Source organism: Flavobacterium sp., assembly GCF_049240005.1.
Taxonomy (GTDB): domain Bacteria; phylum Bacteroidota; class Bacteroidia; order Flavobacteriales; family Flavobacteriaceae; genus Flavobacterium.
Window position 1 is genome coordinate 1 of sequence record NZ_JBMLTK010000014.1, and the last position, 52,371, is coordinate 52,371.

53 protein-coding genes, 4 tRNA genes and 1 riboswitch are annotated in these 52,371 nt (G+C 41.1%); of the genes, 25 read left to right on the forward strand and 32 right to left on the reverse strand.

Features of this window, described 5'->3' with window-relative positions:
• Positions 1 to 78: 78 nt before the first annotated feature.
• From ACOVQQ_RS01150 to ACOVQQ_RS01175, 6 genes are all read left to right on the forward strand, one after another.
• Positions 79 to 151 (forward strand) — tRNA-Lys (locus ACOVQQ_RS01150).
• 39 nt (positions 152 to 190) lie between these two features.
• Positions 191 to 273 (forward strand) — tRNA-Leu (locus ACOVQQ_RS01155).
• A gap of 302 nt (positions 274 to 575) precedes the next feature.
• A complete protein-coding gene (locus ACOVQQ_RS01160) occupies positions 576 to 1,475 on the forward strand; it encodes a MerR family transcriptional regulator (protein ID WP_298147769.1) in 900 nt (299 codons plus the stop codon).
• A 5-nt stretch (positions 1,476 to 1,480) separates the two neighbouring features.
• Positions 1,481 to 2,947: a phytoene desaturase family protein gene (locus ACOVQQ_RS01165; protein WP_421816572.1), complete on the forward strand. Its 1,467-nt coding sequence runs from the start codon at positions 1,481 to 1,483 to the stop codon at positions 2,945 to 2,947.
• Positions 2,948 to 2,959: 12 nt separating this feature from the next.
• Entirely contained in the window at positions 2,960 to 3,799 is an 840-nt protein-coding gene (locus tag ACOVQQ_RS01170; protein ID WP_421816573.1) for a phytoene/squalene synthase family protein, read from the forward strand.
• Between the two features lie 2 nt (positions 3,800 to 3,801).
• Positions 3,802 to 4,248, forward strand: a complete 447-nt coding sequence (locus ACOVQQ_RS01175) for a sterol desaturase family protein (RefSeq protein ID WP_094487328.1) — start codon at positions 3,802 to 3,804, stop codon at positions 4,246 to 4,248.
• Between the two features lie 74 nt (positions 4,249 to 4,322).
• Here ACOVQQ_RS01175 and ACOVQQ_RS01180 read toward each other — a convergent pair whose 3' ends face one another.
• Genes ACOVQQ_RS01180 through ACOVQQ_RS01195 form a run of 4 tightly spaced genes read right to left on the reverse strand, consistent with a single transcriptional unit; the run spans position 4,323 to position 6,306 of the window.
• Positions 4,323 to 4,856 carry a DUF4252 domain-containing protein gene (locus ACOVQQ_RS01180; RefSeq protein ID WP_421816574.1) on the reverse strand — a complete coding sequence of 178 codons (534 nt, stop codon included), beginning with the start codon at positions 4,854 to 4,856 and terminating at the stop codon, positions 4,323 to 4,325.
• 4 nt (positions 4,857 to 4,860) lie between these two features.
• Positions 4,861 to 5,382: a DUF4252 domain-containing protein gene (locus ACOVQQ_RS01185; RefSeq protein WP_421816575.1), complete on the reverse strand. Its 522-nt coding sequence runs from the start codon at positions 5,380 to 5,382 to the stop codon at positions 4,861 to 4,863.
• Between the two features lie 29 nt (positions 5,383 to 5,411).
• Positions 5,412 to 5,858, reverse strand: coding sequence for a hypothetical protein (locus ACOVQQ_RS01190; RefSeq protein WP_421816576.1), 447 nt, complete (start codon positions 5,856 to 5,858; stop codon positions 5,412 to 5,414).
• Entirely contained in the window at positions 5,839 to 6,306 is a 468-nt protein-coding gene (locus ACOVQQ_RS01195) for an RNA polymerase sigma factor (RefSeq protein ID WP_094487340.1), read from the reverse strand. The genes ACOVQQ_RS01190 and ACOVQQ_RS01195 overlap by 20 nt, the downstream gene beginning before the upstream one ends.
• A gap of 303 nt (positions 6,307 to 6,609) precedes the next feature.
• Here ACOVQQ_RS01195 and ACOVQQ_RS01200 point away from each other — a divergent pair, with 303 nt between their 5' ends.
• A complete protein-coding gene (locus ACOVQQ_RS01200) occupies positions 6,610 to 8,025 on the forward strand; it encodes a S41 family peptidase (RefSeq protein WP_421816577.1) in 1,416 nt (471 codons plus the stop codon).
• A gap of 253 nt (positions 8,026 to 8,278) precedes the next feature.
• On the opposite strand, the gene ACOVQQ_RS01205 is transcribed toward ACOVQQ_RS01200, so the two are convergent.
• Together ACOVQQ_RS01205 and ACOVQQ_RS01210 are read right to left on the reverse strand one after the other, a co-directional pair.
• Positions 8,279 to 9,316, reverse strand: a complete 1,038-nt coding sequence (locus ACOVQQ_RS01205) for a YncE family protein (protein ID WP_421816578.1) — start codon at positions 9,314 to 9,316, stop codon at positions 8,279 to 8,281.
• A gap of 8 nt (positions 9,317 to 9,324) precedes the next feature.
• Positions 9,325 to 11,151: a TonB-dependent receptor plug domain-containing protein gene (locus ACOVQQ_RS01210; protein WP_421816579.1), complete on the reverse strand. Its 1,827-nt coding sequence runs from the start codon at positions 11,149 to 11,151 to the stop codon at positions 9,325 to 9,327.
• Between the two features lie 33 nt (positions 11,152 to 11,184).
• Positions 11,185 to 11,376: riboswitch (cobalamin riboswitch) on the reverse strand.
• Positions 11,377 to 11,437: 61 nt separating this feature from the next.
• On the opposite strand from ACOVQQ_RS01210, the gene ACOVQQ_RS01215 reads away from it, so the two are divergent.
• From ACOVQQ_RS01215 to ACOVQQ_RS01245, 7 genes are all read left to right on the forward strand, one after another.
• Entirely contained in the window at positions 11,438 to 12,580 is a 1,143-nt protein-coding gene (locus ACOVQQ_RS01215; RefSeq protein ID WP_421816580.1) for an ABC transporter substrate-binding protein, read from the forward strand.
• A 20-nt stretch (positions 12,581 to 12,600) separates the two neighbouring features.
• On the forward strand, positions 12,601 to 13,596 hold the full coding sequence (locus ACOVQQ_RS01220) for a FecCD family ABC transporter permease (protein ID WP_421816581.1): 996 nt from the start codon (positions 12,601 to 12,603) through the stop codon (positions 13,594 to 13,596).
• A gap of 9 nt (positions 13,597 to 13,605) precedes the next feature.
• Entirely contained in the window at positions 13,606 to 14,364 is a 759-nt protein-coding gene (locus ACOVQQ_RS01225) for an ABC transporter ATP-binding protein (RefSeq protein ID WP_421816582.1), read from the forward strand.
• Between the two features lie 6 nt (positions 14,365 to 14,370).
• On the forward strand, positions 14,371 to 14,856 hold the full coding sequence (locus ACOVQQ_RS01230) for a hypothetical protein (protein WP_421816583.1): 486 nt from the start codon (positions 14,371 to 14,373) through the stop codon (positions 14,854 to 14,856).
• A 75-nt stretch (positions 14,857 to 14,931) separates the two neighbouring features.
• The gene (locus tag ACOVQQ_RS01235; RefSeq protein ID WP_421816584.1) at positions 14,932 to 15,129 is read left to right on the forward strand and encodes a hypothetical protein; all 198 of its coding nucleotides are present in this window, start codon (positions 14,932 to 14,934) and stop codon (positions 15,127 to 15,129) included.
• Positions 15,126 to 16,214: a hypothetical protein gene (locus ACOVQQ_RS01240; protein ID WP_421816585.1), complete on the forward strand. Its 1,089-nt coding sequence runs from the start codon at positions 15,126 to 15,128 to the stop codon at positions 16,212 to 16,214. The genes ACOVQQ_RS01235 and ACOVQQ_RS01240 overlap by 4 nt, the downstream gene beginning before the upstream one ends.
• Positions 16,215 to 16,219: 5 nt before the next feature.
• A complete protein-coding gene (locus ACOVQQ_RS01245) occupies positions 16,220 to 18,235 on the forward strand; it encodes an FG-GAP-like repeat-containing protein (protein WP_421816586.1) in 2,016 nt (671 codons plus the stop codon).
• Positions 18,236 to 18,301: 66 nt separating this feature from the next.
• Here ACOVQQ_RS01245 and ACOVQQ_RS01250 read toward each other — a convergent pair whose 3' ends face one another.
• Both ACOVQQ_RS01250 and ACOVQQ_RS01255 read right to left on the reverse strand, forming a co-directional pair.
• Positions 18,302 to 19,144, reverse strand: a complete 843-nt coding sequence (locus ACOVQQ_RS01250; RefSeq protein WP_421816587.1) for a DUF5777 family beta-barrel protein — start codon at positions 19,142 to 19,144, stop codon at positions 18,302 to 18,304.
• 1 nt (position 19,145) lies between these two features.
• Positions 19,146 to 19,538 carry an OB-fold protein gene (locus ACOVQQ_RS01255; RefSeq protein ID WP_421816588.1) on the reverse strand — a complete coding sequence of 131 codons (393 nt, stop codon included), beginning with the start codon at positions 19,536 to 19,538 and terminating at the stop codon, positions 19,146 to 19,148.
• Positions 19,539 to 19,583: 45 nt separating this feature from the next.
• Here ACOVQQ_RS01255 and ACOVQQ_RS01260 point away from each other — a divergent pair, with 45 nt between their 5' ends.
• Together ACOVQQ_RS01260 and ACOVQQ_RS01265 are read left to right on the forward strand one after the other, a co-directional pair.
• The gene (locus tag ACOVQQ_RS01260; protein WP_421816589.1) at positions 19,584 to 19,949 is read left to right on the forward strand and encodes a hypothetical protein; all 366 of its coding nucleotides are present in this window, start codon (positions 19,584 to 19,586) and stop codon (positions 19,947 to 19,949) included.
• Positions 19,950 to 19,961: 12 nt separating this feature from the next.
• A complete protein-coding gene (locus ACOVQQ_RS01265; RefSeq protein WP_421816590.1) occupies positions 19,962 to 20,498 on the forward strand; it encodes a YceI family protein in 537 nt (178 codons plus the stop codon).
• Positions 20,499 to 20,682: 184 nt separating this feature from the next.
• Here the strand turns inward: ACOVQQ_RS01265 and ACOVQQ_RS01270 are convergent, their stop codons facing one another.
• From ACOVQQ_RS01270 to udk, 19 genes are all read right to left on the reverse strand, one after another.
• A complete protein-coding gene (locus tag ACOVQQ_RS01270) occupies positions 20,683 to 21,645 on the reverse strand; it encodes an ion channel (protein WP_421816591.1) in 963 nt (320 codons plus the stop codon).
• Positions 21,645 to 22,259: a DEAD/DEAH box helicase gene (locus ACOVQQ_RS01275; RefSeq protein WP_421816592.1), complete on the reverse strand. Its 615-nt coding sequence runs from the start codon at positions 22,257 to 22,259 to the stop codon at positions 21,645 to 21,647. Before ACOVQQ_RS01275 ends, ACOVQQ_RS01270 begins: the two co-directional genes overlap by 1 nt.
• A complete protein-coding gene (locus ACOVQQ_RS01280) occupies positions 22,256 to 23,419 on the reverse strand; it encodes a sigma-54-dependent transcriptional regulator (protein ID WP_298147835.1) in 1,164 nt (387 codons plus the stop codon). Before ACOVQQ_RS01280 ends, ACOVQQ_RS01275 begins: the two co-directional genes overlap by 4 nt.
• A 3-nt stretch (positions 23,420 to 23,422) precedes the next feature.
• On the reverse strand, positions 23,423 to 24,724 hold the full coding sequence (locus ACOVQQ_RS01285) for an ABC transporter permease (RefSeq protein ID WP_421816593.1): 1,302 nt from the start codon (positions 24,722 to 24,724) through the stop codon (positions 23,423 to 23,425).
• Position 24,725: 1 nt separating this feature from the next.
• Positions 24,726 to 25,649, reverse strand: coding sequence for an ABC transporter ATP-binding protein (locus ACOVQQ_RS01290; RefSeq protein WP_094485496.1), 924 nt, complete (start codon positions 25,647 to 25,649; stop codon positions 24,726 to 24,728).
• 191 nt (positions 25,650 to 25,840) lie between these two features.
• Positions 25,841 to 26,224, reverse strand: coding sequence for a hypothetical protein (locus ACOVQQ_RS01295; protein WP_421816594.1), 384 nt, complete (start codon positions 26,222 to 26,224; stop codon positions 25,841 to 25,843).
• Positions 26,221 to 27,219 carry a hypothetical protein gene (locus tag ACOVQQ_RS01300; RefSeq protein WP_421816595.1) on the reverse strand — a complete coding sequence of 333 codons (999 nt, stop codon included), beginning with the start codon at positions 27,217 to 27,219 and terminating at the stop codon, positions 26,221 to 26,223. The genes ACOVQQ_RS01295 and ACOVQQ_RS01300 overlap by 4 nt, the downstream gene beginning before the upstream one ends.
• Positions 27,197 to 28,801 carry an NAD(P)-binding protein gene (locus tag ACOVQQ_RS01305; protein ID WP_421816596.1) on the reverse strand — a complete coding sequence of 535 codons (1,605 nt, stop codon included), beginning with the start codon at positions 28,799 to 28,801 and terminating at the stop codon, positions 27,197 to 27,199. Before ACOVQQ_RS01305 ends, ACOVQQ_RS01300 begins: the two co-directional genes overlap by 23 nt.
• Positions 28,791 to 30,305, reverse strand: a complete 1,515-nt coding sequence (locus tag ACOVQQ_RS01310; protein ID WP_421816597.1) for a polyamine aminopropyltransferase — start codon at positions 30,303 to 30,305, stop codon at positions 28,791 to 28,793. Before ACOVQQ_RS01310 ends, ACOVQQ_RS01305 begins: the two co-directional genes overlap by 11 nt.
• Positions 30,298 to 30,513 carry a DUF350 domain-containing protein gene (locus ACOVQQ_RS01315; RefSeq protein WP_421816598.1) on the reverse strand — a complete coding sequence of 72 codons (216 nt, stop codon included), beginning with the start codon at positions 30,511 to 30,513 and terminating at the stop codon, positions 30,298 to 30,300. The genes ACOVQQ_RS01310 and ACOVQQ_RS01315 overlap by 8 nt, the downstream gene beginning before the upstream one ends.
• An 8-nt stretch (positions 30,514 to 30,521) precedes the next feature.
• On the reverse strand, positions 30,522 to 30,707 hold the full coding sequence (locus ACOVQQ_RS01320; RefSeq protein WP_421816599.1) for a hypothetical protein: 186 nt from the start codon (positions 30,705 to 30,707) through the stop codon (positions 30,522 to 30,524).
• Positions 30,708 to 30,712: 5 nt separating this feature from the next.
• Entirely contained in the window at positions 30,713 to 31,915 is a 1,203-nt protein-coding gene (locus tag ACOVQQ_RS01325) for a hypothetical protein (protein ID WP_421816600.1), read from the reverse strand.
• Positions 31,912 to 32,277 (reverse strand): S-adenosylmethionine decarboxylase family protein, encoded by a 366-nt coding sequence (locus tag ACOVQQ_RS01330; RefSeq protein ID WP_421816601.1) that lies wholly within the window; start codon positions 32,275 to 32,277, stop codon positions 31,912 to 31,914. Before ACOVQQ_RS01330 ends, ACOVQQ_RS01325 begins: the two co-directional genes overlap by 4 nt.
• A 1,456-nt stretch (positions 32,278 to 33,733) precedes the next feature.
• Positions 33,734 to 33,807: transfer RNA gene (locus tag ACOVQQ_RS01335), tRNA-Pro, on the reverse strand.
• 39 nt (positions 33,808 to 33,846) lie between these two features.
• Positions 33,847 to 35,940 (reverse strand): methylmalonyl-CoA mutase, encoded by a 2,094-nt coding sequence (gene scpA / locus ACOVQQ_RS01340; protein ID WP_421816615.1) that lies wholly within the window; start codon positions 35,938 to 35,940, stop codon positions 33,847 to 33,849.
• Between the two features lie 26 nt (positions 35,941 to 35,966).
• Positions 35,967 to 36,419, reverse strand: coding sequence for a hypothetical protein (locus ACOVQQ_RS01345; RefSeq protein ID WP_094485505.1), 453 nt, complete (start codon positions 36,417 to 36,419; stop codon positions 35,967 to 35,969).
• Positions 36,416 to 37,756 carry a methylmalonyl-CoA mutase family protein gene (locus ACOVQQ_RS01350; RefSeq protein WP_421816602.1) on the reverse strand — a complete coding sequence of 447 codons (1,341 nt, stop codon included), beginning with the start codon at positions 37,754 to 37,756 and terminating at the stop codon, positions 36,416 to 36,418. Before ACOVQQ_RS01350 ends, ACOVQQ_RS01345 begins: the two co-directional genes overlap by 4 nt.
• 11 nt (positions 37,757 to 37,767) lie before the next feature.
• Positions 37,768 to 38,106 (reverse strand): FtsB family cell division protein, encoded by a 339-nt coding sequence (locus ACOVQQ_RS01355; RefSeq protein WP_094485507.1) that lies wholly within the window; start codon positions 38,104 to 38,106, stop codon positions 37,768 to 37,770.
• Positions 38,107 to 38,161: 55 nt separating this feature from the next.
• On the reverse strand, positions 38,162 to 38,770 hold the full coding sequence (udk, locus tag ACOVQQ_RS01360; protein WP_094485509.1) for a uridine kinase: 609 nt from the start codon (positions 38,768 to 38,770) through the stop codon (positions 38,162 to 38,164).
• A gap of 240 nt (positions 38,771 to 39,010) precedes the next feature.
• Here udk and ACOVQQ_RS01365 point away from each other — a divergent pair.
• Positions 39,011 to 39,085 (forward strand) — tRNA-Pro (locus ACOVQQ_RS01365).
• 562 nt (positions 39,086 to 39,647) lie between these two features.
• Here the strand turns inward: ACOVQQ_RS01365 and ACOVQQ_RS01370 are convergent.
• Positions 39,648 to 40,460: a hypothetical protein gene (locus tag ACOVQQ_RS01370; RefSeq protein ID WP_421816603.1), complete on the reverse strand. Its 813-nt coding sequence runs from the start codon at positions 40,458 to 40,460 to the stop codon at positions 39,648 to 39,650.
• A gap of 418 nt (positions 40,461 to 40,878) precedes the next feature.
• Between ACOVQQ_RS01370 and trxB the strand changes: the two genes are divergently transcribed.
• Both trxB and ACOVQQ_RS01380 read left to right on the forward strand, forming a co-directional pair.
• Positions 40,879 to 41,817 carry a thioredoxin-disulfide reductase gene (trxB, locus tag ACOVQQ_RS01375; RefSeq protein WP_421816604.1) on the forward strand — a complete coding sequence of 313 codons (939 nt, stop codon included), beginning with the start codon at positions 40,879 to 40,881 and terminating at the stop codon, positions 41,815 to 41,817.
• On the forward strand, positions 41,817 to 42,590 hold the full coding sequence (locus tag ACOVQQ_RS01380) for a phosphatase PAP2 family protein (protein WP_421816605.1): 774 nt from the start codon (positions 41,817 to 41,819) through the stop codon (positions 42,588 to 42,590). The genes trxB and ACOVQQ_RS01380 overlap by 1 nt, the downstream gene beginning before the upstream one ends.
• Before the next feature lie 6 nt (positions 42,591 to 42,596).
• Here ACOVQQ_RS01380 and ACOVQQ_RS01385 read toward each other — a convergent pair whose 3' ends face one another.
• The 4 genes from ACOVQQ_RS01385 to ACOVQQ_RS01400 all read right to left on the reverse strand — a co-directional run bounded on the left by ACOVQQ_RS01385 (position 42,597) and on the right by ACOVQQ_RS01400 (position 47,281).
• The gene (locus ACOVQQ_RS01385) at positions 42,597 to 43,433 is read right to left on the reverse strand and encodes a GIN domain-containing protein (RefSeq protein WP_421816606.1); all 837 of its coding nucleotides are present in this window, start codon (positions 43,431 to 43,433) and stop codon (positions 42,597 to 42,599) included.
• Between the two features lie 1,057 nt (positions 43,434 to 44,490).
• On the reverse strand, positions 44,491 to 45,222 hold the full coding sequence (locus ACOVQQ_RS01390) for a head GIN domain-containing protein (protein WP_421816607.1): 732 nt from the start codon (positions 45,220 to 45,222) through the stop codon (positions 44,491 to 44,493).
• Entirely contained in the window at positions 45,219 to 46,946 is a 1,728-nt protein-coding gene (locus tag ACOVQQ_RS01395) for a PspC domain-containing protein (RefSeq protein WP_421816608.1), read from the reverse strand. The genes ACOVQQ_RS01390 and ACOVQQ_RS01395 overlap by 4 nt, the downstream gene beginning before the upstream one ends.
• Positions 46,947 to 46,951: 5 nt before the next feature.
• The gene (locus tag ACOVQQ_RS01400; RefSeq protein WP_094485035.1) at positions 46,952 to 47,281 is read right to left on the reverse strand and encodes a PadR family transcriptional regulator; all 330 of its coding nucleotides are present in this window, start codon (positions 47,279 to 47,281) and stop codon (positions 46,952 to 46,954) included.
• 210 nt (positions 47,282 to 47,491) lie between these two features.
• Between ACOVQQ_RS01400 and ACOVQQ_RS01405 the strand changes: the two genes are divergently transcribed.
• The 6 genes from ACOVQQ_RS01405 to ACOVQQ_RS01430 all read left to right on the forward strand — a co-directional run bounded on the left by ACOVQQ_RS01405 (position 47,492) and on the right by ACOVQQ_RS01430 (position 52,153).
• Positions 47,492 to 47,941 (forward strand): DUF4442 domain-containing protein, encoded by a 450-nt coding sequence (locus ACOVQQ_RS01405; protein ID WP_421816609.1) that lies wholly within the window; start codon positions 47,492 to 47,494, stop codon positions 47,939 to 47,941.
• Positions 47,917 to 48,888 carry a TIGR01777 family oxidoreductase gene (locus ACOVQQ_RS01410; protein WP_421816610.1) on the forward strand — a complete coding sequence of 324 codons (972 nt, stop codon included), beginning with the start codon at positions 47,917 to 47,919 and terminating at the stop codon, positions 48,886 to 48,888. Before ACOVQQ_RS01405 ends, ACOVQQ_RS01410 begins: the two co-directional genes overlap by 25 nt.
• Before the next feature lie 69 nt (positions 48,889 to 48,957).
• Positions 48,958 to 49,569: a nucleotide exchange factor GrpE gene (locus ACOVQQ_RS01415; protein WP_421816611.1), complete on the forward strand. Its 612-nt coding sequence runs from the start codon at positions 48,958 to 48,960 to the stop codon at positions 49,567 to 49,569.
• A 1-nt stretch (position 49,570) separates the two neighbouring features.
• On the forward strand, positions 49,571 to 50,683 hold the full coding sequence (dnaJ, locus tag ACOVQQ_RS01420) for a molecular chaperone DnaJ (protein WP_421816612.1): 1,113 nt from the start codon (positions 49,571 to 49,573) through the stop codon (positions 50,681 to 50,683).
• 392 nt (positions 50,684 to 51,075) lie between these two features.
• Positions 51,076 to 51,675 (forward strand): CDP-alcohol phosphatidyltransferase family protein, encoded by a 600-nt coding sequence (locus ACOVQQ_RS01425; protein ID WP_421816613.1) that lies wholly within the window; start codon positions 51,076 to 51,078, stop codon positions 51,673 to 51,675.
• 31 nt (positions 51,676 to 51,706) lie between these two features.
• Positions 51,707 to 52,153: a nuclear transport factor 2 family protein gene (locus tag ACOVQQ_RS01430; protein ID WP_421816614.1), complete on the forward strand. Its 447-nt coding sequence runs from the start codon at positions 51,707 to 51,709 to the stop codon at positions 52,151 to 52,153.
• Positions 52,154 to 52,371 lie beyond the last annotated feature (218 nt).

Below are 52,371 nucleotides of genomic sequence, written 5' to 3' on the forward strand. Positions count from 1 at the left end.
TAGAGCACATCACTTTTAATGATGGGGTCCTGGGTTCGAGCCCCAGTCGAGTCACTTTTTTTTTTGCTTTATGTTCCAGACTCGATAGCTCAGTCGGTAGAGCACATCACTTTTAATGATGGGGTCCTGGGTTCGAGCCCCAGTCGAGTCACGAAAGTCGGACGTTCTGCGTTTGACTTTTTTTATACTCGGCCAAGTGGAGAAACGGTAGACTCGCCATCTTGAGGGGGTGGTGCTCGTAAGGGCGTGTGGGTTCAAATCCCACCTTGGTCACATCGAAAGTCTGTTTTTTAGCAGACTTTTTTTATTTTCTCTCGCTTCTGCTAAGCAAACTATAATGCGCAAATTAAAACTCCAGACAAGAGTTGATTAAACAAAAAGCAGATTGAAGCAAAAATTATTCTCACGCCAAAATACAATCCACTAATCAGCATGCAATTAATTGAAAAACAGATGCTTGAAAATAACTATGAATTGTTTTCTTCAATAAATCAACTGTTTAAAAAATCCTAAAACTTAGCCAATAAATTATTTTGTTTAAGTATTTATCTATATTTGTTAAACAAAATAAGACTATGGCTTACGTTAAGAACATCCTGACGATTAAAGATCTCGAGAATTTGAGCGGCATTAAGGCCCACACAATTCGTATTTGGGAGAAACGCTACAATGTCCTCGAGCCAAAACGAACCGACACCAACATTCGTTATTACGATTTGGCGAGCTTGCAAAAGCTACTCAACATTACTTTGTTGCACAATCACGGTTACAAAATTTCGAAGATATCAAAATATCCCGAAGAACGAATTCCGGAATTAGTCAACGAAATAATCTCGAGCAAAAGTGTAAAAGTTCATGCCATCAGCGATTTCAAACTCGCCATGATGAACTTCGACCAGACACTTTTCGTTCAAACGTATAATAAATTGCTTTCAGAGAAGCCGTTCCGCGAAATCTTTCATGAAATCTTTGTACCCCTTCTTAACGAAATCGGCTTATTGTGGCAAACAGATACCATTAATATCGTACACGAACATTTCATTAGCCACCAAATCAAACAAAAAGTTTTGGTTAATACGGAGAAAGCGCAGTTAAATAGTCCGCAGTACACGGATCGAACCTACGTACTTTACCTTCCGATGAATGAAATTCACGAATTGGGAATTCTATTCGTTAACTACGAAATCATCAATGCCGGTTTTCAAACGGTGTATTTAGGTGAATCAGTACCACTCGAGTGTCTATCCGATATGAAAAAAGCTTTCAGCAACATTACCTACGTGACGTATTGTACTGTTGAGCCGATTGCCGAAGAAATGAATACGTATGTAAAAGATCTGAAAGAAAATTTACTTAACGACGACAGTACCAAAATTGTTTTGCTTGGAAAGCAGGCGCAATTAGTTTCGGATAAACTTTTAGACAGCAGAGTTACTGTATACGAATCTATTAATACCTTTATTCGCACACTCTAGTTTTTATGTCTCTAAAAGTTTCTGTAATTGGTTCTGGATTTTCGTCGCTTTCTGTTGCTTGTTATTTGGCTAAAGCCGGACACCAAGTTCACATTTATGAAAAAAATAATTCGATTGGCGGACGCGCACGCCAGTTAAAAAAGAATGGCTTTACATTCGATATGGGTCCGAGTTGGTATTGGATGCCCGACGTTTTCGAACGATTTTTCGCAGATTTTGGTAAAAGTGCCGCCGATTACTACACCTTGATAAAGCTTGCTCCAGCGTACCGTGTTTTCTTTGGCGCAGATGATAGTGTGGTTATCGACGACGAACTTGCTAAAATTAAGGCCACTTTCGAAGCAATTGAGCCTGGAAGTGCTGCCAAACTGGAACGTTTCATGAATACGGCTCGCGACAATTACCGAATTGCCATTGAAAATCTAGTGTACCGTCCGGGCGAATCGCCTTTGGAATTAGTAACTCCAGAAACTATCGGAAGACTAACGCAGTTTTTCTCTAACATTAGTGCCGATGTTCGCAAGCAATTTAAAAACGAAAAACTGCGCCAAATACTAGAATTTCCAGTATTGTTTTTAGGTGCAAAGCCCGAAGACACACCATCTTTCTATAGTTTTATGAATTTTGCCGATTTTGGTTTGGGAACTTGGCATCCAAAAACAGGCATGTTCGATGTGGTGGCGGGAATGCACAAACTTGCGTTTAGCTTAGGAGTTAGCTTTCATACCAATGCAGCGATTTCAGAAATTGTTGTTGAAAACGGCATCGCGAAAGGCATCCGAGTGAACAACGAATTCATCGAATCGGATGTGGTAGTTTCTGGTGCTGATTACGCGCACAGCGAACAATTGCTGCCAAAACAATACCGCATGTATAGCGATTCCTATTGGGATTCTCGTGTTTTCGCGCCCTCTTCCTTATTGTTTTATGTAGGATTTAACAAGAAGTTGGAGAACATAAATCACCACATTTTATTTTTTGATACCGATTTTAAAGCACACGCTAAAGATATATACGAAGCGCCCAGATGGCCCGACGAACCGCTGTTTTACGCTAATTTTCCTTCGCTAACCGATTCTACATGTGCGCCAGAAGGTTGCGAAGCAGGTTTCTTTTTAGTACCGCTTGCGCCTGGAATTGAGGACACGCCGGCTCTGAGACAACAGTACTTCGATAAAATTATGACCCGATTTGAACGCTTAACTAAACAAGACGTTCGAAATTATATTACCTTTAGTGAGTCTTTTTGTAAAAATGATTTTGTTTCCGAATACAACTCGTACAAAGGAAATGCTTATGGAATGGCCAACACTTTACTTCAAACGGCCTTTTTACGACCCAAATTACGAAGTAAAAAAGTAAAACATTTATACTTTACCGGACAGTTAACCGTTCCAGGACCCGGAGTTCCTCCCGCCCTGATTTCAGGAAAACTTACCGCCGGTTTAATAGAAAAATATTCTAATCGTTAAAGTTTAGAAATTATGAAAGCATTATTTGATCAAGTTTCGGGAAGCTGCAGCAGAAAAGTAACAACTGCCTATAGCACATCGTTTTCAGCAGCAGTTAAAATGCTCGACAAATCGATTAGACAAGACATTTATAACATCTATGGATTTGTTCGTTTAGCCGACGAAATTGTGGATACGTTCCACGATTACGACAAAAAAACCTTATTCGAACGTTTCGAAACCGACCTGGAAAATGCGTTAAAAGACAAAATCAGTTTGAATCCGATTTTGAATGCATTTCAATACACCGTGCACAAATACGACATCCCGCGCGATTTAATCGATGCGTTTATGTACAGCATGCGTTTGGATTTACACAAAACTGTTTACAGCACACCAGAAGAGTTGGCACAGTACGTTTACGGATCAGCCGATGTGGTCGGATTGATGTGCTTGAAAGTTTTCGTTAACGGAAATCAGGCACAGTATGATGCCTTAAAAGTTCCAGCCATGAAATTGGGCTCGGCTTTTCAAAAGGTGAATTTTCTTCGCGATTTAAAAGCCGATTTCGAACAACTTAGTCGAACATACTTTCCAAACGCCGATTTGGCAAATTTGGACGAGAACTCCAAACGTGCAATCGTTAAAGAAATTGAAGCCGAATTTCGCGAAGCCTTCGACGGAATCTTACTATTACCAGATGCAGCCAAGTTTGGCGTATATACCGCTTTTGTTTACTACCAGAAGTTACTCAAGAAATTAAAATCGACGCCGTCTGAAAAAATTAAATCAGCACGTATACGCGTTAACGATTATCAAAAACTGCAACTATTTGCACGCTGTTATGTATCTTACCGCTTAAATTTATTATAGTTATGTGGATTCATTTTCTCGTTTTCTTCCTGACTTTTTTTATGATGGAATTCATGGCTTGGTTTACCCACAAATATGTAATGCATGGATTTCTTTGGAACTTACACGCCGATCACCACAAAAAAGATCACGACAGCTGGTTTGAACGCAACGACGCCTTCTTTATTTTCTACGCCGTTGTGAGTATCGGGTTTTTTCTGTTGTGGAACAATGGTATTTTATCAATCGGACTCGCCATTGGATTAGGAATATTTGCCTACGGATTGGTGTACTTTTTAGTGCACGATATTTTTATACACCAGCGTTTTAAATTATTCCGTACGGCAAACAGCCGATATGCAAAAGCCGTACGACGCGCACACAAAATGCATCACAAACATATTGGTAAAGATAAAGGTGAGTGCTTTGGAATGCTCCTTTTTCCTTACAAGTACTTCAAGAATAGCTAAAAAAAGTCGCCCAATGAGGCGACTTTTTTATCAAATTCAATAACTAACCTAAAAATTATTTAAACGTGATTGCGTTATTTTACAAAAGCTTGTAATGGCTTTAGTTGATCTAAATTTAAATTCCCTTGTTGCATTAGCGATAATAAAGCGGTGAAACTATCTGCAGTCATATCGGTTCCTAAAATTCGAACCAATGCAAATCCATTTTCACTTTCATATCCGAAGAGCACAAACTCATCCACTTTATCTCCATCTGCAAGCGCTTTAACCACGGCTCCAGCTTTACCTGAACCAAAGCGCATCAACTGTTCGTACTTTTTATCTTTTAGCAATTCCTGAACTTTGGTTTTCTCGACTGCATAAAGCGAATCGTTAGCAGCACTTTTCTTGAAAGCAAGAACGTTTACTTTTTCAAACTGGTTCAAGGCTTTCGATTGTTCGACGGTGAGTTTCGACTTATCCAAACCCAACATTTGCGGGGAAATATCCACAAAGATAAAATCCTTATTTTCTTGATTTTCTACAAAATACGACTCAAGAGTAGGCTTCGAATCACACGAAACAAAAATGAAAGCACTAGCGAATATTCCAAACAAAACTTTTTTCATGAACTTATTTTTTAGATTTTGAGGCTCGTTGGAGATCGACACCTCCTGGTAAATTCATTTTATCAGTTAACATCGAAATATCGTCTAAGTCGAACAAACCTGTTAAAGATAAGATTACTGTTTCGTCTTTGCCACTTCCTTCAACAAACATTAACAACTCGGTAATCTGTGATTCTTTGGAGCCCGATTTCACTGCTATGCGAATATTCTGACCTTTATCGTTTATACGCATTAAATCTTCTAATCCAGCCGATTTCAAATACTTGGCCGCTGTGGCTTTCATATCGGCGGCAATTTTCGGATTTGTGGTGGTAAATACACGCAAATTATCCAACTGCTTTACAAGTTTCATAAACTGCTGCGCATCCTTGTCTTTGGTGTTTACGTTACCCATCATTTCGAACATCTTCTTATTGACGACTACCGCAGTAACATCCTCTGGACCATCGAACTTATCAAAAACCGACTGTCCGTAAAATAAAGTTGGAGCTAAAGCCAACACAACTACTAAAATGAACTTTTTCATGATAAACTAATTTAAATTTTGATTGATGATTATTTCTTTTCTTCTTTAAAAACTTTTCTTTTACTCTTTTCTATTTTCTCTAACTGTTGTACACTTTCCACACCTTTATTGATATGCCCAGACAGCATCATTAAGGCTTTCTCGGTTTCTTTGTAAGCAACTTCTGGATCTTTAATTACTCCTGATCTTCCTACATCGGGTGTTCCAAAAAAGGTGTAATATCCAATTCCCAAAAATACAACCACCGCAGCAGCTATCGAGATATACGTATATTGTTGTTTACGCGAAGAATGCAATTGCCTAACCGGATAACTAACTTCTTTTTCTTGTGCAAAATATCCGAAATAGCTCTTGTATGCTTCTAATTCTGGCGCTACTTCTCCTGAAAAATACGACGCCAATAACTTTTCTTCAGCAAGAGTAGTTTCTCCATCGAAGTATTTTTCCAGCAATGCTTTAATTTCTACTAATTCCATATTCGTCCATTTTCAACATTTGTTCCCGCAACTGCTTTCGCGCTCTTGATAATGCTACTCGAACAGCTGTTTCATTCATTTCCATCACTTTTGCTATTTCAGCAAATTCATATTCTTCAACCTCTCGCAACTGCAATATCAATCGCTGTTGCTCGGGTAATTGTGCCATTAACTTTTCAACAATCGCCAATCGATCTTCAGCTTCCACTTTACGTAGTGTTTGCTGCGAAGCATCCTCAAAATAATGATGCTCTAAGGTCACATTCGACGATCGTTTTGCCTTCAGCTGATCCAAACAGTAATTCTTTGTAAGTGTCATTGCAAAGGCCTCAACACTACCCAATTGCTGCAAAGAATCACCTTTTGTCCACAGTTTCATCAACACTTCCTGAGTCGCATCTTCCGCTTCTTCGGTACTCACAAGCAACCGTTTGGCTAGTCGGAACATCTTGTTCTTAAAACCAGAAGTTATCGATATGAAATCCGTTGAAAGCAAGTTTTGGTTTGTTGGTTATATAGTGAAGACGAAACACAAAGATATTTGTTACTTAAACACGTATTTTTTTCAATATTGTAGAAAACAAAATGAATACTAAGCCGCAAATACTTCAAAATCAATACTTTAAATTTACTTCTCCAGATTTAATATTAAACCCTTTTAAAAAACGTTAATTGTTAAATGTAAATCCAGAATTACTAGATAACTCGTATATTTACTTTTAAAGCCACTTTGATTCTTGTTATGAAAAATATGAAACTCATTCAGGTACTGTTCTTCACCGCTATTACCGCGCTCTTTCTTACAGCTTGCGATGATCAAGATGATCAAATTGAACGAATAAGCGGACTTGAAATCGAAGATTTTATTTATAGAGGTATGAATACGTGGTACCTTTATGAAGATGATATCGCAGATTTGGCAGACAATCGATTTGCTTCTGCTGCCGATTATCAAAATTATCTTCGTGGTTTCGATAGTCCCGAGGCACTATTCGCCGCTTTAAAAGCTCCAGCACCTACCGATCGGTTTAGCATTATTGTAAACGATTATGAAGTGCTCAACAATTTATTCGCTGGAAATACTACAACCACAGGCGTAGAATACGGATTGTTTTACGAACCTGGCTCAGATACTAACATTTACGGCGTGGTGCGCTACATCATTCCGGGCTCACCCGCAGCGTCGCAAAATATCAGCAGAGGCGATATTTTTACAGGCATAAACGGCCAAGAACTCACGGCCTCCAATTACCGAAATCTGTTAGCATCAAGCACAATTACTTTTAACTTAGGCTCTTTCGACGGAACAACTGTTACCTCATCGTCGGAAGCAGTTACGGTATCTCGCGCAGCAGTTACCGAAAATCCTGTCTTCTTTAAAACCGTTTTCGTCAGAGGCAGTAAAAGAATTGCTTACCTAATTTACAACGGTTTTACAGCGAACTTCGATACCCAACTCAACGCTGCTTTCGCAGAATTAAAAGCGCAGAATCCAACCGATCTTATATTAGATTTACGATACAATTCCGGCGGAAGCGTACTTACTGCATCGCGACTTGCAGCAATGATAACCGGACAATTCACAGGACAACTCTTTGCGAAATATCAGTATAACAGCGACATACAAGCACAATTCGAAGCGACAAATCCTGACGAATTGCGAATCAATTTCCCAAATAGCGTTGGGTCTGCGCCTATCAACAGCCTAAATCTTACTAAAGTTTATGTCATCACGACAGGTTCTTCAGCATCAGCTTCTGAATTGGTAATCAATTGTTTAAAACCATACATTCAAGTACGCCAAATCGGAACTAAAACAACGGGGAAAAACACCGGATCCATTACTTTGTACGATTCGCCAACTTTCGGAACCCAAAACCGAAATCCAAACCACAAGTATGCTATGCAACCGTTGGTGATTAAAACCATCAATGCCGACGATTTTGGCGATTACAGTAACGGTATCGAACCCGATTTAAACCTTCCTGAGCAAGCGCAAAATATGGGTGTACTCGGTAACGAAAGCGAACCTTTACTCGCCGCTGCACTCAATTACATCGAAACAGGCAACCGTCCGGCAAATCGAAATGCTGTAAATTCGATTCAGTTTAGCGACAGTAAAAAAATGACTCCTTTTGCGACAGATATGTATCTGCCAACGAAGTAGTTTTTTTATTTGGGCGTGCCCCGCCTCCATACTTCCGGCGGGTCGCGTGCTCCGCTAAATCTCTAAGCCCGCGTTCGAAAAACAAAAGTGCGTCCGATGCAAGCTTTTAAACTTGCAAACCGACGCACTTTTTCATTGAAAAGTCTCATCTAAATATAGCACCCCCAAATGCGCAATCCGAAAATTTGTAGCTTCGAACGCTTGCTTAGAGGATACCGCTGCGCCCGCTCACGCAGGCAATCGTTACCCACGTTTAGTCTACAAAAAAGAATCCGTTCGGAATCAATCCAACCGTTAACGTATGTGCTAAAGTACCATCAGCTGAATACACGAAAACTGCCCCAGCCGACTGATAATCTTTCGCGTCTGCCACAAAAATCTGATTGTCTTCTACGGCAAAGCCATACAATACTTGTGCTTGCGAAGTAAAAAGTGGCGAATCCGTAACAGCTGTAGCCGTCAATGGAAAACGATATACCTTACTGTCTTTCGTAAAATAAAACGACCCGTTTTCCAAGGTCAGATTTGAACAATTAATTAAGGTCTCCGGAAAAGTAATCGTTTCTGTAATGGCATTAGTCGACAAATTAATTTTAACTAATTGCGACGCCGATTCGTAATTGGAACACAAAACGTATAAGATTCCGTTCTCCTCTTCTATTGTATTGGGCGCCAAAGGTGTAGCAACTTGAGCACTTATAGTATTTGTTGCCGGATCGATAATTGTAATCCCTGTCCCTACTCCGAATGCCCCGTTCGAAACAATAATTTTCCCGTTTTCTTCGATGATTCGTTCGGCAGCAGTATTAAGTGCAATATTAGTTATATGACCATAGGTCGTTGCATCGAATACAGCCACATAATCGTCGGTTGTGGTTAAAAAACTATCCTGATTAGTCACATAAATTCGATTTCCGTAAACAAGTCCGTATCGAGGAACAGCTAAATTCGTGTCGATTTTATCGATTAATGTAAAATCGTTTTCATTCACAACAGTAATAACATTCGAACCATTCGATACAACAAAAGCGCGTTCGCCAGCTTCAAAAACCGATTGTACATAAGCTCCTAATCCATCGCCGCCGTTTATCGAACCGTACAAATCGTTTGTAGTAACAGTAAAAGTGTTGTCCACAAAGCTTAAAGTTCCGCCCGACATATTACCTTCATTAATTACAATAAAACCATCATCAAACAGGCTGTCGGAGTCATCATCCGATTCATTATTCGAATCGCTACAGCCTACAAAGAGTGCGCCGGCTAAAATCCACAAAACATTTTTAAACTTCATTTCCATAATTATAAATTGAGAGTTAGATTAATTTGATAAGTGCGCAAAGGCATTGGCCTGCTTAAAACCGTTTGATAAGCCGTATTATATAAGTTTTGCGCCGCTAAAGAGATAAGTACAGGAAAACGCGACATTTTATAGTTCAAGTACACCGCCGCCGTCGAAAACGCATCCAATGCACCACCGCTATGGTCGCTGCGTGTTTCAACTGTACTTACCCACTGCTGGTTATACAAAATCTCGAACGATTTATAGCTGTACTTGAAGTTAAAAACTGCTTTGTGTTCAGGCACATATACCAATTGCAAATCGGTATTTGCATTTATGCTCTTTGTGTACGCGTAGCTACTGCCAACTGCCCATTGGTTACTTCCAAACTTCCAGCGGAAATCGCCCTGTACTTCAACTCCAGTAATATCCACCTCATCGGTATTTTCGGGTTGAAATTGCCCCGAAGCGCCTGGTACCCAACGAATCATATCACTAACCTGATTTTGAAACGCCGTTAGGCTGAGATTCCAATATTTCTTCGCAAACTGCAAGCCTAATTCGTATTGCCAAGCATTTTCAGCACGTAAGCTCGGATTCCCTAAGCTATTCCAATATAAATCGTTAAATGTTGGTGCCCTAAAATTTCTTGAGACGCCCGCACGAGCAGAAAATTCTTCCAAGAAAGCGTGTTTATATCCTAACGAAAACAAAAACGGACTCTCGAAATCGCTCACTTGCTCCTTACGTAATCCCAACTCGATCAAATCGGATTTGTATGGTTGCCATGCCGCTCCTAACGCGGTTGTAAGTGTCGTACGCTGTTGTCGGTTAATATCGGCGCCATTGGCAAAAATGCGTTGTACATCGGCAATGCTGGTAAATCGCAACTTTTTCGATACTTGATATTTAAATTCGTACCGAGCCAATGCTGTGGCCGCGTAACCACTTTGAAAATCAGGTAAAGTTGTATTGGGATAATACCGATATACTTCTCTTAAAAAACCAACGCGAACCAAATGTTCTATACGATTTCTACGATTTACAAACTCGGCTGAATGACGAAAATTGAGGTCGTCGTACGCAGTTTTTACGTCGGTGGGAAAAACGACCGAGAAATTGCGGTATTGCTGCACATATTCATTAAAAAAACGCAGCTCGGAACGTTCGGATAATTTACGTAAAGCTCGAAAATTGGCAGAAAAAACCTGATATTCCCCGTTTATATTTCGTCGACGGCGATTCGGAAATTCGTAATCGTTTTCAGCATCATTCAAAAAAAGGCTTCCGGCTAAAGTCCATTTTCCCGTACGAAACTTACTTTCCGCGAAAGCGTTGTGATTATTATACGAACCGTAGGCATATCGAACTTGATGCGCCTTGTTTTCAGAAAGATCGAAATTATTTTCAAGATGAACCGATCCACCGATTGCTCCACTGCCGTAAAACGTGCTTCCACCACCGCTACGGACGCTAATCTCTTGATAATTTGCTGTTTGGATGGTATTAAAATCGACCTGCCCTAAAAGCACCGAATTTATGGGAATGCCGTTCCAAATAACGGCCGTTTGAGCCGCAGTAGTTCCGCGAAAAGCAACTGAAGCCACCATACCTGCCCCGTTTTCCTTGACATAAAGCAACGAATTAGCCGATAAAATTTGTGCTAAAAATGGGTTCGCAAAACGCGGCAACGAGTCGGCTAAAGAAGATACCGCATGAGTATTCGAAAAATCGCGCAAAGCTGTATCTGTTAGCACCACTTCTTGCAGTGCAACAGCTTCTTGGGCGCACGAAACATGGTCATACGCCAACAAATAAAGGCAAGCTAATAATGCTTTGTACTTCATAAATTCGCAAGTCTTTATTCCCGAAGACTTTTCGTTTTTGATTATGAAGTGGCAGGTCTCCTGGCTTGCGTCTTTTTGTCGAACCTTCCCGTTTGTCACAGTGGTATGCAGAACTGACAAAAAGCTTGTTAGCTTACAGTTGCGGGTACAGCTATGGATTTTAACCATATTCCCTTTTAATGCACAGCCAAATGCACTGTGCAACCAACTTCGCGACAAAGATAGCATTCGGGAATTAATTTAAAACCCTTTCGAAAAATATTTTGGTTATGCTACCTTTGGCGCCATGAATGCACGAATGCTCCGCTTGAAAATCATCGTAATCTACCTATTTCTTGCCATTGCTTTTCAATGTAAAGAAGCGCCAAAAAGCAAAACAGAAAGTGGAATAAATAAAATTACCGAAGCGAAAGGTTTCTCACTATACAATTACAGCGATTTTAAAATTCTAAGTGTACAAGAATACTTTCCCGGAGCCACACAACAATTTAAATATGTACTGGCTAAAGATCGTTCTCAAGTTCCGGATTCCTTAAGAAAATTACCCTTTATCCGAATTCCTATTACTAAAATTGCTTTAAGTTCTACCACGCATATTCCCTCATTAGTACTTTTGGGAGTAGAATCTCGTTTAGTAGCCTTTCCAAATACGAGTTATATTTCTTCGCCAAACATTCGAAAAAGAATAGATAATGGAGCGGTTATCGACTTAGGTTCGAACCAAGAAATAGATTTAGAAAAGTTAGCCGTTTCGAAAGCAGAGTTGTACGTTGGATATCAAATTGATCAGAGTCGGAATTTAAACGAAACGCTAAAAAGCATTAACATCCCGATTTTACTTAACGCCGATTGGAATGAACAAACCGCTCTTGGAAAAGCTGAATACATTAAATTTTTCGGGGCACTTTACGACAAAGACGCCGAGGCAGAGAAAATTTACAACCAAATCAAATCCAAATATTTACAGCTGAAAGAAAAGGTAGCTTTAGAAAAAAACAAGCCATCTGTAATGGCTGGGGCACTTTTAGAAGACAGTTGGTATGCGCCGCAAGGAAATAGCTGGGGCGCACAGTTTATTAAAGATGCTGGAGCTTCATATATTTACGCAAACACAACTGGAACCGGAAGTTTAAAATACGATTTGGAAAAAGTATATAGCGATTGCAAAGCCGCTGATTATTGGATAGGCCCAGCTCAGTTCGAAACGCGGCAGCAATTATTAGAAGCCGATTCGCGTTACGGAAAGTTCGCTGCATTTCAGAACAAAAAAATATACAGTTATAGTTCTAAGAAAGGTGCAACAGGCGGTGTTTTGTTTTATGAACTTGCATCGCACCGTCCTGATTTAGTTTTAGAAGATTTAGTGAGTATCTTTCACCCACACCTACTTCCCAACCACAAACCTTACTTTTTCACTGCCGTTTTATGAAATTCTTCCAAACACAGTCTTTGAAAATTACAGTCGCTTTTGCGCTGCTTGCACTGTGTTTTATAGCTAACATTTGTACGGGAAGTACCGGAATTTCTTTACGGGCAGTTGTTGATTACGTTTTTGGAAATACCGATGAAGAATTAAGCTTTATCATCGGAAGTATTCGCATTCCGAAAGCGCTGACAGCACTTTTTGTAGGCATGTCGCTTTCCGCAGCTGGATTAGTCATGCAAACATTATTCCGGAACCGCTTGGCAGGCCCATACGTACTCGGCTTAAGTTCCGGTTCGTCGTTGGCAGTTGCTTTCCTTTTGATGGGAAACTCCATTTTGCAAGGAAGTTTGTCGAATTTCCTGAACCAACCTTATGCGATCGCCCTTGCGTCATTCGCGGGTAGTTTGGCAGTACTTTTTTTAGTTTTAGGAATTGCAAAACGGGTTGCAGACAGCTCGACCGTTCTAGTCGCCGGAATTATGCTTAGCAGTTTTGCCGGAGCAATTACGGGCGTTTTGAGCTATTTCACTACAGCCGAAAATTTGCAACGATACACCTTTTGGAGTATGGGCAGCTTAGCGAATTTAACAGGAATCGAATTGTTGATCTTGGTTGTAGTTAGCATCGTAGGATTACTATTGTTTTTACCCAAATTAGGCACTTTAGACAGTTTAATCTTAGGCGATCAGTACGCACAAAGTATGGGAGTAGCCTTGCAACAAGCACGTTTTTATTTAATATTAGTTACTGCATTATTGGTGGGTGTTAGCACTGCGTTTTGCGGACCAATTGCTTTTGTAGGCCTAGCCGTCCCGCATTTAAGCAGACAATTATATAGTGTAAACACGCATCAAAAGTTATTTCCCTTAACTGTTGCCACTGGTGGTACCATCATGCTTTTAGCTGACCTATTATGCAAACTTCCGATTACAGGATGGAATTTGCCAATCAATGCAGTAACATCGCTCATTGGTGCGCCCGTTGTAATGTACCTGATCTTGAAAAATCGCAACGTTTAAATGCATACTATGGAATTAGGATTGGAAAATTTGGTGGTCGGATTCGAAAAAAAGCAGTTAAACGAACCATTCTCTGCAAATTTTAAAGCAGGTAATGTTTATGCGATTTTAGGACAAAACGGGATTGGAAAATCGACCTTATTGAAAACTATTGCGGGAATCCTAGATCCAATCGGCGGAAGCTGTCTTTGGGACGGTACAAATTTGCAACAATTAACCCCTGAACAGCGAGCAAAAGAAGTTGCTATTGTTTTGACGGGCCGACCTTTTGTAGCCGACTTGACCGTTGAGGAGTTGATTGGCTTGGGAAGAAATCCGCATAAAAGCTGGTTTTACAAGGAAAGTGCAACAGATCGAGCACTATGTTATGAAGCGGCAACTGTATGCAACTGCCTCCCTTTTCTTAACAAAAAAGCGGTTGAATTAAGCGACGGGCAATTTCAGCTCGTTATGCTCGCACGCGCAGTGGCGCAGGATACGCCAATACTCCTCTTAGATGAACCTACTACGCATTTAGATCCGGCAAAAAAATCGGAACTGCTTTTCATTCTTAATAAACTTGCTTATGAAAAGGGTAAATTAGTACTGTTTTCTACGCACGACGTCGAATTTATGTTTGAGGCGGTTAAAGAAGTATTAGTATGTACTTCCGATGGCTTTAAACTGGAACATATTGATTCAATTAAAGATACTGCTGCCATAAATCGAATATTTCCCTCCAAATTCTTAACTTACAGCGAGAAACTTCAACAGTTGAAATACCGCTAAAAATTCATGAAGACAAAATTTATCATTGGACTGTTACTCATTTTAGCGAATGGCGTCTACAGTCAAAAAATTACATTGACTAAAGAGGGAATACCAACTGTAAGCATTAGCGATACCCGTTTGTTGCCCGATTTAAAAGACAAAATCGAACGATGGGCTGAGCAGAGTTTTCGAAATGGATATGATTATCAAGACCGTGGCGAAATAATCAGATTAGAAACGATACGACGTAATGCATTTACGTACTCAAGTCTTGGCGAAACCTACTCCTATCACGTAAAAGTTCGATTAACTTTTATTTTAACGGAAGGAAAACGTCGGCTACAAATTGACGTGCTGGAATTTATGGACGGACAAGAACCAAGTTCTTTAAAACTTGAATCCTTATTTACTTCAAAAGGTATAGCTAAAGCAGAAATGACAGAGGCCGTTAATGCACTAGAAGCAAACATTCAAAGAGTCGTTTCGCGTTTGCAAATACTATGGAAATAACCTAGACATTTAAAAATACACTTCTGCTTAACATTAAAGATTTCGAACAAGCAACTTTTCTAGAAATTACGCATCATGAAGTCGGCAGGCGCAACAAAAACGTATCTAAATTGCGAGTTTAAGAATTTAGAGATCGTAGATTTTGAATTCTTGAATGCTTGTGTTTACGGCAAGAAAGAAGTTACAACTGCCAATTTAACATTTGAATTAATAAAAAATTTAAAAAAAACATATCAAATTCTTACTTTTGAAATCATTTTTCCAAACATATGAGAAAGTATTACGCCTGGTTTATTGTTTGTATCCTCGGAACAGCAGCTTTGATTGCATCATGCTCCGGAGATGATGACAAAGATGAGTATACGCCTGTTAGTCCAGTTAATGTAGATCTGTCGGCCGTTCCTTACGCTAAACTATCCAATTACAAGTTTTTTGAAGGAGAGATGAAACTTCAAAACCCTTCGCTCGGCGTTTTACCCTACGAGCCTATCAGCCAGCTATTTACAGATTACGCACATAAGAAACGTTTTATATGGATGCCTAAAGGCGTAAAAGCTACTTATAACGGTGACGGAAAGATATTAGAGTTTCCGACTGGTGCCGTAATTATAAAAACGTTTTATTACGACAATGTGCAGCCAAGTAATACAACTCGTATTATGGAAACTCGGTTATTGATTAAGAAAGAAGACGGATGGATTTTCGCAGAATATATTTGGAACGACGAACAAACTGAAGCGAATTTAGTTACCGAAGGCGGATATCGAGAAATCAGTTTCATAAACGAATATGGAAATCTAAAATCGGTTAATTACAGGTTTCCAAGTAATGGCGAATGCTTAACTTGTCATAAGATGACTGATAAAGCAATTCCAATCGGACCAAAACCACAAAACCTAAACAACAATTACACTTTCGCAGATGGTTCCAAGAATCAGCTTGCAAAATGGGTTGAAATGGGGTATTTGGACAGCAATTATCCCGCGGAAATAAACACCGTAGTTGATTGGAAAGATACTTCAAAACCGCTAGAAACACGTGTTCGCTCGTACATAGACATCAATTGTGCTCATTGCCATCAGGAAGGAAGTCACTGCAGTTACCGCCCCATGCGATTTGCTTTCAGCGAATCAACTACAAATACGAATCTCGGTGTTTGTATGACGCCACAAGATCCGCTCAACGATGGAACTAGTGCTATTGTTTCTCCAGGTCGGATTGCACGTTCTGCCCTCAACTCACGATTGAATACCTCTGATGAAAGTATTCGAATGCCATTACTTGGACGCTCATTAGTTCATGAAGAAGCTGTATTAATGATTCAAGAATGGATTAACTCATTACCTAACTGTAACTAATTACCATGAAAAACAAACTACTTTTAACACTCTCCGTCCTGTCTTTACAGGCAGCAGTAGCACAATCAAATTGCGCAAATGCCGTTCCAGTTACAGCCGGATTAACAGTTGTTCCAACGATTGCTGGAACACCTCACACTACTTTCTGTAATACTGGAGATCCAGCAACAGCAGCAAACTGGTATGTGTACACTCCCACCCAAAACTTTTTAGTAACGATAACGACCGACCTAGAGGTAAACCTTAACGGCGACACGCGCTTTTCCGTTTATTCTGGAAGCTGTGGATCGCTTACTTGTGTTACTGGCGATGACGACAGCGGAGTATTAGGCAACCCAAGTTATCTTTCTGTAGCAGAATTCGAAGCTACTGCAGGAACAACATATTACATTGCTTTTGATAACAACTGGAGCGCTAACGGTTTTACTTTTTCTCTTATAGAAGACGAGTTCGTTCCTCCACCACCTCCATTTCTAACCTTCACTCAACAGTCGATTTCATTAACTGGCGGCTACCAAAATTGTGTAGTTGACATGAACGGTGATTACTTGGACGACATTGTTTCGATTGCGCCAAATCAGGTAACTGTTTTGCGTCAAATTCCAAACGTAGGCGGATTTACCACAATTCAAATGTCTGCACCTTCTACAAACTACATGCCTACATGGAGTGTTGCTGCTGGAGATATCGACAAAGATGGTAAGAACGACTTACTTTACGGAAATGGTTCTGGTGTTGCTTTTATGAAACAAAATGCCGCTGGAACAGGTTTTACGTTAATGCAAGGAACCGAATATGTTTTTTCGCAAAGAAGTAATTTCATCGACCTGAACAATGATGGAAATCTAGATGCTTTTGTATGTCACGATGTGCAACCAAATGTGCGCTATCTGAACGACGGAAACGGAAACTATACGTTTAGTCAAGGAGGTCTCGGCGATTTTCCTTCAGGAGGAAACTATGGTTCTATATTTGTTGATTACGATAATGATGGCGATCAAGATTTATTCATAGCGAAATGTCGTGGTGGCGCTTCTAATGCGAAAGTTGACGAGTTGCACAGAAACGACGGGAATAATACCTGGACAGATGTAAGTGTTGCCGCTGGAATGAATGAACCATCGCAATCTTGGTCGGCTGCATGGGCTGATTTTGATAATGATGGGGATATGGACGCAATGATTGGTGCAAGCTCATTTGCAGATGGCGGACATAAACTAAGAAAAAACAATGGCGACGGTACTTTTACCGACATTACTGTAGGATCTGGGCTTGATACCTTTACAGCAACTAACATCGAGAATAACGCTCACGATTATGATAATGATGGATGGGTTGATATCTTCATGGGCAACAATACCATCATGAAAAATAATGGTGATTGGACTTTTACACCAAAAACTATAGTGCCAACTAATGGACCTGTAGGTGACCTGAACAACGATGGTTTCTTGGATATTCAGAACAACAATCAAATCTACTTATCTAACGGTAACGATAATAACTGGTCTAAGATTTGTTTAAATGGCGTTCAAAGTAATAAAAACGGTATTGGTGCACGTATAGAAATGCATACCGCGTCTGGCATGCAAATTCGTGATGTAAGAAGTGGTGATGGTTTTCGTCATATGAGTTCACTTAATACCCATTTCGGACTTGGATCTAACGAAGCGATTGTTAAAGTAGTAGTAAAATGGCCTTCTGGAACAATCGACGAATTATGGGGCCCTGAAGTTAACAAAGCCATAATCCTTACTGAAGGACAAACGCTTTCTACCGGCGGAGTTTCACAGGATCTTGTAACTATTTATCCAAACCCAGTTCGCGAATCGCTAAACATCAAAGCTGATGGTTTTGAACTCGACTCTTACGAAATCTTCGACCTTACTGGTAAGAAATTATTGAAAGGATTGGTGAAAAACAACACAGTGAATGTTTCTAACCTTACTCCTGGGACATATGTTGCCGTTATCAAAACAACTGACGGTAAAAGCAAAACAGCTAAGTTCATTAAGCAATAAGCTAGAAACTAGAACAAAAAAAGGCGTCGCATTGCTTGCGACGCCTTTTTTTATGAAATAAATCTTTTAAAAAACACGAACTAAGTTAAATCCAAAAAAGATATTGGCAGTGCTCCAATCACCCGTTGTTCTGCCTAAGAAACCTGCTTCGTGAATACCTTGACTGTTCGAGAAATGCATCTGAAATACGTGCCCCCCTGTTTCTACATCAACTCCTACAGAAAGCGGGTTGCGATACGGCGAATCTGTTGAACGATTTAAGTGAGCGGCATAATCAATATTTATGGAAACGCGGTTACTTATCTTGTATCTACCACCCATTCCAACAGCAAACTGGCTATTGTCTTGCGAATCGATATCTACAAAATTCTCATGGAAGAAAGTTGGCGCCAATTCGAGTGATAGGCGCTTTGAAAACTTCCGCGAAACCAACAATTGAGAAACATAAATCAGACGATTATTAAACTCTAATTTCGGATAAATAGCCTTATCCAATTCATTGTTAATTCCCAAACTGTTAAATCCAACAATGGCTACCGGGAAACCGCCAACTTTCTGACGTACCAAACTGTATTTTGCCGAAAAGTCGTAAGCCTGTTCGCTTCGCGCAGCTGCAATAGTAAGCCAATCGGTTGCGCCATATAAAAATTTAAGCTGAGTAACGGCATTATCAAGTCCAAAAAAATCTTCGAAACCTGTTTCAATAGAAGCAAAACGGTGCGCTACAATGAAATAGAAATCGCCTTTCGCTGCTAATTTCGTTGATTCAAGATTTACAATTTTCAACGCTTTAAAAGCCGATTCAACAACAGGCTCGGCCTTTGCCGTGTCGATTTCATTCAGCAAATCATCTTGAGCTTGTCCTCCAAAAAACGCCAATAAACAAACTAGTAAAATATTCTTTTTCATCTTATTTTGTAATTAATGTTGCATCTACAATTTTATGTTGCTCGAGCAAATCGTCGAAACCAACATAGCGTCCTTTCACACGAACTTCAGCTCCTGCTGCAGGTACGGTTTCAGCCATTGTCAAGGTAACATCTACTCCATTGTCTATCAATAAGTTCTTCGATTTTAAATCTGAAGACGTTACTTTCCCGTATATAACAATAGTTTGATCCAGGAATTTTTGAGTTGTTTTCTCGGCAGATTGAGTATATTGCTCGTTGAGTTGCGCAACCGAAAGCGTTGCTACAGCATCCTCAGAAGAAATATCCCGATGCCCTTTGTAAACGTACTGATAGCCCAAAAAGCAGAGAAGTACCAGAGCGGAACAGATGATAATAATTTTTTTGCGATTCATAGAAATTGTTTTGTAGATTTAAAAATAGATAAAAAGTTGAGTAATATGATGTATTTACGATATCTAATTGTAATAAGTTTTGCAGCGGCACTAACTTCTTGTACAAACGATAGTACAAACGACTTGATAGCGGAAGTTCCCGCAGATGAAGCGGTACTTTATTCGCGCGATATTGCGCCCATTGTATCTAACAGCTGTACCAATTGCCACGGCGCCGTTCCTACTTTAGGTGCTCCGATGCCCTTAGTAACCGCCGATCAAGTAAGAAATGCCATTTTAAATCAAGATTTACTCGGACGTATTGCACTTCCTAACGGCGACGATTTACTTATGCCACAAGGCGGTCCGCGTTTTCCCGATTCAACGATAGAACTATTTGTTCGTTGGCAGCAAGACGGCTTTCAAAATTAAAATCCAAAAACCATGAGAAAAATACTCTTTTTATTCGCTATCCTCAGTACAAGTCTGTCGCTTGCTCAAAAATTAACAACAAAAACGGGCAAGCTTGCCTTTGAAGCCAGCGTTCCGGGTTTTGAAGAAGTAAAAGCTAAAAACGAAAATGTAACCTGTGTTTTAAATAAAGAAAACGGTGAAATAGCAACTTTGGCGCTCATGAAAGCATTCCGTTTTAAAATTGCATTGATGGAAGAGCATTTTAATGAAAATTATGTGGAAAGCGATACCTATCCAAAAGCTACTTTTAAAGGAAAAATCACGGGGTTTAATGCCGATAAACTCACTACTTCGTGGACAGAATATCAAATAAAAGGCAAACTTGAAATGCACGGAAAAACCAACGACGTTACCGCAGCAGCTAAAATTAGAAAGAACGACGGAGGCATCGAAATTCAAACCTCATTTAACGTAAATGCCAGCGATTATGCGATTAAAATTCCGAGTGTAGTAAAATCGAAAGTGAGTAATAAAATCGACGTAACAGGAATGTTTTTACTGAAGTAGTAAAATACAAGCTCGATTTTTCTGAAGATACTCCAGAGCTAAAATATCATTCCGATTACTGATTAGGATCTAGCGCAATAACTGCGTGCTTTAATAAGATATCATCTTTTTAAACCAGTAAGTAAACGACTATGATACGCATTCTAAAACTTGCTAAGCTCATTCTTTGCAGAATTCAGTGATTTTAATTTGGCAGCTCTACTTCGGTTACGTCGTTTAGTTTGTCGAGTTCCAGTATAGTTATAGTATCATCCGGCGCATCGAAATACATCATGTTAAACTTCGCACCGTACTTAATTTCTGTAAACAGATAGCTGGAATTTGCCGCCACGGTAGTACAAAACATTTCGTCGAAGGCTTTAATGAACACTAAAATTTCGCCTTCAATTTTAGCGAAATCTGCTGCCGTGAATTGATAGAGCGGACTTTCCTCCGTAATCGGATGAACCACTGTCCACGATAAGGTTAGCAAATTTACGTGCTGCATCTCAAGTGGAAGCTGATAGAATTTATTGACTTTTTTCCCATCTTCTTCAACGACCATACCTAAGGTAATTTTGACATAGGCATCGGTTAAATTGGTGTTTTTGAATGGAACCAAACGCAACATCAGTGCCGTACCACCGCGATATGGAGCAATTACCGCACAATCGGAAAATTTAATATACGCACGCGGTCTGCTAAAACGTCCGAAAAATAAACCTGTTGCAATGGAAAAACTCAGCAAACCCACTAGGGCTTCGGCAGCGGCCAAAGTACTTGTCGCAAATCCGTTTGGTGAAATATGACCGTAACCCACAGTGGTAAAGGTTTGAGCCGAGAAAAAGTAAGCTTTACCGAATTTTAGCCACTCAGAACCATTGTTGTCGATGCCGTTTAAATACTCAATCCCTATAAGATAGTACAAGGTGGCAAAAACTAGATTGATTGCGAAATAGAATCCAAATAAAATCGACAAGAATTTCCACGTAGGCATGTCGAGCATGGTGTGATACCAGCTGATCCGATCAAAAAAAGAAAGTCCGCGTTTACGAATATTCGCCGAACCGTCTTTATTCACAAATCTACCGCCGTAACTGGTGGCGTTGGTGCCAAATCCGGAGTTTAGCTCGGCCTTTGCTTTCTTATTTTGTTTGAAAAATTCCATTAATCTAAGTAATCAAAAATTTCACCTTCTTCGCAAACACGATCTATTACCATCTCGATTTTCTCGTTGTACTTTTCCGCGAAAATTAATCGTTGTCCGACGAAAATGCTGTCTAAAATTCGCAGCAATTTGGTTTCGTTTCTTGTGGCAACCATATCTTCCAGCTGATCGACTGCAATTATTTTCAAACGATTGGCGTTAAAACCCGCTCCAGCAAAAATTAATGCCGCTTTACTTATTGGCGCTACCAATATGTCGATTCCTTCACTGATTTCATTTTTCTCGACATCGATATCTCGTTTGTCGTAAACGGGATACAGCTTTAAGTCGAGTGAAATAAACAAAGAAGTTGTGTTGAGTACAAAAGCATCCACCGCCGGATTATCAGGTAACAAGACTAATGCTCGAGGCGATTGTTCGTGAGCGCCATCGAGTTTTTGAGCCACATGCATAGCTAAGGCCGTAGTTTTTCCCGAACCTTTTGGAGCGAGAACGGCAGTAGTAACGCCCGATTTAATCAGCGACCATGTTTCTTCCTGCAATTCGGTTGCTGTTGTGGCGCCCAGATCGTTTAGCCATTGTGCTACTTCGGGCTTAATTTTCTTTAAATTCATTTACTGGCAAATAATTTTACATCGTTTTCCGAGATTTCTTGTCCGCTCAAAATAATCAAGCGTTCAACCACATTGCGTAGTTCTCGGATGTTTCCTGTCCAATCGTACTCTTGCAGTAAGGTAATTGCCGATTCCGAGAATTTCTTAACAGCAGTTCCTTGTTCTTCGGCAATTTTGGCAGCGAAATGATTAATCAGCAATGGAATGTCACTTCTTCGTTCGTTTAGCGACGGAACTTTTATCAAAATCACCGCCAATCTATGGTATAAATCTTCGCGAAAACGTCCTTCGGCAATTTCCGTTTTTAAATCTTTGTTTGTAGCCGCTATTACGCGAACGTTTACTTTAATGTCTTTATCGGCACCTACACGTGTCACCACATTTTCTTGAAGTGCGCGTAGTACTTTCGCTTGCGCGGAAAGACTCATATCGCCAATTTCGTCCAAGAAAATCGTACCACCGTCGGCAGCTTCAAATTTTCCCGCACGATCTTTAACGGCCGAGGTAAAAGCGCCTTTAACGTGTCCGAACAATTCACTTTCAATAAGTTCCGAAGGTATGGCAGCGCAATTTACTTCGATCATAGGAGCAGCTGCCCGATCGCTTTGTTCGTGTAATTGATGGGCTACTAATTCTTTTCCAGTACCGTTTGGTCCGGTTATCAAAACACGTGCTTCTGTTTTTGCTACCTTCTCAATCATGAGTTTAATATGATTGATGGGCTCGCTTTCACCGATCATTTCGTAGCTTTTGCTTACTTTCTTTTTTAGAATCTTATTTTCAACTACGAGCTGTTTTTTGTCGAGCGCATTGCGTACAGTGTTCAGCAAGCGGTTTAAATCGGGTGGTTTTGAGATGTAATCAAAGGCGCCGAGTTTCATCGTTTGGATGGCCGTATCCATATCGCCATGACCAGAAATCATCACCATAGGAATTTCCGGCTTTATTTTTTTTACAGCTTCTAGAAGTTCGACACCATCCATTTTCGGCATTTTGATATCGCATAGAACTAAATCGTAATCCGAATTTTTGATCTTCTCAAGTCCGCTAACGCCGTCTTCAGCTTCTTCGACAGCATAACTTTCACTTTCTTCTGAAAGAATTTTTATCAATACACGGCGAATGGCCGCTTCATCTTCAATAATTAAAATTTTACTCACGTATTAGTCGTATTTCGTCCATTTAATAATTTCTTTCCATGTTGGTTTCTTGCCGTACATTAAAATTCCGACGCGATAAATTTTTGCTGCAAACCAAACTACCAGCACAAAAGTTGCAAAAAGCAGAACAATACTTAAAATCACTTGCCAAATGGGCACACCAAACGGAATGCGCATAAGCATTACAATAGGCGAAGTTAAGGGCACAATACTAAATACTGTGGCAACAGTTCCGTGCGGGTCGTTGATTACGGTAAAAAAGCCAATATACACACCCAGCACCAGTGGCATAATGATAGGAAGTAAGAATTGTTGCGAATCGGTTTCGTTGTCGACGGCTGCGCCAATTGCTGCATAAAACGAACTGTAAAGGAAGTAACCGCCGATAAAATACAGCACAAACGAAATTAAAATAGTTGCAATGGGCAGGTCCCAAACAGCTGCAAGTAGTTGTTGAATTTTAGATGGATCGACTTGTTCGGCTGCGGCATTTGCAGCAATACCCGCCGTTCCGCCCGTTTCGATTCCGAATACTGCCGATGCTATGGTAAGCAAAGTGATTCCGAGCACAATCCAAATTCCGAATTGCAGCAAGCCGGCGAGCGAAGTTCCTATTATTTTTCCCAACATCAGTTGAAATGGCTTTACTGAGGAAATGATAATCTCGATAATTCGGTTTGTTTTTTCTTCGATAACGCTGCGCATCACTAAATTTCCGTAGATGATTATAAACATCATGATGAGATAACCAAAGCCACCACCGATAATGATTCGGATTAAGGAAGCGCCTTTGATGGTGTCTTCACCCGAAGATTTCTTTAACTGAATGGAAACGTCGGCCTGTGCCTTATTGATGGCTAACGTATCGATTCCGGCGGCCTGATAATTTTGAGCGGTTAGTTTCTCGCTCAGTTGGTCTTCCAAGTCGAGTATTAATTCGAGTGGTGCACTTTCGTTGGAATAGTACTGTGTTTTTTGCGCAATTTCATTGGTTTTGGTCGTTGCGGGAACAACTAAAAGGCCGTCGAATTTTTCGGCTTTAACGCTGTCGCGGAGGACGGCTACCGCTAAGCCCGAAGTATTTACGTAGCGGTATTCTTCGGTGCTTTTTAGTGTATTGAAAATGACGTTTGCCGGATCGTGAACGGCAATTCGGCGTAAATCGGCTTTCATGCTTGCCAAATAACCAACTACTGCCGCGATTACGACAAAAATCAGCGGACTCAAAAATGTCATTACGATAAACGACTTATTTCGCACTTTCGCGATAAACTCGCGCTTGATGATCAGCTTTAAAAGGCTCATATTAGTTTTGAGTTACGGTTTGAATGAATATGTCGTTCACGGAAGGTATTTTCTCTTCGAAATGCGTTACCATACCGTTGTTGAGCAGTAGTGACAGTAAGTTGTTAGGCGTATCGTTGCCAATGGCCACCTCTAATTGCAGCTCTTGATTAAGCGATTTGAAATGCGTTTGCGCCACTGTGTATTTTTGGGTTAATTGATACAACAGTTGTTCGGTATTTTGCGTGAGTACGCCGATCCGGTACGTTGCGGTTCGGTACTGGCGCTTTACGTCGTCGAGTTTGCCTTCAATTAGTTTGTTTGACTTGTGAATTAATGCAATGTAGTCGCACAATTCTTCGACGCTTTCCATGCGGTGTGTCGAGAAGATAATGGTGGAACCTTGCCGTTTTAGTTCGAGAATTTCGTCTTTGATCAAGTTGGCGTTTACCGGATCGAAACCAGAAAACGGCTCGTCGAAAATGAGCAATTTAGGTTTGTGGAGTACGCAAACAACAAACTGAATTTTCTGCGCCATTCCTTTGCTTAACTCCTGGATTTTCTTGTTCCACCAAGAGGTAATTTCGAGTTTTTCGAACCAGAAGTCGAGTTGCGCTTTAGCGTCTTTTTTAGACATCCCTTTAAGCTGCGCTAGGTACAAACATTGTTCGCCTACTTTCATGGTTTTATACAAACCGCGTTCTTCAGGCAAGTAGCCAATACTTTGAATGTGTTTGGGTTGCAGCGGTTCGCCGTCGAGAATTACGCGGCCGCTATCGGGCATTGTTATTTGGTTGATGATTCGAATTAGGGAAGTTTTTCCGGCGCCGTTAGGCCCTAATAATCCGTATATGGAACCTTTAGGAACCGAAAGCGATACGTGGTTTAAGGCCGTGTAATCGCCATATTTTTTTACAACATCTGAAACTTCTAGAATGTGCTCCATGCTTGGCTGATATTTGTGTAAAGTTAAGAAAAGCATTACAACAGTGGGTCGCATTTTTCGAATTTGAACGTGGGAAAAAAGACGAAAAGTTGCGAACTCAAATACGCTAATAAACTAGTTCCGATTGCGTAGAACAGACTTTATTGTTGATAAATGAGCCTTTAAGGTGGGAAGTTCTGAAAGCTAATCGATTAGACTGTTGTTGAACTCGATTTATGTTCTTGCGAAACGCCGGTATTCCCAGAATAGCGCGCCTTATTTTCGACTAATTGGATGATTAACGACTTTTGTTTTTGAATTAATTTGCGGAAATATTCGTGTAAAACGATTTTGAAGCAGCGCATTTTTTTTGCGAACGTATTGTGGTGCACATTTTTGCAGTAGGGGTTGGAGCGGAAAGCTTTTTGGCTGCTTGGCTTGGCTGCGTTGGAGCGAAACGGCGACTGAAAGAAGCCCTTGCAGCCCATACGCAGACAGCCGAGCGGCGAAAAACTTGCAGCGAAAAACCCGACGGCGGCTGGTAGGGATTTCCAGTGAACGTCCGCCGGACTGCCCAAAGACAAAAACAAAATCATTTGGGTGCTGATTTCCAGATGAAACCGTCGAGCAAATAATGGGTAAATTGAGGTACACTAAGCAGCGGAACCCAGAGAAACTGCCAGGAATCGTGGATTTGAATTGGAAATGTGAGGTGTTCTTGCCAGACTAAACCTTCCCAGAGTAGTTCTTCGGCGAGACCTAAACACAATAAAACAGCTATAAAGATGGCAACATATTTAGTGTATCGCGTTTGCCGTGCTTGAGTGCTGCTTTGCGTGCGCACATACACCAGCGCCATGTACGGAATGCCGTGTGAAACGACGTTTAATAAGGTGAATATTAAGTCGTTATTGAAGTGCACTATACCGAAATACCACGACAAAGCAGTGCTCCACAGCAGTAAATTTTTGGGCCAGTTAAAAGATTTGGTTTGAATAAAATTGCGAACCACTTTTGTGTGGTACAGCAGTAAAATTGCTACATATGCGTAGCCTAAAATACTTCGTAACAGCGGCTGATTTGACGTAAAAAACTCGTCTTCGAGAAACCAATTGAAGTTTCGTGCCGGACTCAAAAACCAATACAACATTGGGTAAATTGTTGCTGCATAAATGGTTACAGTATCGATAATCGGCATAGGTTTCGATTCAAAGCGGGCGTAAATTTTAAAAAAACCGTACTGCTGACGCACAAAATGAAAAACGGCGACGTACGCTAAAAACGACCAAAAAACGAGTTGCCCGAATGCCATTAGCGTGAGTCCGAGTACAAAACAAAACAGGGGAAGGCCGAGTAATAGCTTGCGATTTTCTCGACGATACGCGCGATTGAAGTAGGTTTTAAACAAGGTTGCATACACGTGAGCGACATCGATAAACACAATTAATACGAGCCAAAACAGGGTATTATATTGTTCTTGGAGCTCGGTAAACTGCCGGTGAAACAAGAGTACCAGCAGCAAGGAGAGCCAAGTTGGACCGATGATGAAGAGTAAATCGGTTTTGGGTTTATGAATCCACGCTTGTGCCATAGATGTTTTCGACTACGTGAATACCTTGATGAAATGCTTCTTCGAAGATCGAGATTCCGGACAAATCGGTATGTGCGAAGAAAATTTTATTGTCGATTGGTTTTGCAGCTTCGCGCAGCGCATTGCCCGACAAGAAACCGGGCGTTGGACTAATCATGCCGTGCCCCCAGCGAAAGATTTCGATTTCTTCGATAAATGACTCGATATTCGGATGTGCAATTTTTAAATCGTTTATGATTTCGGATTTCCAATAGTTGGCTGACTTTTGGTACAGTAATTTACGTGCTTTTGCAAGATCGGCTTGCGAAAATGCTCGGTAGTACGAGATTACATCTTTGCCTGTTTGTTGTTGCAATTCTTGATGGCGGTTATTGATGTATCCCAGCCCTACTCCACCGTGAATTACGTTATCCCAAGAAAGTGCGTTATTGAAGTTATCGCTAAAATCGCGCAAAGTTATCGCGGCAACCAACCAAGGAGCGTAGTTAAAATGTGCACTTAGATTTCGACGTTTTTCAAACAAATATTTGTTGACGTACTGCGGCGTACAAACCAGAACTTTCTGGGCAAAAATTCGTTTACTGTGGTTGGTTTTTTCGTCGAAAACCAGCGCTTCGACTCCTGTTTCGGTGGTTTTAATTTCGTAAACCAGTTGCGAAGTCAAGGTTTTATTGGAAGCGTATTTCAATAAATGACTTTTAAGGCGAGCGTTTCCTTCGGGCCAAGTTAATACAGTATCGGCGTGTTCATTTCCTTGATCGAATTTACGTGCTGCGAAGTAATGAATTCCGGCAAAAGCCGAGACAAAATCAATTCCCAAACCAAAATCGTCTCGACAGCAATAATCAATATATTCGAGTAAAGGTTCTGAAGTAAATTCATTGGCGAGGCACCATTGTTTCATGGTTTGCTGGTCGATGGCACGCAGTTCGGGCGTCCATTTTACTTTAGTGATAGGAATGGCGAAGCTATACGTATCGTCGTTTTTCTGTCGTCGAAACGACTCCATTTCTTGTATAAATTGGTCGATTTGCCGCTGATCGTCGATTGAGATTCCGTATTTCGGAATGATGCCTTCTTGCCAATTATTTTTGATGAAGAGGCGTTCTTCGGGATCAAAAACAAGTTGCGTTTCGTCGAAGATGAGCGTTCCATCGGCTTGAATGTCGCGAACAATACCGGCTTCTTGCAAAAAGGCAATTAGTGGCTTATCGTCTTTATTGGGAAGTGGCAGATAATGTGCTCCGACTGGGAACTTACTGTGTTTGTTTTCGCCGTTACGTGAGTTTCCGCCGACTTGATTTTCGAGTTCAGAAAGGAGAAAATCGGTTTTTCCGATTTTAGTTAAAGCACGAGCGGCACTCAGACCGGTGATTCCGCCGCCTACAATAAGTATTTCTGTTTTAAGATCTTGCGAAGGTTTTGGAAAGTTCTTGGCCCATAAACGGTGTCCGAGCACGTGTTTGGCACCAGACAATTGCAAAATTAGTTGTTTTGCTTTGCTGGAACATGCGCCTGCAAGTGCCGAAAAAGCAAGAGCTGCTGCACTGAGCTTTAGAAACTGACGACGGCTATTGAACATTTCCCCATTCTTCATCAAAATAGCGCACTAGAATTTGGTTATTCAATTTGTTTACTTCGACCTCGGGAGCCAACATATCGCGTGAAAACGATGTTAGATCGGTAAATTTATAGTTGTAGAAACGGAGTTTTTCCACCTGACGTCGCACCGCAAAATTTTGAAACGGCTGTGGCGATGCTAAGGTAAATCCCCAGGCTCCAAACGATGGCACATAGGTTTGATAGGCTTGTGCGTGTGGTAGAATTGCTTTTATAGTTTTATGAATACACCAAAACGACTTCGGTGCAAAGTAAGGCGAGGTCGATTGAACCGCTACCAATGCATTGGGAAGCAAGCGTTTTTGAAGTTCGTCGTAAAAATTAAGCGCATAGAGTTTTCCGATGCTGTAATTGGATGGATCGGGGAAATCGATAATTACAACACCGTATTTTTTCGTGTTGGTTTTAATCCACTGATAAGCATCGGCGTTGAAAACGCGAACTTTTGGATGATTTAGCGAATTATGGTTTAGCTTTTTAAGTACATCGTTTTGCTGAAAAGCGGTCGTTAACTGTTGGTCGAGATCGATTAACGTGATGCTTTTAACTTGCGGATATTTAAGAATTTCGCGCACAGCCATACCGTCGCCGCCGCCTAAAATAAGTACATCGGATACGTCTTTAGCCAAGGATAATGCAGGGTGAACTAAGGATTCGTGATACCGATACTCGTCGGCCGAACTAAATTGTAGGTTGTTATTCAGGTACAAACGGTAATCGTCGTTTTTGTGCGTCAGTACCATGCGTTGGTAGCGTGTATTTTTACTGATGATTATATTTTCGCCGTAGAGTTTATTCTCGGTAAATGCTTGAATATAATCGGTAAAAATGAAGCAAGTAAGTAAGATTAAAAACGAGGCTATGGCTTTTCCTTCCAGCCAATACCGTTTGGGTAATTCGTGACGTAGTAATCGGCACAACAACCAAGCAATAGAGATGTTTATCAGTCCGAAAAACAACGATGTTCCCATGATTCCGAGTTTGGGAACCAAAAAAAGTGGGAAAAGAATGGAAGCCAATAGCGCACCGATGTAATCGAAGGTAAAAACGTTTGAAACCAAGTCTTTGAAAGCCACACGATCTTTCAAGATGTTCATTAACAGCGGAATCTCCAAACCAACTAAACAACCGGTTACGAACACGAAAAGATAGAGAACAAACTGAAAGAAATCGACCTGCTCAAACAACAGAAATAAAACGACCGAGCTTAAACCGCCCACCAATCCGATTAAAATTTCGATATCGATAAAAATGCGCAGCAAATTACCGGTTAGAAATTTAGCCAGATAGGAACCAATTCCCATGGCAAACAAATACACGCCAATGATGAACGAGAATTGCTTCACGGAATCGCCGAGCAGGTAACTCGCTAAGGCGCCAGCTACTAGTTCGTAGATGAGTCCGCAGGTAGCTATCGTAAATACGGCACCGAGCAGTAGTAGCTCGAATCGCTTGCGTTTATCCATGAATAGCAGCGCTAACAATCATAGCAATAGCAATGATGAAGGCTCCTAACACGATCGCCACGGCGGTATTTTTCTCGTGTACGATCTGTTTCCAAGTATTTTCAGGTGTAATTTTTTCAATTAAAAAGTAGCCTAAAATCATGATTACGATTCCAATAATCGAAAAAACGATAGAATTGATAATCAAATTGATGTTTAATTCGCTCATAATGCTGGTTATTTGTGGTAAGTTCTTGATGAGTTATAAATAGTTCCTGTCCTATGCGGACGGTATGTTTCTGTTTTCACACAGTCGCAAAATTCGTTTCCTTGAAATTCAGAGTAGGCATAAACCCCAAAAATGAGGCCTGCAATAGCGATAACAAGCGCATTCTCTCTAAAAAATGTTTTCACTTCTTCCATACTACTTAATAGCGATTTTCTTCAAATTTGTCTTTGGCAATATAGGCAGCAATAATTAGCACCACGCAAACTACAAGTACAATCCACATATTGTGGTACACGGGCATACCCGATTCAGCTCGAATATGAACGCCTGTAGTAGTGGTATCGATCTCGGACTTTGAAACGTTGATGATAAAATGGTATTTTCCTGCCGGTACGCCACAAAAATTAAACTCGTCGGATTTCGAACCTTCTGTCCAATGCTCGCCCGCTTCATAACCTTGATAGAATTCCAAATCGCGTGTCGCATAAATTTCTTCGTTGGTTTCTTCATTCACCAAACCAATGGTTGTCGACGCCCACGAATTATCAACCTCCGAAGCTAAATGAACAGTAAGTGGCGCGCGACTTCCCGTTACTTCGAATGAATTGGATACAAGGTCACTTGCCGAAGCACCGTTCAATGGAACAAAAGCATCGTAAACTATTGTGGTTTCGCGATCATAGTTGCGCAACATCGTAATGCCGATAACCAGTAAACACATGGCTAACAAAATTTGCGCTACTCGAAAAGGTTCAAAGTAAAAAGGTTGTACCAAACCGGTTCCGTAGCGACCCGCAAGCTTTGAAAGTTCGAATGCTTTTTTCACGGTAGGTCTCGGCAAATGCGCTCCTTTGTACCAAATGGTGTGCGTTTCGTCGTACACTTCGCGACTAATAATCAGCGGGGGTGCAATAAATTCGGTTACTTTCGCGGGCTGAAGCACATCTTCTTCAAAAAATCCAACTGCCAATCGCACTTTCGGTTTAGCAACCGCGATACGCGTGTATCTAATTTCTTCGAAAATCTGATTTTTCTCAAAAGACGTCATATCAAAAGTTGCATCCAATGCCTCCATTTTTATGAAATGCCCTTGCGATTCGCTGATGTACAGTGGCTTACCTCTCTGTGTTTGCAACAGGTATTCGCACCACGACTCAAGACTTTGTAAGCTTTTTATCACTAAACCTGTTACGGTGTACGACTCGTTATCGAAGGTTCCTGCAGCACCAACACTTAACGATCGTTCAAAATAAAACGGCTTAAAAGTTTCTTTCACCACCGCTTTTGCAGCTGTATTATCGAAATAGCGCAAACACGATACACAGCCAAAAAAGTTGACTTTAAAAGTAACGTCGATTGTTTGCTCGTGATTACAGCTTGGACAAGTAATGGTAGTTTTCATCTGTATACTTCAGAAATTGAAACTTCATTGGCGGCGAAAAAAGTTCGGTACTTTTCAACAACAGTGCGTACTTTTTCACTGTTGTCTTGCAGGAAGTTACATAAATAAACATCAAGTGTAAGTAACTGAAATTCAGGCCAAGTATGAATACAAATATGCGATTCTTTCAAACAATACGAGGCAGTATAACTCTGATTTTCAAACACAAACGAACTCGACCCTACTATTTCCAAGCCTAAATCCGCGCATAAATCTTGAGTAAACCCGTGAAATGCATCAAGTTGAGTTAGTTTTTCTGCGGCAATTTGCTCAAAGCGGCATAAGGCGTGTAATCCAGGCGAATAGGTCGAAAAATCGGTCATGAAAGCATAGGTCGTTAACGGTTATAAAAGTAGTAAAATTTAGATTAAAATCAATGATTATTTGGGCGTTCCCGCCGCGCTAAATTATTTATTCATGGTGCGGCGGGCGGTGTTTCCGCTACAAGTACGCCGTTGCAGCACGGGCAAAAAAAGCAAAATCCACGGCTTCTGAAACGTGGTTCGATTAAAAATCGAAGTCAGAAATCATTTAAACTGTTGATTGCAAGGCGTATTTTCTTTGGGATATTGAAATATCGCAAAAAAATACAACGAAGCAAGCGACTGTTTAAATGATTAGATGTCTGTCCGACTGACTTTTAATTGCGCTCTGTCAAACATTAGTTGACCTACAGACAGCTTTTATCGAACTCTCACTATTTAAAGTCTACAGCGATATGACAATGATTTTTAATCGAACTCCGTTTCTTAGGTCGCCGCGGCTGTTGCATTTTGCCACGAGCTTCAACGTTGCGCGCTTTTCGCTGCACCACCTAACGCAGAGAAAATCGTTGCCAAAAATCGTGTTCTTGATAAAATGCAGTTATTAATAAGTACGTTGAGTTTCTTTCGGGAAAATAGAGGAATATCGAAAAAAAATAACGTTTTTAAATACTGAATTTATTAATACGTAATATTGCAATATTACCAAATATAAAAACAACATTTTCAACAACTTCCATTCCTTATTTTCTTTCCATTTTCTACCAAATAATTCAACCAAAACAGTCAATCTCCGTAGAAAAAACATATTGATCTTGCATCTCCAACCGCAGAGAAAATCATTGCCAAAAAATCGTGTGTTGTACAAAAAGGAGTGCGCTACAACACATTGGGATTTGTATTGAAAAAATCAACAAGATATCGGCGCTATTTAACGTTAAATAAACTTGTAATTTTATATACGTAATATTGCAATATTACCAAAGATTAGAAGTTAATTTTCAGACATTTAACACGAAAATCAAATTTTATTTTTCAGCAAAAAAATACTTCAAATTTCATCTGAGTTCGCAAAAAACACATATCGATTTTTTCAAGAGAAACGAGCCCAAAAAAACGCCTTTTTTGAATGGATTTTACAACAAGATTAGCTTCGCTGAGCTTTAAGAGGGAAACGAGCCCAAAAAAACCGCTTTTTTGAATGGAATTAATGACAAGATTAGCTGCGCTGAGCTTTAAGGGGTAAACGAGCCCAAAAATAAACCGCCTTTTTTGAATGGAATTAATGACAAGATTAGCTGCGCTGATCTTTAAGGGGGAAACGAGCCCAAAAAAGACCGCCTTTTTTGAATGGATTTTACGACAAGATTAGCTCCGCTGATCTTACAGGGGGAGACGTGCCCAAAAAAGACCGCCTTTTTTGCAAAAGGCGCGGTTTTTTTGCTTAACCGACTTACGCTCCTTCGGGCGACGCCGCTTCAGCAAAAAAAAAACCGGCTCACGCCGGTCTTTTTTGTCGGGATGACAAGATTCGAACTTGCGACCCCTAGCACCCCATGCTAGTACGCTACCAGGCTGCGCCACATCCCGAATTTGGGTTGCAAATATATTCAAATTGCTATCCGCTTTCTACTCGTCAATTAAAATTTCTAGCATTTTTATGGCTGCTAAACTAATGCGAGTTCCAGGTCCAAAAACAGCAACAGCACCCGAGTCAAATAAAAACGGATAATCCTTTTTCGGAATCACTCCGCCAACGATAACCATAATGTCGGGGCGACCTAACTTCTCTAGCTCGGCAATCACTTGCGGAACCAAGGTTTTATGTCCGGCTGCTAACGACGAAACACCTAAAATATGGACATCGTTTTCAACCGCTTGCCGTGCAGCCTCAGCTGGTGTTTGAAAAAGCGGACCAATATCCACGTCAAAACCAACATCGGCATAACCCGTTGCTACTACTTTAGCGCCGCGATCGTGTCCGTCTTGACCCATCTTTGCAATCATAATACGCGGACGTCGGCCTTCTTTCGCTGCAAAACGATCAGCTAATTCACGAGCTTTTAAAAACTCCGGATCTTGCGCTATTTCTTTACTATACACACCGCTAAATGTTTTGATATCGGCTTTATATCTTCCAAAAGCTGCTTCCAAAGCCGAACTAATTTCGCCCAAAGTTGCACGAACTCGAGCGGCTTCAATCGCTAAATCCAATAAATTATCGTTGGTTAGTGTTGCCGCGCTCAGTTTTGCTAACGCAGCATCAACCAATGCCTGATCTCGTGTCGATTTTATCCGAACCAATTTCTCAATCTGTTCTGCGCGCACTTTCTGATTGTCTACATCTAAAATCGACAATTCGTCTTCTTTCGGCAAACGATATTTGTTAACGCCCACAATAATATCTTTCCCAGAATCTATGCGTGCTTGCTTTCGTGCTGCCGCTTCTTCAATCCGCATTTTTGGAATCCCGGCTTCTATAGCCTTCGTCATTCCGCCAAGCGACTCAACTTCTTCAATCAAAGCCGTAGCTTTTTCCACCAACTCAGCAGTCAGTTGCTCGACATAATAGCTTCCACCCCACGGATCAACGGTTTGCGTGATGTTGGTTTCTTCTTGTAGGAACAACTGCGTGTTTCGCGCAATACGTGCCGAAAAATCGGTGGGTAACGCAATGGCTTCATCCAAAGCATTGGTATGTAGCGATTGTGTTCCGCCAAAAGCAGCAGCTGCCGCTTCAACAGTAGTTCGTGCTACATTATTAAACGGATCTTGCTCTGTTAAGCTCCAGCCCGAGGTTTGACAATGTGTACGTAAAGCCAAGGATTTATCGTCTTTGGGTTCAAAAGGTTTTAGCAAATTCGCCCACAGCAATCGCGCGGCACGCATTTTAGCTATTTCCATAAAGTGGTTCATGCCAATAGCCCAGAAAAACGAAAGTCGCGGGGCAAAATCATCAATTGCTAAGCCTGCTGCCAATCCAGTTCGGATGTACTCTAAACCATCGGCTAAAGTATAAGCCAATTCTATTTCGGCTGTAGCGCCGGCTTCGTGCATGTGATAGCCCGAAATGGAAATAGAATTAAACTTGGGCATGTTTTTACTCGTATATCTAAAAATATCGGCAATAATTCGCATGGAAGGTGCTGGCGGATAGATGTACGTATTTCGTACCATAAACTCCTTCAAAATATCGTTTTGAATCGTTCCCGCTAATTTCTCCGGACTTACGCCTTGCTCTGCTGCTGCGACGATATAAAACGCCATAATCGGCAAAACCGCGCCGTTCATAGTCATCGAAACCGACATCTCATCAAGTGGAATACCATCGAAAAGCAATTTCATATCTTCTACACTGTCAATTGCAACGCCTGCTTTTCCAACATCGCCAACCACGCGCTCGTGATCCGAATCGTAGCCGCGATGCGTTGGTAAATCAAATGCAATGGATAAGCCTTTTTGACCGGCCGCTAAATTTCGTTTGTAAAAAGCGTTACTTTCTGCAGCGGTCGAAAAACCCGCATACTGTCGAATCGTCCACGGTCTGCGAACGTACATGGTAGCATAGGGTCCGCGTAAAAACGGCGGAAATCCAGCGCCAAAATCCAAATGCGACACCGATTCTAAATCGGTTGCACTATAAAAATCCTTAATCGGAATTTTCTCTGCCGTTTCATAGGTCGCTTTTCCTTCCGGAATTGCAAAAAATGCATCTTCGGGCAGAGCGAGGTCACTTATATCTTTTCTTTTCACTGTGTACTAATCTTAAAGTCGTAACGTCGGCTAATGTGGTTTCGGTTAACACCTTCCAGAATTCCGGCGCCAATGGTTACTCCCGTACCTCCTGCAATCACTAAAAAGGCGGCTTCGCTTCCGGCAGTAGCCAAAATAATACCTGTTCCTACGATAACTAAGCCACTAATTAGAAGTACTTTTTTGAGCGTTTCGAATTTTTTGGGCTGCATTTTTATTGCACCAATTTGATCGAGCGCGAAAATATTATCGTCGATTTTGATTTTATCGTCTTCGGTGAAGCTCAAAACGCCAACGTATTTTTGTCCTGAAACGGTTCGCATTTTCACGCGAGTTCCATCGGTATAGCTTTCCACTTTACCCGTTTCTTTGTGAATCATTTGAAACTGTTTTTGTTGTCCGAATACGGTACAAGTCAATAACAAAAAGAGGTAAATTAATTTTTTCATAAGGTTGGTTTTTCAGATTTGAGGCGTTCTTGTTCGATGTTTTCTGCGAGGCGTTTTTGAATTAAGGGTGCAATTATGGTTTTGCGTGCCTGCACCTTTAAAAATGGGTACAATTCAAGCTGATCATTCATTGCATCTGCCGAATTCTTAAATTTATTTGTTCCAATAAGTACGTGCTTTCCTGCGTCAACCGCTTGTTGCTCGGCGTCGGCTTGTAATTTAATTTGGGCTTGAATACGCTCCTTCTTTAGAGATGCGATAAATCCACCGTCGGCTTCAATTTGCTTTAATTTTTCGAGTGCCAAACGGGCCATTTGCGCAGTAAGCGATTCGATAAAATAGCTGCCATCGCACGGATTTTGAACCTTGTCGAGATGCGCTTCGTGCTTGAGAATGAGCAACTGATTTCGGGCAATTCGATTACCAAATTCATTTTCTTTATGATACAAGGCGTCGTAAGGTCGGTTTTGAATAAAATCGGCGCCACCTAAAATAGCCGACATGCACTCGGTCGTGGTACGAAGCATGTTTACGTTGTAGTCGTAAATGGTTTTGTTCCTTTTCCCAGGAATGGCTATTATGCTACATTTTGCAGTAATTCCGAAGGAGTTTGCCACGGTTTGATACAGCAAACGTAAGGCGCGAATGGCGGCGATTTCAAAAAAATAGTCGCTTCCTAATTCGAGTTGAAATACCACGTCTTTTGGTTTCGATTGCTGGTTGAAGTATTCGACCGCATGAGCCAAGGCAAAAGCAATGGTTTGCACCGGCGTTGCGCCCGCATTGTGATACACACCGGCGTTTATGTTAATGGTTGGCGTTTGATTTAAAAACCCGAATTGATTATCGGAACCCGAAAACCAATTTCCAGTAGCGGCTAATTCGTGAATCGGATCAATGAGCAATGTAACGCCTTCGATTTTAGACACTGCTGCAAAAAAAATCTCGTCGTAAAACTGCGGACGTACAAAAATGGGAATCTGTAGCGCCAAAAGTGCAGAAAAGGTCGTCTGAAAATCGTTTATATGCTCGGGAAGATCAAGAATAATTGCTTCGCAACCTTTGGCTACAAGCTTAGTAGCGCGTTGAATGGTTTTATCGACATTCTTGACATACAGCGTTTCCGTAATTTTAAAAGCGGCAGTTTTAGGTACTGCGGGCAAGTGCGTTGCGCGATCTTCGGCATTGTAAAAGGGTTTAACTTTAATGCCGTCGGAAGCGTGGCGCACCACCGTTTCGTTGTAGTCGGCACCTTTCAGTTCAAACTGAATCTGCTGTTTCCATTTTGCCGCCGAAACGCTTTCAAATGCACTGAACTGTAATTTTTTATCGCTCAATTTGACGTGATTTAGAATGATGAATCGATTGTATCGCCTTCGTATTCAATAATATAAATATCTTCGCTATCTTTCTTCATGTAGTATTTTTCGCGCGCATATTTTTCGACAAAATCGTCGTCTTGCAGCACTTTAATTCTACTCTGATCGCGTTTAATTTCTTCTTGATAAAAGCGTTTGTTTTCTTCAAGTTCATTCAATTCTCGGTTTATGGTTTGGTGTTCGAGAAAAGAATAGGTGTCGAAAAAAAGCATCCAAACGGTAAAGGCGATAAAAATCAGCACGTATCTGCTCCCAAAAATTTTGAGAATAGGATATTTTTCGACCAGATTTTTAAGTTTGGCTTTCATATTATGGTGCTTTCGCTTTCGCGGAAGGTAAAATAGCGCTATAAAAATAGCAAACTTACTTGATACGTTGGTTAATTACGGCACGAACTACATCGATTGCAACCGTATTGTATTTATCGTTTGGAATAATGATATCGGCGAATGCTTTTGTGGGTTCGATAAATTGTTCGTGCATTGGTTTGAGTGTGTTTTGGTATCTGTTAAGTACTTCTTCCATGTCGCGTCCGCGCTCGGCGATATCGCGTTTGAGTCGGCGTATGAGGCGTTCGTCGGAGTCGGCGTGCACGTAAATTTTGATGTCGAACAGTTCGCGAAGTTCGGGATTGGCGAGGATTAAGATTCCTTCAACGATCATTACCTTCCGCGGATGCGTAATCACAGTATCGCCGGTACGGTTGTGGGTAACGAACGAGTAAACGGGTTGGTGAATGGTTTGTCCGGATTTGAGTTCTTTCAGATGTTTTACGAGCAGTTCAAAATCGATTGCCCGTGGGTGGTCGAAATTAATGAGTGCGCGTTCTTCAAAAGAAAGGTGGTTATTTTCGCGGTAGTACGAGTCTTGAGAAATAATTCCGACTTCGGCTTGAGGTAGTTCGTTCATAATTTGATGAACTACGGTTGTTTTTCCGCTGCCTGTTCCTCCGGCAATTCCAATAATGAGCATAGGTTGAAGGTTGGTTTCCGGAAAGCAAAGGTAGGTAATACGGCGACGAAATTTGAGGTGGCGCGCTAAAAAAACTGTCGTTTTGCGAAATCTTTTACACAGTTGCGAGAAAAGTGACGACAAGTGGCAGCAATACAGCGCGCTGGTTTAATGGTGTGTCTAGAAAATAGTATTTGGCACTACATCGCAGAAAAAAATAGGTTGCATGTGGATGAAAAAAGTATATCTTTGCACCCGCTTCGGGGTGTAGCGTAGCCCGGTTATCGCGCCTGCTTTGGGAGCAGGAGGCCGCAGGTTCGAATCCTGCCACCCCGACCGAGTAAAAAAAACCGACTGAGAGGTCGGTTTTTTTGTTTCCCTAAATTTAAAGCCCTCAGGAGCTTTAAATTTAGGGAAACAAAAAAATGCGCATTTTGCAAAAAATGCGGTTTTTTACTCGAGACATCCCTCATTTCAGGATCAGCGAAGCAACGCGGAGCTAATCCTAAAGCTTGTACTCTGCATTAAATTTGGGAAACAAAAAAATGCGCATTTTGCAAAAATGCGGTTTTTTACTCGAGGCATCCCTCACTTCAGGATCAGCGAAGCAACGCGGAGCTAATCCTAAAGCTTGTACTCTGCTTTAAATTTAGGGAAACAAAAAAATGCGCATTTTGCAAAAATGCGGTTTTTTACTCGAGGCATTCCCCATTTCAGGATCAGCGAAGCAACGCGAAGCTAATCCGTAAGCCCGTAGGAGCTAAAAAATGTGAGTTCGATAAAAAATCTTCGTTAGACCGCCTTAAATACTTTATTTACAATTAGAATCAAGATTGTACGCAGCTAGGTTCATTTGGCTGACTAATTTGGTTTGATTCTTACTTGAATCCGCAGATACTTATTCATCTTCTATTTCTAATTCGTCGAAATCCTTGATATCCGTTAATTTAAGCAGCGGTCTCGGTTTTCTGTCAAGGTATTGAACTTCGAATATGCCTTCGCCATCAAGCGATTCTAGCATCGTATTTTTTCGAATTTCTGTCTTATTTGTCAAAAAGTTAATACTGGTAGCTGCTTCTACAATTGGACCCCGATTGCTGCTTCCTTCGTATCCAATTAGCACAAAGTTTGAAGCTTGCCAGCGAAAACAATATTCCCAATACCCATATCTACCATGCGCATAACCGATGTATAGTTTTGACTTCTTAATTTCTATGCCCAAATCTGGCGGCATGTAATTTCCCCCCTCTTCCTCTGCACTTGAAAAGCAGGTCATATTTTTTACACGCAGTACATACGTTCCGTTTATCGCAAACAATACAATTAAGCCGCGACGGTTGCGATTTACTTTCTTTCCGTAATAATCTACTACCCAATTAGCCGGATTCGTTGCTTGCACGAGTAAAACACAATCAATAGTCTTGTCGTTGTTTAAATCGCCATTTGTTATCGAAACGAGTTCGTATCCTTTGGGAATAAACTTACGCGGATCAGTAGTAGCTTTCTGTTTTGGTACAGGACCAAAGCTGTTAATTACGTTTAACGATGCCGCAACCGCTGTAGTGCTATAACAAAAACAAACGATAAGTACTGCAACTACTAGCAGCCGAGCTCGAGCAACAACCCCGAAAGTACTTTTTAAAACCGATTTCTCCTTGAATCGAGTTCGAAATATAGTTTCGTAACAATTTTTAGCAGTATTTCTATTCACTTTCGCAGACTTTTTATGTACCTCACTCATATTATACCAAGGCGTTAAAACTACTGTAATTTAGTTATTTAAAGCTAACGTTTTAGCATTCGAAAAATTGTTTTTGTACGCTTTCTTTTCAGACGAGATCTCCCGCGTTAGGTGCCGCAGCGGATAGCCCGTAAGAAAATTTGTGCTGCAAAAACACAAACAAACGGGCGACCCAAGAAGCCCGGTTGTGCCGCCGTTTTGCGCACCAATTTTTGCGGACTAGCAGCGAAGGAACCGACCGCCGCACCAAAATTCCACTAAACGAGCGGCGGGAACGCCCAAATACCAACCTACGAAACTTTTCTTATCAACAAATAGATATATCTGATTGCTTTTTTGAATTTCATATCACGGGTAATTTTACATTTGCAACTCTAAATTTATTTTTATGGCAGAACATCTTAAATGTCTCATTATAGGTTCAGGACCTGCGGGCTACACAGCAGCAATTTATGCGTCGCGCGCCAATATGAACCCCGTTTTATATCAAGGAATGCAACCCGGCGGGCAACTTACCACAACCAATGAAGTGGAAAATTTCCCGGGCTACGTGCACGGCGTAACCGGACCCGAAATGATGGTGCAACTCAAAGAACAAGCCGAACGCTTTGGTACACAAGTGCGCGACGGCTGGGTTACAAAAGTTGATTTTAGCGGACCCCTACACAAAGTTTGGGTAAACGATACGATCGAGATTCATGCAGAAACCGTGATTATAAGCACCGGCGCCTCGGCAAAATACCTGGGCTTACCCTCCGAACAACACTACTTGCAACAAGGTGGCGGCGTTTCGGCTTGCGCGGTATGCGACGGATTTTTCTACCGCAACCAAGAAGTCGTTATTGTAGGTGCGGGCGACTCGGCTTGTGAGGAAGCTCACTACTTATCAAAACTTTGTAAAAAAGTAACGATGTTGGTGCGCAGCGAGAAATTTCGCGCATCGAAAATCATGGAAGAACGCGTGCGCAAAACCGAAAACATCGAGATTTTGATGCATACCGAAACCCTCGAAGTTTTGGGCGATGGAAATGTGGTTACAGGAGTTACCGCCTTGAACAAAACCACCAACGAAACCATCACCATTCCGGCAACGGGCTTCTTTGTGGCTATCGGACACACACCAAACACGGCCATTTTTAAAGATTACTTGAACTTAGACGAAACCGGCTATATTTTAAATATACCAGGTAGCTCGAAAACCAATGTTCCAGGCGTTTTTGTTGCAGGCGATGCCGCCGATCAGGTGTACCGCCAAGCTATTACCGCGGCAGGAACGGGTTGTATGGCTGCGCTCGATGCCGAACGTTACTTGGCTTCGTTGGAGTAATGCGAAACTGGATTTACTTTTTTCTGGCAGTGATATTTGTTAGCTGCAGTCTCCATAAGGCAGCTGCTCAACAAGCAGACGTTGTTACCGACAGCAGTGCAGTTGATACAACCCACGATTACAAACTCAAACATTTAATTGTTCCAGCAGTCTTGTTTTCATACGGGATCGTTGCACTAGAAAGCGAAAGTTTGAAAACACTAAATAGCGACACGCGCGACGAGCTTAAGCAACATATTGATGAAAAGCTGAGTATCGACGATTTTACGCAATACAGTCCGCTTGCAGCCGTATTTGTGTTGCCTAATCTCGGCGTAAAACCGGAACACGATTTAGGAGAACGCAGCATCATTGCGGGGACGTCTTTTTTAATAATGGCGTCTACCGTTACTATTCTAAAAAACGTGTCTAATGTTGAGCGCCCCGACGGAAGTTCCGACAACTCTTTTCCATCAGGACATACGGCCACTGCTTTCATGGGCGCCGAAATGGTTTATCAGGAGTTTAAAGACGAAAGCATCTGGTACGGCATTTCAGCCTACACGGTTGCTGCAGGAACGGGCTTTTTTAGGATGTATAATAACCGTCACTGGCTATCCGATGTTGCCATGGGTGCCGGAATTGGCATTCTAAGCACAAAACTTTCGTATTGGTTATTTCCTGAAATATCAAAGCTGTTCAACAAAAGTGAATCGCGTGTTTTAAATAACATGGAAATTTCACCTTATGCCGACCAGCAACAGCAGGCAATTCGCGTGTTGTACCGCTTTTAGTAGCCGTTATTTCTCCGCCTTCTTAAACAAGCTCGCACTATCGGCAAACAGTGCTAAATCCACTTTGGGTGTGCCGTACAGTTTAATTTCAGATTTCCCAGAAGCTTTTATTTCGCAGGTTTTTGCCGCGTGAATACTGGCTTCGCTAAACGCTTCGGTAGCAATTTCGACTGCCTGAGCCGTTAAATTATTTGCCGTTAAGGCGCTGTTGTTGTCGAGGCGGTATTTGGCAAGCTCGGCGTCGCCTTCCAGTTTAGCAATTGCTTTTTGGTATAAATCCGCTTGCAAGGTCGCCGTGTTAATTAGCGCTTTAACCGAGGTCGTTTTAAGTGCCGTGAGGTTGCATTCGGTGGCTTTAATGTTCAGTTCGGCCGAGGCATCGTTATCCAACTGTACACTTACTTTCTCGGTATCCGAATTCAAGAAAAGTTTGGCTTTATCGTTTATTTCAAAGCGAATATCCTTCACTTTTATCGTTTCCAGCACATTTACAACGGCGGTCGAGCGCGCTACGACCAGCTCGAGCGACGGGTCGTACATTATTCTGATTTTAAACGCTTTATAACCGGTTGGAATTTTATTGGTCGATATCACTATCGTTCCTCCATTTAGTTTTAAATCGAGCGCATCTTGCAAATTATCGTCGGCTTCCAGCTCAATTCCCGGCGTTGCTGCCGAAATAAGCGACACTTCGATATCGTCTACAATTTCAATTTTGTTAAACGCCTCGACTTCCTTTTTTTCAATCTTAACAATTTTCGAACCTTTAACTTTTGGCTTGGTTTGCGCGCAGGCCGTTACAGCAAAAATGAGGAGAAAAGCGAACGTATAAAGTGATTTCATCTGTTTTGTGTTTGAACAAAGATATTGAAGTGATTTAAAAATCAAAGTCAGAATTTTAAGAGACAATTTATTTTCATCAGCGACAACCAAAAACGATTGCTTTCGTTCGATTTCGTTATTATTTGGGCGTTCCCGCCGCGTGTGATTATTTTTTCAAACCTGAGTTCGATTTAAAAATTGCGGTCAGAAAACAGATAAATGGTTGATTACAAGGCAGATTTGTTTTGAGATACTGTAGTATTGCAAAAAAAACTAACGAAGTAGGCAGCCGTTTATCTGTTTAGCGTGGGAGTCGTTCCTTTTCATTGCTATTTTATTTCACGATTTGTTGATTTCAAGCGATCTGACAAAAATTTTTAATCGAACTCAGGTTCTTATGGTGCGGCGGGCGGTGTTTACGCTACAAGTACGCCGTTGCCACTTGGGCAAATTCGGCAAAATCCGCGGCTTCTGTGGTCGCCACGGCTGTTGCTATTTGCCGCAAGTGCCCACGTTGCGCGCTTTCCGCTGCACCACCTAACGCAGAGAAAGAGGTGTGATAATTTAGATTGGAAAAGATGTGCTTTCTAAAGATGAAATGACTTTGTATTTTTCAATTTGTAATATTGCAATATTACCCGAAGTAAATAACTGTATTACATTCGTTTAAACGCATTTTTTCTTTTCGAAAAATCAACGATTTACATTCAATAAAAAATAACTGAAATTTTAGACAGTCGAATTATTTTTTGCTACTTCATACTTGTTTCAAAAATGAAACATCCGGCCAAAAAAGCATAAAAAAAAGCCGAACTGAAACAGTCCGACTCTTTATCATAACTAATCCTAACCTACTAACCTGAGTTCGATTTAAAAATTGCGGTCAGAAAACAGATAAATGGTTGATTACAAGGCAGATTTGTTTTGGGATACTGTAGTATCGCAAAAAAATCTAACGAAGTAGGCAGCCGTTTATATGTTTAGCGTTGGAGTCGTTCCTTTTCATTGCTATTTTATTTCACGATTTGTTGATTGCAAGCGATCTGACAATGATTTTTAATCGAACTCAGGTTACATCTTAATTGGCGCCTACGCTGCCACCTGAACTTGTCTTGGTATTAATCTTCTCAGGAACTTTCACGTAAACAATCGAACTTCCGCTCGAAGCATCCGCGTTTAGCTCCACTAAGGGTGCCACACGAATCGTACTGCCGCTGCTGCCCGAGGCAGTAACTTTATTCGAACTCAATTCGGCAGCGTTTAACGAACTTCCGCTCGAAGCGTCTGCAAACGACTCTAATGCTTTTCCTTTTACTTGTAACGAACTTCCGCTCGAAGAGGTAAGTCGAATTACATCGGCCTCAGCTTCTACACGTAAGGTACTACCGCTGCTCGAATCGCAAGTAAGCTTTGTACCTTTTATAGTGGAAGTCGATTTTAATGTCGCTCCGCTAGAAGCTTTCAAAACTTCGATTTCTGGTACCTGAACAGTTACCACCGGAGTTTCTTCGGCGTCGTAACTTCCTGTAGAACGTACTTTCAATACATTTCCTTCCACAACAACTTCAATGAGTTCTTGTAAATTATCATCTGCGGTTACGGTAATTTCCGTTGACGGATTTTCCGAAACGCGTACTTCGATTCCTGTCCCGGCATCGATACCTGTGAAGGCTGCGTTAACTGTTCGTGTTTGGGTAACAATTTTTCCGCTTCCCTTTACTCCCCATGGATTTCCGCCACAAGCTGCAAAAACTAAGGCGATGGCTACGGCTACAATGATTCTTGTAATCCAGATAATAAATTTGATCATTTGGTTTTGATTTTAGTTACTGTTCCGTTTTCAGAAATGATCAACGTACCGTCTTCGGTCGTTTTGGTTTCTATATTCTGACGACCCACTTGAACTTTTGTTACAATCGTATCGCCAATTTTTGTTTGCGTTTGAATAACATCGTTAAATTCATTCTCACTTTCCGGGCAAGTCAAACATTTTACCTGATCCGAATAAACCTTATAAAGATACTCATCTGAGCTGTAATGCAAGTTAAAGAAATCGTTATCAGTTATATCGAAATCCGTTACGTTTTCGGCGGTCTTAAAAGTAACGCCTTCCGGTAAATACAAGATAATTTCTACTTCCTGATCGCGAAACTTGTTCTTAACATCCGTAATCAAATACTTATTAAAAGTAAGTGTATTATCGGCAAACGTATAATTGTATGTAATTTCTTCCGCGTTATGACGTGCCGCTTTCGACGAATTTCCGTTCGCTATTTTAACAATCTGCACATAAGCTGTTGGTTTTGCCGATTTGCGAATCTCGAAGCTAATATCTTCGCTGTAAATGTATTCTTTGTCGGTACTATCGGTGTAGATTTGAAAATCGTTGTGGTCTCTCGGATCGATTTCAACATCGTCGTTTTCCGCGAACTGAATCAGTAAGGTTTTGTTGAGATCAACTGCAATATCTTGCTTGTTGGTCGTGCGACCTTCGTACGCAAACTCCTTAATTTGAGCGATGGTAAAAGCAATCAACAAGATGATACTTATTATCCAAAAACCTAAAATCGTAAAGTTGAATATCTTCCCTGGCGATTTAAAATTGTTGAGCAACAATTTAAAACCTAGCAACATCAAGTAAAAGAAAGGTACGCCAAAAGCAATTAAGATCAGTACACCAATTAACCACAATGGATAGTCGGTAAAATTGCCTCCTTCATACAAAACCGACCATGGGAATTCAGAAACAAGCGCTGTACCTGTGGCAAATACACCAAAAATAAGGGCAATTAAAACTGGGATACACATTAAAATGATGAGAATCCCCACACACTTCACGAAGATTTTCACTAAAGTTCCGAATGCATCGCCTAACGAATTAGAAACGCGCTGCGCTCCGGTTTGTACGCGTTGGCCAGCGGCCGAAAAATCGGTGTTTTTGAAGCGCTCCGACACTTGTTCGAACTCTTCGCGCACCTTCTTTTCAATGTTGGAAATCGTTACGGGTTCTCCGCGCATTTCCAATTTTTCGCTGGTAGTGATCGCTTGCGGAATAATAATCCACAGCGCGATGTAAGCAATAATACCGCTACCAACACCCAAGAACACAAGCGCTACCAACAAAACGCGAATCCATACTTTTTCAACACCAAAATAGTGCCCTAAACCTGCAGCCACGCCGCCGATCATTCCTTCGTCGATATCGCGGTACAGTTTGCGTGTTTTTCTGTTTTGAAACGTTGAGTCGATCGGTTCTGCAGCAGCTTCACCATCTAAACGATAATCTTCCGGCTGTCCCATAACCGCGATTATTTCGTCTAACTCTTTTAAACTAATCACTTGCTTTCCGCTGCTGTGCTTCTCCGAAATAAGCTCGGCAATACGTACTTCGATATCTTTTATTATCTCATCTTGTGCATTCGCGTCGGATAAAGAACGTTTTATCGCATCAAAATAGCGCGATAACTTTTGGTAAGCATCTTCATCGATGTGGAAGAATAAGCCACCCAGATTTATATTAACGGTTTTGTTCATGATTTCTAGTTTTGATTAGTGATGATTGAAACTGCGTCTGATAATTCGGTCCATGTATTATTTAACTCGTTGAGAAAAGTTTTACCTAATTCAGTTAGACCGTAGTACTTTCTTGGCGGACCAGAGGTCGATTCTTCCCAGCGATAATTTAGTAATCCATCGTTTTTTAAACGAGTTAAGAGCGGATAAACGGTACCTTCCACAACCAACAACTTGGCGTTTTTTAAGGTATCGAGAATTTCGGATGTGTATGCTTCCTTGTCTTTCAAGACCGAGAGGATGCAAAATTCCAAAACACCCTTGCGCATTTGAGCTTTTGTGTTCTCGATGTTCATAATTTCATGATTTTTTTGATTTTGATTTGATGATGATTGAAACTCACTTCTGACTAGTACTATCTATTGTCTGTTAATTTCTTATGCAAAGATATAAACGAAAACAGGTACATTGTTTTACATAGTACTTAATATTAACAAAATATTAACAATTAACAAACTGCGGGATTTCCGCAAAGACGTCGTAAATTCACGGCTTAAATACGAGGTATGACCGTTTCTCAGGTAAATCAATTTTTATTCTTTAAGCTGCCTTCCGCCTATTTATGCGGTGTGCGTGTGAAGAAACTCGACGCGCAGAGCTGTACCGTTGGCGTTACCCACCGGTGGATTAATCAAAATCCGTTTAATTCGATGTACTTCGCTGTTCAAGCTATGGCCGCCGAATTGGCAACAGGTGCTTTGGTTATGAACGAAATCCAACAATCAAAAAAGCGAATCAGCATGTTGGTAGCGCGAAACGAATCGGTTTTTACCAAAAAAGCCACCGGAAAAATCGTTTTTACGTGTTTAGGTGGCGAAACCGTTCATAAAGCTGTTAGCGATTTAAAACCCGAATCGGACAACGCTACTTTTTGGCTTGAAGCAGTTGGAACCAACGAAAGTGGCCAGGAAGTATCTCGATTTCGGTTTGAATGGACACTAAAATTGAAAGCATGAAAATGGTCACCAACGTACTGGTTACAGGCGCAACTGGCTTAATTGGCAAACGATTAGTAAAAAAACTCACTGCTAAAGGGCTCATTGTACATGTACTTACTACTTCAAAAAGTAAGTTTATCGAGCAGAAAAATGTGGTTAATTTTCTGTGGGATCCAAGCACGGGATATATTGATCCGAATTGCATAACCGATGTTCGGAGCATCATACATTTAGCGGGAGCTACCATTGCTAAACGCTGGACAAAGAAATACAAACAAGAAATCATCGACAGTCGCGTAAAAACAGCAAACATGCTGTACGACTTGGTTGCGGCTAGCGAGCACAAACCGGTACATTTCATTTCGGCTTCGGCTATTGGGATTTATCCGAGCGATAAAAATCGGCTGTACACCGAAGACTTCAGCGAACGCGACTGCAGCTTTTTATCCGAAGTTACCGTATTGTGGGAAGCGGCTGCAGATCGTTTTGCCGACTTTGGCATGCGTGTTTGTAAGCTGCGCACCGGATTGGTTCTCGCTACCGAAGGCGGCGTATTTCCGCAAATTTACAATCCGATTAAAAAAGGTTTTGGAACTTGGTTTGGAGACGGTTCGAATTGGCAATCGTGGATTCATATCGACGATATGGTCGAAATTTACGAAGATGCAGAGGCTACTTTTCTCGAAGGCGTTTTTAATGCTGTTGCCCCCTCGCCTACAACCAACAGAATTCTCACTGAAAAAATAGCCCATTACGCCGACCGAGCCCTTTGGTTACCTGCTGTGCCGCGATTTGTAATGAAACTCGTTTTAGGCGAAATGCACACCTTGCTGTTCGACTCGCAACGGGTCTCGCCTGCAAAACTCATGCATAAACGGTTCTATTTCAAATACGAATCGCTCGACGAGGCCCTTAAAAACTTGCTGCAATACAAACACCCGTCGCGAGACATTCTCAAACGATAAAATGGTGACAATTTGACACAGCAAACTGCTTTGGCAATATCCTTGCAGTACAGGCGTAAGCAAATTGAGATGAAATTTAAAAATCCCTTTAAATCAGAAGGAAAAATGAGTACGGAGCAAACCGAAATAAATAAGCCGGAAGAAGAAATTATTGCCGAAAATGCAGCTGCTGCTGAAACAACTGACAATGCGTCGGATGTACCGACAGAACCTGAAGTAGAATTGTCGGCCGAAGAAAAGTTAACCGCTGAGTTAGCGGCTGAAAAAGACAAATTCATTCGTTTGTTTGCGGAGTTTGAAAACTACAAACGCAGAACTGCAAAAGAGCGAATCGATTTATTTAAGACGGCAAATCAAGACGTTTTAGTGGCATTGCTTCCGATTTTGGACGATTTCGATCGTGCAGTAGCCGAAATTTCAAAAGCCGAGAACGTCGACGAAGCTTTGTTTAAAGGTGTAAGTTTGATTCACGATAAGTTTAAAAGCACCTTGCAAAGCAAAGGTCTTGAGCAAGTTGACGTTAAAGCGGGCGATTTATTCGATGCCGACTTTGCGGAAGCCATCACGCAAATACCAGCGCCTGAGCCGCATTTGAAGGGAAAGGTGGTTGATGTAATTGAAAAAGGATACAAATTGGGTGACAAAATCATCCGATACCCAAAAGTTGTAACGGGAAATTAAGATGAAAAAAGATTTTTACGAAATACTTGGTGTTCAGCGAAATGCCGATGAAGCGACCATCAAGAAAGCCTACCGCAAAAAAGCGATAGAATTTCACCCCGATAAAAATCCGGGCAACAAAGAAGCCGAAGAGCAGTTTAAATTAGCTGCTGAAGCTTACGAAGTGCTCAGCGATCCGCAGAAACGCGCCAAATACGATCAGTACGGGCATCAAGCTTTTGAAGGCGGCGGATTTGGCGGTGGCAATATGAACATGGACGACATATTCTCGCAATTTGGCGACATCTTCGGAAGTGCCTTCGGTGGTGGTTTTGGCGGATTTGGCGGAGGCGGCGGACAACAACGACGTGTAAAAGGAAGTAACCTGCGTATTAAAGTTCGTTTAACGCTGGAAGAAATTGCCAACGGCGTTGAAAAGAAAATCAAAGTTAAACGCAAAGTTCAAGCTCCAGGCGTTCGCTATAAAACCTGCGGAACCTGTAACGGACAAGGTCAGGTAATGCGTGTTACGAATACCATTTTGGGTCGCATGCAATCGGCGAGTACCTGCCCTACCTGCGGTGGTGCTGGACAGATTTTAGAAAACCGACCTCCTAATGCCGACGCACAAGGAATGATTGTAAACGACGAAACCGTCTCGATTAAAATTCCAGCCGGTGTTGTTGATGGCATGCAACTAAAAGTTTCGAATAAAGGAAACGACGCGCCAGGAAACGGTATACCGGGCGATTTGTTAGTGGCCATTGAAGAAGTTGAACACGAAACCTTGAAACGCGAAGGCGAGAACCTACATTTAGACTTATATATTAGTTTTGCCGAAGCGGCTTTAGGTGTATCGAAAGATATCGAAGCGGTGAATGGCAAAGTCCGTATAAAGCTGGAAGAAGGTATACAATCCGGAAAAATTTTGCGTTTAAAAGGCAAAGGAGTTCCGAACATAAATGGCTACGGCAACGGCGATTTGTTGGTTCACGTAAATGTGTGGACACCCAAGACTTTAACAAAAGAACAGCGAATATTTTTCGAAAAAGCGCTTACTGATGAAAATTTCATACCTCATCCAGAAAAAAGCGAGAAATCTTTTTTTGAAAAAGTTAAGGACATGTTCTCATAATAAAAAGTATTTTTTTACTTTTGATAAGTACTAGGCAACTAGTAATTTCTTTTTCATAGCAATTTTTCCCATCCTTGTGCAAACGAGGGTGGGTTTTTTTATGACTTAAGGCCTGTAAAGCTCGAAAACACGAGAGTCGTTGAACGTTTCGCGCAAAGCAGCGCTTACCGCTACGAAGCTCCTACCCGAGCTTGTGGATTGCTAAACTGTACTTCCATCTTTCAATTTCCCAATCTTTTAATCTTTCAATCTTTTAATCTTTTAATCTTTTAATCTTTAAATCCCCCCCGACTTCCTTGCTCGTAAATGTGGAGTCATGGTGAAAAAAATAACCTACTTTTGACTTACCATCGATCACATAAATAGGAATTTAAAGTAGTGCAACAGCAAAAATGGACATTCCAAAAACCTTAATTTTAATTCGATTTTGTTTTGCACCAATAATTCTTGCACTCGCGTATTTCTACGGAGAACAATCGGTCTTATGTATACTGATTTTGATGTACGTTGGTTTACTTACCGATATTCTTGATGGTATTATCGCTCGAAAACAAAACAGTTCGAATCAGAATTTAAGACGACTTGACAGTCAGACCGATTTAATTTTTTGGTTGTCGATTGGCTTTGCAACCTGGCTTTTAAGAAGTGATTTGCTGCGCGAAAACCTGCTTGGCATTTACTCGATTGTTATTATGGAAGCACTTTGTTACGTAATTAGTCTGATCAAATTCAAAAAAGAAACTTGTACACATGCCATTCTTTCAAAATTTTGGGGAATCACGCTTTTGGTTGCATTCACGGCGTTACTTGGTTTTAAAACGGCTGGAATCTATTTTTACAGCTGCGTAATCGTAGGATTTATAGCACATTTAGATGTAATTTTAATAATTTTACTTTTACCAAAATGGACACACGATGTGCCGAGTTCCTACCATGCGTATCTGTTGCGAAAAGGAATCGACATCAAACGGAACAAACTTTTTAACGGATAAAAACGATTTAACTAACCCAAAAACCAATCGTATGAAGTACACTGCCTTACTTACTGTTTTTTCGCTGATTGCAATATCTTGCCAGCAATCAAAGCCAATTGCTGTTGAGCAGGATCATTCCGCAGCTAACAAAGCCATTATCGAGCAATATTTTACACATTTTAATAATCACGACTGGCAGAAAATGGTTGCTATGTACATTGCACAGCCCGAGATGAAAGATCCGGCGTACGGACTCAAAAACGTAAAGATGTCGCACAGCGAGATTGTTAAAAAATATTCGGAATTACAAAAAATGATACCGGATGTTCAAGATCGTGTAGTGGCTATGTACCCCTCTGAAAATTGTGTTATTGTTGAATTCGAGTCGTCGGGAACTGGACCAGATGGCAAGAAATTCTCACTACCTATTTGTACTATCTTTGAAATTAAGGACGGTAAAATCAGTAAAGATTTAACGTATTACGATAATTTTTAAGAGCGGTGAATTTGATCAGTTAGTAATCGCGCATTCCGACTTCGTATGCGATTATGAAAAATAATTCAATCTCTAAATTATTGATTTTTAAATAGTTTTAGGCTTTCACTCGAACTTCTTGAAAGTGTTGCCCAAACCTGTCGAATGCTGAACTGAACTTCTGTCTTTCAATCTTTTAATCTTTTAATCTTTTAATCTTTTAATCTTTTAATCTTTTA

What these genes read in the sequence shown, in the direction of transcription:
- ACOVQQ_RS01160 (WP_298147769.1), top strand. Translation starts at nt 576, where the DNA reads ATGGCTTACGTTAAGAACATCCTGACGATTAAAGATCTCGAGAATTTG.
- ACOVQQ_RS01165 (WP_421816572.1), top strand. Translation starts at nt 1,481, where the DNA reads ATGTCTCTAAAAGTTTCTGTAATTGGTTCTGGATTTTCGTCGCTTTCT.
- ACOVQQ_RS01170 (WP_421816573.1), top strand. Translation starts at nt 2,960, where the DNA reads ATGAAAGCATTATTTGATCAAGTTTCGGGAAGCTGCAGCAGAAAAGTA.
- ACOVQQ_RS01175 (WP_094487328.1), top strand. Translation starts at nt 3,802, where the DNA reads ATGTGGATTCATTTTCTCGTTTTCTTCCTGACTTTTTTTATGATGGAA.
- ACOVQQ_RS01180 (WP_421816574.1), bottom strand. Translation starts at nt 4,856, where the DNA reads ATGAAAAAAGTTTTGTTTGGAATATTCGCTAGTGCTTTCATTTTTGTT.
- ACOVQQ_RS01185 (WP_421816575.1), bottom strand. Translation starts at nt 5,382, where the DNA reads ATGAAAAAGTTCATTTTAGTAGTTGTGTTGGCTTTAGCTCCAACTTTA.
- ACOVQQ_RS01190 (WP_421816576.1), bottom strand. Translation starts at nt 5,858, where the DNA reads ATGGAATTAGTAGAAATTAAAGCATTGCTGGAAAAATACTTCGATGGA.
- ACOVQQ_RS01195 (WP_094487340.1), bottom strand. Translation starts at nt 6,306, where the DNA reads ATGTTCCGACTAGCCAAACGGTTGCTTGTGAGTACCGAAGAAGCGGAA.
- ACOVQQ_RS01200 (WP_421816577.1), top strand. Translation starts at nt 6,610, where the DNA reads ATGAAACTCATTCAGGTACTGTTCTTCACCGCTATTACCGCGCTCTTT.
- ACOVQQ_RS01205 (WP_421816578.1), bottom strand. Translation starts at nt 9,316, where the DNA reads ATGAAGTTTAAAAATGTTTTGTGGATTTTAGCCGGCGCACTCTTTGTA.
- ACOVQQ_RS01210 (WP_421816579.1), bottom strand. Translation starts at nt 11,151, where the DNA reads ATGAAGTACAAAGCATTATTAGCTTGCCTTTATTTGTTGGCGTATGAC.
- ACOVQQ_RS01215 (WP_421816580.1), top strand. Translation starts at nt 11,438, where the DNA reads ATGAATGCACGAATGCTCCGCTTGAAAATCATCGTAATCTACCTATTT.
- ACOVQQ_RS01225 (WP_421816582.1), top strand. Translation starts at nt 13,606, where the DNA reads ATGGAATTAGGATTGGAAAATTTGGTGGTCGGATTCGAAAAAAAGCAG.
- ACOVQQ_RS01230 (WP_421816583.1), top strand. Translation starts at nt 14,371, where the DNA reads ATGAAGACAAAATTTATCATTGGACTGTTACTCATTTTAGCGAATGGC.
- ACOVQQ_RS01235 (WP_421816584.1), top strand. Translation starts at nt 14,932, where the DNA reads ATGAAGTCGGCAGGCGCAACAAAAACGTATCTAAATTGCGAGTTTAAG.
- ACOVQQ_RS01240 (WP_421816585.1), top strand. Translation starts at nt 15,126, where the DNA reads ATGAGAAAGTATTACGCCTGGTTTATTGTTTGTATCCTCGGAACAGCA.
- ACOVQQ_RS01245 (WP_421816586.1), top strand. Translation starts at nt 16,220, where the DNA reads ATGAAAAACAAACTACTTTTAACACTCTCCGTCCTGTCTTTACAGGCA.
- ACOVQQ_RS01250 (WP_421816587.1), bottom strand. Translation starts at nt 19,144, where the DNA reads ATGAAAAAGAATATTTTACTAGTTTGTTTATTGGCGTTTTTTGGAGGA.
- ACOVQQ_RS01255 (WP_421816588.1), bottom strand. Translation starts at nt 19,538, where the DNA reads ATGAATCGCAAAAAAATTATTATCATCTGTTCCGCTCTGGTACTTCTC.
- ACOVQQ_RS01260 (WP_421816589.1), top strand. Translation starts at nt 19,584, where the DNA reads ATGATGTATTTACGATATCTAATTGTAATAAGTTTTGCAGCGGCACTA.
- ACOVQQ_RS01265 (WP_421816590.1), top strand. Translation starts at nt 19,962, where the DNA reads ATGAGAAAAATACTCTTTTTATTCGCTATCCTCAGTACAAGTCTGTCG.
- ACOVQQ_RS01270 (WP_421816591.1), bottom strand. Translation starts at nt 21,645, where the DNA reads ATGGAATTTTTCAAACAAAATAAGAAAGCAAAGGCCGAGCTAAACTCC.
- ACOVQQ_RS01275 (WP_421816592.1), bottom strand. Translation starts at nt 22,259, where the DNA reads ATGAATTTAAAGAAAATTAAGCCCGAAGTAGCACAATGGCTAAACGAT.
- ACOVQQ_RS01285 (WP_421816593.1), bottom strand. Translation starts at nt 24,724, where the DNA reads ATGAGCCTTTTAAAGCTGATCATCAAGCGCGAGTTTATCGCGAAAGTG.
- ACOVQQ_RS01290 (WP_094485496.1), bottom strand. Translation starts at nt 25,649, where the DNA reads ATGGAGCACATTCTAGAAGTTTCAGATGTTGTAAAAAAATATGGCGAT.
- ACOVQQ_RS01295 (WP_421816594.1), bottom strand. Translation starts at nt 26,224, where the DNA reads ATGATTTTGTTTTTGTCTTTGGGCAGTCCGGCGGACGTTCACTGGAAA.
- ACOVQQ_RS01300 (WP_421816595.1), bottom strand. Translation starts at nt 27,219, where the DNA reads ATGGCACAAGCGTGGATTCATAAACCCAAAACCGATTTACTCTTCATC.
- ACOVQQ_RS01305 (WP_421816596.1), bottom strand. Translation starts at nt 28,801, where the DNA reads ATGTTCAATAGCCGTCGTCAGTTTCTAAAGCTCAGTGCAGCAGCTCTT.
- ACOVQQ_RS01310 (WP_421816597.1), bottom strand. Translation starts at nt 30,305, where the DNA reads ATGGATAAACGCAAGCGATTCGAGCTACTACTGCTCGGTGCCGTATTT.
- ACOVQQ_RS01315 (WP_421816598.1), bottom strand. Translation starts at nt 30,513, where the DNA reads ATGAGCGAATTAAACATCAATTTGATTATCAATTCTATCGTTTTTTCG.
- ACOVQQ_RS01320 (WP_421816599.1), bottom strand. Translation starts at nt 30,707, where the DNA reads ATGGAAGAAGTGAAAACATTTTTTAGAGAGAATGCGCTTGTTATCGCT.
- ACOVQQ_RS01325 (WP_421816600.1), bottom strand. Translation starts at nt 31,915, where the DNA reads ATGAAAACTACCATTACTTGTCCAAGCTGTAATCACGAGCAAACAATC.
- ACOVQQ_RS01330 (WP_421816601.1), bottom strand. Translation starts at nt 32,277, where the DNA reads ATGACCGATTTTTCGACCTATTCGCCTGGATTACACGCCTTATGCCGC.
- ACOVQQ_RS01345 (WP_094485505.1), bottom strand. Translation starts at nt 36,419, where the DNA reads ATGAAAAAATTAATTTACCTCTTTTTGTTATTGACTTGTACCGTATTC.
- ACOVQQ_RS01355 (WP_094485507.1), bottom strand. Translation starts at nt 38,106, where the DNA reads ATGAAAGCCAAACTTAAAAATCTGGTCGAAAAATATCCTATTCTCAAA.
- udk (WP_094485509.1), bottom strand. Translation starts at nt 38,770, where the DNA reads ATGCTCATTATTGGAATTGCCGGAGGAACAGGCAGCGGAAAAACAACC.
- trxB (WP_421816604.1), top strand. Translation starts at nt 40,879, where the DNA reads ATGGCAGAACATCTTAAATGTCTCATTATAGGTTCAGGACCTGCGGGC.
- ACOVQQ_RS01380 (WP_421816605.1), top strand. Translation starts at nt 41,817, where the DNA reads ATGCGAAACTGGATTTACTTTTTTCTGGCAGTGATATTTGTTAGCTGC.
- ACOVQQ_RS01385 (WP_421816606.1), bottom strand. Translation starts at nt 43,433, where the DNA reads ATGAAATCACTTTATACGTTCGCTTTTCTCCTCATTTTTGCTGTAACG.
- ACOVQQ_RS01390 (WP_421816607.1), bottom strand. Translation starts at nt 45,222, where the DNA reads ATGATCAAATTTATTATCTGGATTACAAGAATCATTGTAGCCGTAGCC.
- ACOVQQ_RS01395 (WP_421816608.1), bottom strand. Translation starts at nt 46,946, where the DNA reads ATGAACAAAACCGTTAATATAAATCTGGGTGGCTTATTCTTCCACATC.
- ACOVQQ_RS01400 (WP_094485035.1), bottom strand. Translation starts at nt 47,281, where the DNA reads ATGAACATCGAGAACACAAAAGCTCAAATGCGCAAGGGTGTTTTGGAA.
- ACOVQQ_RS01405 (WP_421816609.1), top strand. Translation starts at nt 47,492, where the DNA reads ATGACCGTTTCTCAGGTAAATCAATTTTTATTCTTTAAGCTGCCTTCC.
- ACOVQQ_RS01410 (WP_421816610.1), top strand. Translation starts at nt 47,917, where the DNA reads ATGGACACTAAAATTGAAAGCATGAAAATGGTCACCAACGTACTGGTT.
- ACOVQQ_RS01415 (WP_421816611.1), top strand. Translation starts at nt 48,958, where the DNA reads ATGAAATTTAAAAATCCCTTTAAATCAGAAGGAAAAATGAGTACGGAG.
- dnaJ (WP_421816612.1), top strand. Translation starts at nt 49,571, where the DNA reads ATGAAAAAAGATTTTTACGAAATACTTGGTGTTCAGCGAAATGCCGAT.
- ACOVQQ_RS01425 (WP_421816613.1), top strand. Translation starts at nt 51,076, where the DNA reads ATGGACATTCCAAAAACCTTAATTTTAATTCGATTTTGTTTTGCACCA.
- ACOVQQ_RS01430 (WP_421816614.1), top strand. Translation starts at nt 51,707, where the DNA reads ATGAAGTACACTGCCTTACTTACTGTTTTTTCGCTGATTGCAATATCT.